General features: G+C 40.7%; 52 protein-coding genes, 1 pseudogene and 2 riboswitches (2 of these 55 cut by a window edge). Of the genes and pseudogenes, 35 read left to right on the top strand and 18 right to left on the bottom strand.

Features of this window, described 5'->3' with window-relative positions; genetic code table 11:
• Positions 1–225 carry the final stretch of a mannose-1-phosphate guanylyltransferase gene (locus BIZ36_RS08405; protein ID WP_187457445.1) on the top strand. 855 nt of this gene lie to the left of the window's left edge, so 225 of the gene's 1,080 nt are visible here — the last part of the coding sequence; its start codon lies beyond the left edge, outside the window; it ends in the stop codon at positions 223–225.
• A gap of 1 nt (position 226) precedes the next feature.
• Positions 227–1,699: a DUF389 domain-containing protein gene (locus tag BIZ36_RS08410; RefSeq protein WP_187457446.1), complete on the top strand. Its 1,473-nt coding sequence runs from the start codon at positions 227–229 to the stop codon at positions 1,697–1,699.
• 1 nt (position 1,700) lies between these two features.
• On the opposite strand, the gene BIZ36_RS08415 is transcribed toward BIZ36_RS08410, so the two are convergent.
• Together BIZ36_RS08415 and BIZ36_RS08420 are read right to left on the bottom strand one after the other, a co-directional pair.
• Complete coding sequence (locus tag BIZ36_RS08415) at positions 1,701–2,468, bottom strand: ABC transporter ATP-binding protein (RefSeq protein ID WP_187457447.1); 768 nt, start codon at positions 2,466–2,468, stop codon at positions 1,701–1,703.
• The gene (locus tag BIZ36_RS08420; protein ID WP_187457448.1) at positions 2,468–3,205 is read right to left on the bottom strand and encodes an MlaE family ABC transporter permease; all 738 of its coding nucleotides are present in this window, start codon (positions 3,203–3,205) and stop codon (positions 2,468–2,470) included. The genes BIZ36_RS08415 and BIZ36_RS08420 overlap by 1 nt, the downstream gene beginning before the upstream one ends.
• Before the next feature lie 108 nt (positions 3,206–3,313).
• Between BIZ36_RS08420 and pafA the strand changes: the two genes are divergently transcribed.
• Complete coding sequence (pafA, locus tag BIZ36_RS08425) at positions 3,314–4,969, top strand: alkaline phosphatase PafA (RefSeq protein WP_187457449.1); 1,656 nt, start codon at positions 3,314–3,316, stop codon at positions 4,967–4,969.
• Between the two features lie 5 nt (positions 4,970–4,974).
• Positions 4,975–5,763 carry a glutamate racemase gene (murI, locus tag BIZ36_RS08430; RefSeq protein WP_187457450.1) on the top strand — a complete coding sequence of 263 codons (789 nt, stop codon included), beginning with the start codon at positions 4,975–4,977 and terminating at the stop codon, positions 5,761–5,763.
• Here the strand turns inward: murI and BIZ36_RS08435 are convergent.
• Positions 5,760–6,263, bottom strand: a complete 504-nt coding sequence (locus BIZ36_RS08435) for a dihydrofolate reductase (RefSeq protein WP_353616829.1) — start codon at positions 6,261–6,263, stop codon at positions 5,760–5,762. The two genes, murI and BIZ36_RS08435, sit on opposite strands and share 4 nt — an antisense overlap.
• 48 nt (positions 6,264–6,311) lie before the next feature.
• Positions 6,312–6,704, bottom strand: coding sequence for a 2TM domain-containing protein (locus BIZ36_RS08440; protein ID WP_187457451.1), 393 nt, complete (start codon positions 6,702–6,704; stop codon positions 6,312–6,314).
• Between the two features lie 69 nt (positions 6,705–6,773).
• Between BIZ36_RS08440 and BIZ36_RS08445 the strand changes: the two genes are divergently transcribed.
• Both BIZ36_RS08445 and BIZ36_RS08450 read left to right on the top strand, forming a co-directional pair.
• Positions 6,774–7,862 (top strand): aminotransferase class V-fold PLP-dependent enzyme, encoded by a 1,089-nt coding sequence (locus BIZ36_RS08445; RefSeq protein WP_187457452.1) that lies wholly within the window; start codon positions 6,774–6,776, stop codon positions 7,860–7,862.
• 171 nt (positions 7,863–8,033) lie between these two features.
• Positions 8,034–8,333, top strand: a complete 300-nt coding sequence (locus BIZ36_RS08450; RefSeq protein WP_187457453.1) for an isoamylase early set domain-containing protein — start codon at positions 8,034–8,036, stop codon at positions 8,331–8,333.
• A gap of 60 nt (positions 8,334–8,393) precedes the next feature.
• On the opposite strand, the gene BIZ36_RS08455 is transcribed toward BIZ36_RS08450, so the two are convergent.
• From BIZ36_RS08455 to egtB, 3 genes are read right to left on the bottom strand one after another with little or no spacing between them, the layout of a single operon-like run.
• Positions 8,394–8,675: a DUF427 domain-containing protein gene (locus tag BIZ36_RS08455; protein WP_187457454.1), complete on the bottom strand. Its 282-nt coding sequence runs from the start codon at positions 8,673–8,675 to the stop codon at positions 8,394–8,396.
• Between the two features lie 42 nt (positions 8,676–8,717).
• A complete protein-coding gene (egtD, locus tag BIZ36_RS08460) occupies positions 8,718–9,692 on the bottom strand; it encodes an L-histidine N(alpha)-methyltransferase (RefSeq protein ID WP_187457455.1) in 975 nt (324 codons plus the stop codon).
• 22 nt (positions 9,693–9,714) lie between these two features.
• Positions 9,715–10,875 (bottom strand): ergothioneine biosynthesis protein EgtB, encoded by a 1,161-nt coding sequence (egtB, locus tag BIZ36_RS08465; protein ID WP_187457456.1) that lies wholly within the window; start codon positions 10,873–10,875, stop codon positions 9,715–9,717.
• A gap of 153 nt (positions 10,876–11,028) precedes the next feature.
• Between egtB and BIZ36_RS08470 the strand changes: the two genes are divergently transcribed.
• A complete protein-coding gene (locus tag BIZ36_RS08470) occupies positions 11,029–11,628 on the top strand; it encodes a 3-keto-disaccharide hydrolase (protein ID WP_187457457.1) in 600 nt (199 codons plus the stop codon).
• A 36-nt stretch (positions 11,629–11,664) separates the two neighbouring features.
• Complete coding sequence (locus tag BIZ36_RS08475) at positions 11,665–12,756, top strand: DUF6807 domain-containing protein (protein WP_286174667.1); 1,092 nt, start codon at positions 11,665–11,667, stop codon at positions 12,754–12,756.
• 72 nt (positions 12,757–12,828) lie between these two features.
• On the opposite strand, the gene BIZ36_RS08480 is transcribed toward BIZ36_RS08475, so the two are convergent.
• Both BIZ36_RS08480 and BIZ36_RS08485 read right to left on the bottom strand, forming a co-directional pair.
• Positions 12,829–13,653: a thymidylate synthase gene (locus tag BIZ36_RS08480; protein WP_187457458.1), complete on the bottom strand. Its 825-nt coding sequence runs from the start codon at positions 13,651–13,653 to the stop codon at positions 12,829–12,831.
• 140 nt (positions 13,654–13,793) lie between these two features.
• A complete protein-coding gene (locus BIZ36_RS08485; protein ID WP_187457459.1) occupies positions 13,794–14,717 on the bottom strand; it encodes an NAD(P)/FAD-dependent oxidoreductase in 924 nt (307 codons plus the stop codon).
• Positions 14,718–14,908: 191 nt separating this feature from the next.
• Here BIZ36_RS08485 and BIZ36_RS08490 point away from each other — a divergent pair, with 191 nt between their 5' ends.
• On the top strand, positions 14,909–15,574 hold the full coding sequence (locus BIZ36_RS08490; RefSeq protein WP_222937318.1) for a class I SAM-dependent methyltransferase: 666 nt from the start codon (positions 14,909–14,911) through the stop codon (positions 15,572–15,574).
• Here BIZ36_RS08490 and BIZ36_RS08495 read toward each other — a convergent pair whose 3' ends face one another.
• The 5 genes from BIZ36_RS08495 to BIZ36_RS08515 form a co-directional block, all read right to left on the bottom strand.
• The gene (locus BIZ36_RS08495) at positions 15,575–16,012 is read right to left on the bottom strand and encodes a PH domain-containing protein (protein ID WP_187457460.1); all 438 of its coding nucleotides are present in this window, start codon (positions 16,010–16,012) and stop codon (positions 15,575–15,577) included.
• 95 nt (positions 16,013–16,107) lie between these two features.
• Entirely contained in the window at positions 16,108–17,550 is a 1,443-nt protein-coding gene (locus BIZ36_RS08500) for a NupC/NupG family nucleoside CNT transporter (protein WP_187457461.1), read from the bottom strand.
• 35 nt (positions 17,551–17,585) lie between these two features.
• Positions 17,586–18,215 (bottom strand): bifunctional nuclease family protein, encoded by a 630-nt coding sequence (locus tag BIZ36_RS08505; protein WP_187457462.1) that lies wholly within the window; start codon positions 18,213–18,215, stop codon positions 17,586–17,588.
• An 86-nt stretch (positions 18,216–18,301) separates the two neighbouring features.
• Positions 18,302–19,270 (bottom strand): electron transfer flavoprotein subunit alpha/FixB family protein, encoded by a 969-nt coding sequence (locus BIZ36_RS08510; RefSeq protein ID WP_187457463.1) that lies wholly within the window; start codon positions 19,268–19,270, stop codon positions 18,302–18,304.
• A gap of 39 nt (positions 19,271–19,309) precedes the next feature.
• Positions 19,310–20,050 (bottom strand): electron transfer flavoprotein subunit beta/FixA family protein, encoded by a 741-nt coding sequence (locus BIZ36_RS08515; RefSeq protein ID WP_187457464.1) that lies wholly within the window; start codon positions 20,048–20,050, stop codon positions 19,310–19,312.
• A 174-nt stretch (positions 20,051–20,224) separates the two neighbouring features.
• Between BIZ36_RS08515 and BIZ36_RS08520 the strand changes: the two genes are divergently transcribed.
• The 5 genes from BIZ36_RS08520 to BIZ36_RS08540 all read left to right on the top strand — a co-directional run bounded on the left by BIZ36_RS08520 (position 20,225) and on the right by BIZ36_RS08540 (position 28,386).
• The gene (locus BIZ36_RS08520; protein ID WP_187457465.1) at positions 20,225–21,202 is read left to right on the top strand and encodes a pyruvate dehydrogenase complex E1 component subunit beta; all 978 of its coding nucleotides are present in this window, start codon (positions 20,225–20,227) and stop codon (positions 21,200–21,202) included.
• A 102-nt stretch (positions 21,203–21,304) separates the two neighbouring features.
• Positions 21,305–23,806 carry a DUF5686 family protein gene (locus tag BIZ36_RS08525; protein ID WP_187457466.1) on the top strand — a complete coding sequence of 834 codons (2,502 nt, stop codon included), beginning with the start codon at positions 21,305–21,307 and terminating at the stop codon, positions 23,804–23,806.
• Positions 23,807–24,001: 195 nt separating this feature from the next.
• Complete coding sequence (locus BIZ36_RS08530) at positions 24,002–24,529, top strand: inorganic diphosphatase (RefSeq protein WP_187457467.1); 528 nt, start codon at positions 24,002–24,004, stop codon at positions 24,527–24,529.
• A gap of 108 nt (positions 24,530–24,637) precedes the next feature.
• Positions 24,638–27,025 carry a sodium-translocating pyrophosphatase gene (locus tag BIZ36_RS08535; protein ID WP_187457468.1) on the top strand — a complete coding sequence of 796 codons (2,388 nt, stop codon included), beginning with the start codon at positions 24,638–24,640 and terminating at the stop codon, positions 27,023–27,025.
• Between the two features lie 257 nt (positions 27,026–27,282).
• Positions 27,283–28,386, top strand: coding sequence for a glycoside hydrolase family protein (locus tag BIZ36_RS08540; protein ID WP_187457469.1), 1,104 nt, complete (start codon positions 27,283–27,285; stop codon positions 28,384–28,386).
• Positions 28,387–28,445: 59 nt separating this feature from the next.
• Here BIZ36_RS08540 and BIZ36_RS08545 read toward each other — a convergent pair whose 3' ends face one another.
• Positions 28,446–29,387: an alpha/beta fold hydrolase gene (locus tag BIZ36_RS08545; RefSeq protein ID WP_187457470.1), complete on the bottom strand. Its 942-nt coding sequence runs from the start codon at positions 29,385–29,387 to the stop codon at positions 28,446–28,448.
• A gap of 200 nt (positions 29,388–29,587) precedes the next feature.
• Entirely contained in the window at positions 29,588–30,292 is a 705-nt protein-coding gene (locus BIZ36_RS08550) for an energy transducer TonB (protein ID WP_187457471.1), read from the bottom strand.
• A gap of 190 nt (positions 30,293–30,482) precedes the next feature.
• Here BIZ36_RS08550 and BIZ36_RS08555 point away from each other — a divergent pair, with 190 nt between their 5' ends.
• On the top strand, positions 30,483–31,487 hold the full coding sequence (locus tag BIZ36_RS08555) for an App1 family protein phosphatidate phosphatase (RefSeq protein WP_187457472.1): 1,005 nt from the start codon (positions 30,483–30,485) through the stop codon (positions 31,485–31,487).
• 3 nt (positions 31,488–31,490) lie between these two features.
• Here BIZ36_RS08555 and BIZ36_RS08560 read toward each other — a convergent pair whose 3' ends face one another.
• The gene (locus BIZ36_RS08560) at positions 31,491–32,105 is read right to left on the bottom strand and encodes a deoxynucleoside kinase (protein ID WP_187457473.1); all 615 of its coding nucleotides are present in this window, start codon (positions 32,103–32,105) and stop codon (positions 31,491–31,493) included.
• 321 nt (positions 32,106–32,426) lie between these two features.
• Between BIZ36_RS08560 and metK the strand changes: the two genes are divergently transcribed.
• The 4 genes from metK (at position 32,427) to BIZ36_RS08580 (ending at position 40,135) form a co-directional block, all read left to right on the top strand.
• On the top strand, positions 32,427–33,683 hold the full coding sequence (metK, locus tag BIZ36_RS08565) for a methionine adenosyltransferase (protein ID WP_187457474.1): 1,257 nt from the start codon (positions 32,427–32,429) through the stop codon (positions 33,681–33,683).
• 74 nt (positions 33,684–33,757) lie between these two features.
• A riboswitch (SAM riboswitch) is annotated at positions 33,758–33,877 on the top strand.
• Positions 33,878–33,996: 119 nt separating this feature from the next.
• On the top strand, positions 33,997–35,271 hold the full coding sequence (locus tag BIZ36_RS08570) for an O-acetylhomoserine aminocarboxypropyltransferase/cysteine synthase family protein (protein ID WP_187457475.1): 1,275 nt from the start codon (positions 33,997–33,999) through the stop codon (positions 35,269–35,271).
• A gap of 80 nt (positions 35,272–35,351) precedes the next feature.
• Positions 35,352–38,738: a bifunctional aspartate kinase/homoserine dehydrogenase I gene (thrA, locus tag BIZ36_RS08575; RefSeq protein WP_187457476.1), complete on the top strand. Its 3,387-nt coding sequence runs from the start codon at positions 35,352–35,354 to the stop codon at positions 38,736–38,738.
• A 227-nt stretch (positions 38,739–38,965) separates the two neighbouring features.
• On the top strand, positions 38,966–40,135 hold the full coding sequence (locus BIZ36_RS08580) for a trans-sulfuration enzyme family protein (protein WP_187457477.1): 1,170 nt from the start codon (positions 38,966–38,968) through the stop codon (positions 40,133–40,135).
• On the opposite strand, the gene BIZ36_RS08585 is transcribed toward BIZ36_RS08580, so the two are convergent.
• Positions 40,132–40,962, bottom strand: a complete 831-nt coding sequence (locus tag BIZ36_RS08585; RefSeq protein WP_187457478.1) for a class I SAM-dependent methyltransferase — start codon at positions 40,960–40,962, stop codon at positions 40,132–40,134. The genes BIZ36_RS08580 and BIZ36_RS08585 overlap by 4 nt on opposite strands.
• A 144-nt stretch (positions 40,963–41,106) precedes the next feature.
• Between BIZ36_RS08585 and BIZ36_RS08590 the strand changes: the two genes are divergently transcribed.
• The 16 genes and pseudogenes from BIZ36_RS08590 to BIZ36_RS08665 all read left to right on the top strand — a co-directional run.
• Complete coding sequence (locus tag BIZ36_RS08590; RefSeq protein WP_187457479.1) at positions 41,107–41,520, top strand: RrF2 family transcriptional regulator; 414 nt, start codon at positions 41,107–41,109, stop codon at positions 41,518–41,520.
• A gap of 172 nt (positions 41,521–41,692) precedes the next feature.
• Entirely contained in the window at positions 41,693–41,956 is a 264-nt protein-coding gene (locus tag BIZ36_RS08595; RefSeq protein WP_187457480.1) for a DUF2061 domain-containing protein, read from the top strand.
• Positions 41,957–41,967: 11 nt separating this feature from the next.
• Positions 41,968–42,591 carry a phosphoadenosine phosphosulfate reductase domain-containing protein gene (locus tag BIZ36_RS08600; protein ID WP_187457481.1) on the top strand — a complete coding sequence of 208 codons (624 nt, stop codon included), beginning with the start codon at positions 41,968–41,970 and terminating at the stop codon, positions 42,589–42,591.
• A 77-nt stretch (positions 42,592–42,668) separates the two neighbouring features.
• Positions 42,669–43,589 (top strand): sulfate adenylyltransferase subunit CysD, encoded by a 921-nt coding sequence (cysD, locus tag BIZ36_RS08605; protein WP_187457569.1) that lies wholly within the window; start codon positions 42,669–42,671, stop codon positions 43,587–43,589.
• Between the two features lie 92 nt (positions 43,590–43,681).
• Complete coding sequence (locus BIZ36_RS08610; protein WP_187457482.1) at positions 43,682–44,929, top strand: sulfate adenylyltransferase subunit 1; 1,248 nt, start codon at positions 43,682–43,684, stop codon at positions 44,927–44,929.
• Between the two features lie 120 nt (positions 44,930–45,049).
• Positions 45,050–47,140 carry a ferredoxin-like domain-containing protein gene (locus tag BIZ36_RS08615; protein ID WP_187457483.1) on the top strand — a complete coding sequence of 697 codons (2,091 nt, stop codon included), beginning with the start codon at positions 45,050–45,052 and terminating at the stop codon, positions 47,138–47,140.
• 3 nt (positions 47,141–47,143) lie between these two features.
• Positions 47,144–47,956, top strand: coding sequence for a uroporphyrinogen-III C-methyltransferase (gene cobA / locus BIZ36_RS08620; RefSeq protein WP_187457484.1), 813 nt, complete (start codon positions 47,144–47,146; stop codon positions 47,954–47,956).
• Positions 47,957–47,961: 5 nt separating this feature from the next.
• On the top strand, positions 47,962–49,026 hold the full coding sequence (locus tag BIZ36_RS08625; protein WP_187457485.1) for an NAD(P)/FAD-dependent oxidoreductase: 1,065 nt from the start codon (positions 47,962–47,964) through the stop codon (positions 49,024–49,026).
• A 225-nt stretch (positions 49,027–49,251) separates the two neighbouring features.
• Positions 49,252–49,353: riboswitch (SAM riboswitch) on the top strand.
• A 121-nt stretch (positions 49,354–49,474) separates the two neighbouring features.
• Positions 49,475–50,455, top strand: a pseudogene (locus tag BIZ36_RS08630) (homocysteine S-methyltransferase family protein); the annotation flags it as partial.
• A gap of 117 nt (positions 50,456–50,572) precedes the next feature.
• Entirely contained in the window at positions 50,573–50,923 is a 351-nt protein-coding gene (locus BIZ36_RS08635) for a four helix bundle protein (RefSeq protein ID WP_187457487.1), read from the top strand.
• On the top strand, positions 50,920–53,631 hold the full coding sequence (gene metH / locus BIZ36_RS08640) for a methionine synthase (protein WP_187457488.1): 2,712 nt from the start codon (positions 50,920–50,922) through the stop codon (positions 53,629–53,631). The genes BIZ36_RS08635 and metH overlap by 4 nt, the downstream gene beginning before the upstream one ends.
• Before the next feature lies 1 nt (position 53,632).
• The gene (locus BIZ36_RS08645; protein ID WP_187457489.1) at positions 53,633–53,875 is read left to right on the top strand and encodes a hypothetical protein; all 243 of its coding nucleotides are present in this window, start codon (positions 53,633–53,635) and stop codon (positions 53,873–53,875) included.
• Between the two features lie 30 nt (positions 53,876–53,905).
• A complete protein-coding gene (gene metF, locus BIZ36_RS08650; RefSeq protein WP_187457490.1) occupies positions 53,906–54,859 on the top strand; it encodes a methylenetetrahydrofolate reductase [NAD(P)H] in 954 nt (317 codons plus the stop codon).
• A gap of 81 nt (positions 54,860–54,940) precedes the next feature.
• Positions 54,941–56,035 (top strand): acyloxyacyl hydrolase, encoded by a 1,095-nt coding sequence (locus tag BIZ36_RS08655; protein ID WP_187457491.1) that lies wholly within the window; start codon positions 54,941–54,943, stop codon positions 56,033–56,035.
• Positions 56,036–56,150: 115 nt separating this feature from the next.
• Complete coding sequence (locus BIZ36_RS08660) at positions 56,151–56,861, top strand: head GIN domain-containing protein (protein ID WP_222937319.1); 711 nt, start codon at positions 56,151–56,153, stop codon at positions 56,859–56,861.
• Between the two features lie 41 nt (positions 56,862–56,902).
• Positions 56,903–57,671, top strand: partial view of a serine hydrolase domain-containing protein gene (locus BIZ36_RS08665; protein WP_187457492.1) — the 5' portion only. Its footprint extends 356 nt past the window's final position; 769 of the gene's 1,125 nt are visible here — the first part of the coding sequence; the start codon lies at positions 56,903–56,905; its stop codon lies beyond the right edge, outside the window.

Genomic DNA, 57,671 nt, shown 5'->3' on the forward strand with positions numbered 1-57,671 from the left:
GATACCTCCAATAATGCGGTGGTAAATAGCCAAGTGTTGGCGCAGGATGCGTCTGGCAATATGATTCGATCTCCCAAGGATAAGGTGGTGGTCGTAGATGGATTAAAGGATTATATTATAGTGGATAAAGAGGAAGTTTTACTAATTTATCCAAAGGAAAAGGAACAGGATATTAAAAAAGTACTGGCCAAGGTGAAGGATACTTTTGGCGATTCTTACGCATAATATGAGCGAAAAATTAAATCAGGATAATATTACCCCTACAGAGGAGCCAAAAGAAAGTGCAGAGGCTATAAAGAAAGACGCCAAGGGTCTTTGGGAGAATTTGCGTAAATTTTTTAGGGAGTTATTGGACATTAGGACCAATACGGACCAAGATGCGACCAAACAGGCGATTATTGCAGATATACCCTTTAAGGGTCATACTTCATGGATTCTTATCTGCTCTATCTTCATTGCATCTATTGGATTAAATGCCAATTCTACTGCAGTGGTTATAGGGGCCATGTTAATTTCTCCTCTTATGGGCCCTATCTTGGGATTGGGAATGTCTTTGGCGATCAATGATATAGATACACTAAGGAGGTCTCTTAAGAATTTTGGGGTAATGGTAGGGTTAAGTGTGCTTACCGCTTATCTGTTCTTTGAGTTTTTTCCGCTACAAGATGAATCTTCTGAGCTTTTAGCGCGTACTGCTCCTGATATTCGGGATGTTCTTATCGCTTTTTTTGGTGGTCTGGCCTTGGTGATTGCACGGGCGAAAAAGGGCACCATTGCCAGTGTTATTTTTGGTGTGGCCATTGCAACGGCGTTGATGCCGCCCCTTTGCACGGTTGGTTTTGGACTGGCTATTGGAAATTTGGGTTATGCGTTTGGTGCTATGTACCTTTTCATAATCAATACCATATTTATTGCTTTAGCAACTTTCTTGACCATTAAGTTGTTGAAATTCCCCATGGTGAGGTACGCCAATTCTGCCAGACGTAGGAGTATAGCTAGAATTGCTTCCGCGGTAGCTGTTTTGGTCATGGTGCCAGCAGGATATACTTTTTACAAGGTATTTCAAGAGTCTATTTTTAAAAAGCAGGCAGCTGAGTTTGTAGATGCCACCATTGCCAAGTACCAATTCACGGGTGGAGGCAGGTTTTTGAACAATTTTACCACTATAGAATACAATGAAGGTGAAAATCCACTTATTGAGGTGGTCTGTATGGGGAATGAAAATATTCCGCCTAACATTATCGCTTCCTGGAATACAATGCTAAAGGAAGATGATGATTTTCCCCGTCTTAGAAATACCGAATTACATGTCATCCAAGGTGGACAAAATGAACAAGTGGACCAGTTGAGATATGTTAATGAACTTTATGAATCCCAAAAAAATCAAATTTCCAATAAGGATGAAAAAATAGCTTTATTGGAGGCTGAAGTGGGGCGTTTGAGAAGAACACAATCCAAGCAAATCCCTTTTATGGATATCACAAAGGAGGCAAAGGCCAATTATGATAACTTGGTTTCACTCCAATATGGGAAAGCCATCAGAAGCGATTTTAAAAAGGTGGATACCCTTTCTATTTTCGAACCTGTTTGGAAAGAAGGTCTGTCGCCGGCAAAAAGAGCTGCCGAGAACAAAAAAATGCTTCAGTGGTTAAAAGTTAGATTAAAGGATACAACGGTACAGGTTCGTAATGCGCAATAAATTAATTGCGTTCTTCCAAATACATTTGTCTTACTTTTTTAAAAAGGTCAGAGGAGTATACAAAATTGGTAACAGCCTCATTATCCGTTCTAAAGATGTCTTTATTGGTGCCTTCCCAAGCTTTTAATCCATCTTTAAGAAAAATAATTTTCTTGCCAATTTCCATTACCGAGTTCATATCGTGCGTGTTGATGACGGTAGTGATTTCATATTCTTCGGTAATTTCCTGAATTAAATTGTCTATGACAATGGCCGTTTTAGGGTCTAGTCCTGAATTTGGTTCATCACAAAAAAGATATTTTGGGTTCATGACTATGGCCCGTGCAATGGCTACCCTTTTTTGCATTCCTCCAGAGATTTCTGAGGGATACTTATGGTGGGCGTCTACCAAGTTGACCCTCTTTAAAACAAAATCGATACGGTCTTGCATTTCGGATTTTGCTTGTTTGGTAAACATTTCAAGGGGAAACCTAACATTTCCTTCAACCGTCATACTATCAAAAAGGGCACTTCCCTGAAATACCATTCCCATTTCCTGTCTAAGGTTTCTTCTTTCGTCTGTGTTTAATTTGCTATAGGCCTTTCCATCATAGCTTATGGTACCCTCCTCAGGGCTATGAAGACCTAACAGGCATTTAAGAAAAACGGTTTTTCCCGATCCACTTTGGCCAATAATGAGATTGGTCTGTCCCTTGTGAAACGTAGTGGAAACTCCCTTTAAAATATGTGCGTCTCCAAAAGATTTGTGAATGTTGTCTACCTCGATCATTAGCCTAACAGGAGTTGGGTTAATATTCCGTTTAAAATGACAATGACAATACTCGTCCAAATAAAAGACGTAGTACTGGCCTTGCCCACATCCAGTGCGCCTCCTTTTAAATAAAACCCGTGAAATGAAGGAATGGTTGCCAAAATAAAAGCAAAGACCAATGTTTTAATGAAGGCATAGGTCACGTGAAATGGAATGAAATCCAAGGTTAGTCCCTCGGTAAAATCGGCACTGGTGCTGTGGCCTCCAAAAGTAGCCGCTACCCAGCCGCCTAAAATACCAACGAACATGGAGACCGCTATGATAAAGGGATACATTAAAAGAGCGACTATTTTAGGAAATACTAGATAGTTAAGTGCATTAACACCCATAACCTCCAGAGCATCTATTTGTTCTGTAACCCTCATAGTTCCTATACTCGAGGTAATGTAGGAACCAACTTTCCCCGCCATGATGATGGAACAAAAAGTTGGGGCAAATTCAAGAATAATAGATTGTCTAGTGGCAAAACCAACAAGATTCTTTGGGATAAGTTCACTGGTTATATTGAGGGCAGTTTGTATGGCAACCACGGCTCCAATAAAGAAGGAAATAAAAATTAAAATACCTAAGGAACCAAAAATAAGCTCGTCTATTTCCTTCAAAATCAACGACTTCATTATACGCCACTTGGTAGGTTTTTTAAAGACCTCTTTTATCATAATGGCGTAGCTGCCAATAGATGCTACGTAGTTCATGCAAAATTTGGTTTCTATTGGTAAAAATAGCAATTAGGAATTGATTTAACTTGCATTTAAACTTTAAAGGGGGAATTTATTTACTTTTGCCACAATTAAATCGAACACATGCCCAAGACATTTTCCATCCTCTTTTTACTCGCTTTTTTTAGCATTTTTACCCTTTCGACCAATGCTCAGAAAAAAGGAAAAGATGAACCTTTAAAGCTTAATGAGAAACCCAAATTGGTAGTAGGGATCATCGTTGATCAAATGAGATATGATTACCTGACCCGTTTTTGGGACCACTATGGAGACGACGGTTTTAAAAGAATGATTGAGGAGGGGTTTAACTGTAAAAACAATCATTACAATTATGCGCCAACAAGTACCGGGCCCGGTCATACCTCCGTTTATACGGGGACAACCCCTGCAACGCACGGTATTATTGGTAACAACTGGTATGATAAGGAAAGCGGCGAATCTGTTTATTGTGCTTCTGATGATACTTATAGTTCTGTTGGGACCACCACGGATGATGGTAAAATGTCTCCGCATAGAATGAATGTGACTACCATTACAGATGAGGTGCGCTTAAGTACGCAAATGCGAGGTAAGACTATTGCCATTGCATTGAAGGATAGGGGAGCCGTACTTCCTGGTGGGCATACCGCCAATGCGGCCTACTGGTTTGCGGACGGTAAATGGATTACCAGTTCCTATTATATGAATACACTTCCTAAGTGGGTTGATGATTTCAATAGCAGTAATTACCTTAATGATTATAAAAAGCCGTGGGAAACCTTAAAGAAAATTTCTAGCTACATAGAAAGCGGTAGTGACAATAATAAGTACGAAGGACTTTTTGATGGAGAGACGGCTCCAGTTTTCCCTCATGATTTGCCAAAGCTTTGGGCTGCCAACGGAGAATACAACCTGTTGAAAGCTACCCCATTTGGAAACAGTGTCACCACAGATTTTGCCTTGCAGGCTTTGGAAGCTGAAAACCTTGGAAAAGATGCCGATACGGATTTCTTGGCCGTAAGCTATTCCAGTACGGATTATGTGGGGCATATGTTTGGTGTAAATTCCAAAGAAATTCAGGATACCTATTTAAGGTTAGATGCGGATTTAGCACGTTTGTTCAAGGCTCTTGATAAAGAAGTGGGTAAAGGAGCGTATACCGTTTTTTTAAGTGCGGATCACGCAGCAATAGAGGTTCCATCATATTTAAAGGACCAAAAGATACCAGCGAATTATATAGAATGGGACAGCTTTAAAGAAAACTTTGAACAGTTTTTGGATTTTACCTTTGGTACCACGGATATCATCAAAAACTTTTCTAACTACCAATATTTTCTGGACCACGATGTAATAAAAAATTTGGATTTAAATGTTAGGGAAGTACAGGAGGTGATAGCCAAAGAATTATTGAACTATGAAGGTGTGGATAGAACTTATACCGCCTACCAAATGTGGCAGAACAATTATACCCACGGAATACCTTATATTATTCAAAACGGCTATAATCAAAAACGTTCTGGTGATGTGTTGGTAGTACTAAAACCCGGGACTATTAGTTACGGAAAAACCGGTTCTACCCACGGGTCTCCCCAAATTTACGATACCCATGTACCCCTACTGTTCTTTGGAAAGGGTGTGAAAAGAGGTAGTACCGTTGAAAGGACTGAAATTGATGATATAGCACCTACCATATCGGCGTTATTGGGCATTGCATTCCCTAATGGAGCAACTGGAAGCCCAGTTCATCAAGCATTGGAATAGGCACGATGAAAAATGGTCCCATAGGCATATTTGATTCAGGGGTAGGGGGAACATCCATTTGGAACGAAATTCAAAAGTTGTTACCCCAAGAGGATACGGTTTATTTGGCCGATAGCAAAAATGCTCCTTACGGCGAAAAATCATCCGAAGAAATACTTCAGCTAAGTATTAAAAACACTAAAGTACTACTTGATAAGGGATCAAAAATAATCGTAGTTGCTTGCAATACGGCCACTACTAACGCCATTGGTTACTTACGGGAAAATTTTGATGTTCCCTTTATTGGTATAGAGCCTGCCATTAAACCTGCAGCCTTGCAATCCAGATCCAAAACCGTTGGGGTTTTGGCAACCAAGGGAACCTTGGCCAGTAGCCTTTTCCATAGTACTTCTGAAAATCATGCGCGTGGAATAACGATATTGGAACGCGAGGGAAAGGGTTTGGTGCCATTGATAGAGCAGGGTAAGGTTAATTCTCATGAAATAAGGGAACTTTTGCGTTCCTATTTAGAACCAATGATCGAAAAGGGAATTGACTATTTGGTATTAGGTTGTACGCATTATCCATATTTAATACCTGTTTTGAAGGAATTGCTTCCGGAGACGGTACAAATTATAGATTCTGGTGAGGCTGTTGCCAGACAGACCAAATCAATTCTTGAAAAGAACCAACTTCTAAAAGATTCCCTTACAAATGGATTTCATCAACTCTACACAAACGGAAACCTTTCGGTTTTAGAAGGTTTCATAAAAGGAGCCTCAGTGAATTATAAAGCTGAAAAGAGTGATTTTTAATTCGGTTTACGTTCATACGTAAGATAGGTGAAAGCATATTTGTGCTTTTCATCTTCTGGGTGAAACTCATCGGCTATCAATCGCCAAGTGTCTTCCTTGATTTCGGGAAAAAAAGTATCGGCGTTGTTAAATGTAGCATGTACCCTAGTAAGCTCAATTTTAGCACTATAGGGTTCAGCTAGTTTATATATTTCGCCACCCCCAATGATAAAAACAAGTTCAGTTTCCTTCTCAAGTTCCAAGGCTTCTTCCAGTGAATGAACCACAACACAGCTGGTATGTTGTATTGAATAATTGGTGTCTCGGGTTATGATAATATGTTTTCTATTGGGAAGGGGTTTTGGAAAGCTCTCAAAAGTCTTTCTGCCCATGATGATAGGATTGCCCGATGTTAACTTTTTAAAGCGCTTGAAATCGTCAGGAAGATGCCAAAGCAAATCATTGTCCTTACCTAGGGAGTTATCTTCGGCCGCTGCCGCTATCATACAAATGGTTCTCACAAAAATGGATTAAATAGTTTAACCGAAAAAAATTTAGATTTAGTAAGTCTAGGGTTCCAAAGGTTTCTTATTGACTTTAGACACTGGAAAGTCGGTTTCAATTTCTTTTTGAAGCTCTGCTATACGCTTCTTTTGTTTAGCTACTAATTTTTCACGTTGCTGCCGTTCCCACTCCTTTCCCATAAATTTTTGGGTCACAAAGACATTAAATACGTGAATGGCGAATAGAAATCCCCAAAAAGTAATGGCCCAAATAAACCAATCATACGTTTCCCAATAGTTCAATATTTTGTTGATAAAAACAAGAAAAACACTTCCAATAAGAAAGATAACAAAGTGAACATAAAGCCGCTTTTTCTGTTTGATTCGGGTCTGCGCATTTTCCAGCAATTCATGCTGTTCCAATTCCACTTCGGTTTTTTTATTGCTTTTTGAAAACATGTATATGGTTATCTTTACAATAGTGCGTATTTCAAATATACGGCAATAAGTTAGTTCCAAAATAGAGAGATGAAACAAGTACGCAAAGATTTTCCGGTTTTACAAAGATTTATATATGCGAATACTGCTTCTGCAGGATTGTTAAGCGAACCCCTAATGACCTGGAGGCAGGAACATGATTTGGATTTTCTCATTGGTGGAAGCAATTTTAAGACGAGGGCAACACAAGAATTATTACCGCAAGTAAAAGAAACCGTTGCTTCTTTCTTTGGTAGTAAATTGGAGAACACGGCCTTGGTTCAAAACTTTTCTTTGGCTCTTAATATTTTATTGGAAGGTCTTGCGAAAAATGAAAAGGTTCTGTTGGTAAAGGATGATTACCCTTCTGTCAACTGGCCTTTTGAAAGTAGGGATTTTAACGTTGATTATGCGCTTTTGGATGTTAATGTAGAAGACCATATTCTAAAGAAACTGAAGTCTGGTAGCTTTAGTGTTTTGGCTTTAAGTTTAGTGCAATGGGCCAGCGGGATAAAGATAGGCCTGCCCTTTCTTAGAGAGGTAAAAATGGCATATCCAAGTTTACTGATAATAGTTGATGGAACACAGTTTTGTGGTACGGCTGATTTTAATTTTCAGGCGTCTCCAATTGACGTATTGGGGGCCAGCGCCTATAAATGGCTTATTTCCGGTTATGGCAATGGGTTTATGTTGTTTAAAGATGGCATAGAGGAAAGATTTCAATTAAAAACTTTGGGTTTTTATGCCTCCAATGCAGATTTGGGAGGAAAAAATAATATTCCATTTTCCAAACACTTTGAACCTGGTCATTTGGACACTCTAAATTTTGGAAGTCTAAAGTTTTCGTTAGAGTACTTGGAAAAAATAGGTATGAAAACTATTGAAAGCCATCTAAACAAATTGTGTTCAAAAACTATAGAAGGATTAAAGGAAATGAACCTGTTATCAGCAGAAATAAAATCTAGAAATGAGCTAAGCACCATTTTTAATATTCCAGGGAATGCGTCCTATTTAAAGAAATTGGAAAGTAAAGATTTAGTTTGTTCCCACCGTGGAAATGGTGTTAGATTAAGTTTTCATTTTTATAATACGGAGGAAGATGTTGAAGAAACGTTAAAAATTTTACAATCAACAAGTTAGTTCTTAAATTATAGGAAAATACTTAGCGTGTTTTTTAAACGTAATAATTAAATGTTATCTAATAATTGCGAAAATGACAAAAATATCTTAAGCCTTGTATGTGAGGATATTAATATGTTAGTTTTGCTCAAACTTAACAGAAGAACAATTAGCAAATAAAAAATTTTTACCATGGCAATTACTAAACAGTATTTAAAGTCTAGACCGGTTTGTAAAGTAACCTTTACAGTACCTGCAGAGGATGCAAAAAAAGTAGCGGTTGTTGGGGATTTCAACAATTGGAAAGCAAGTAAGGACAGTTCGTTAAAAAAGTTGAAGAATGGAAACTTCAAGGGCACTTTGGAATTTCCTAAAGAATCATCTTACGAGTTTAAATATATAATTGATGGAGATTATGTAAACGAAGCGGAAGCTGACGGTTACAAATGGAACGACTATGCCGGTGGGGAAAACGCCGTTCTTGAAGTATAGTTTTTCAAGAAAGAACTAATTAAAAAGCCGGTAACGAAAACTCGTTCCGGCTTTTTATGATTAGGGCTCTATTTTTACACCTTTCCAAAAGGCTATTCTTCCTTTAATATCCCTTGCAAGGTCGCTAACCTCAGGGTAATACCAGGCGGCATCCTCATTGGTCCTGCCATTTACCACTATGGAGTAATAGGACGCTACGCCCTTCCAGGGGCACGTAGTGTGGGTATTACTTTTTTTAAAATATTGGCTCTTTATACTATCCGCAGGGAAATAGTGATTGTTCTCAACCACTTTGGTGTCCTCACTTTCCGCTAATACTACATCGTTCCATATTGCTTTCATAAGATTCAATTTTAATCGGTAGTGGCCTTCAGATTTTAAAACTTACCTAACTGTTTTTAATACATAATTTTTAAAATAGCGTTGTTCATCTGTGAACTCATCACAGATTTCCAAACCGGATTCTTGGGCCAGACGTTTCATGGAAGTGTCATCATATTTCTGCGATATTTCCGTATGAATGGTTTCCCAAGGTTCAAAATTTACGGTTAAGTCCAGCAGGCCTATACGAACTTTTTGAGCTTTTTTAGAAACTAAGTAACTTTTTGCTGTACCGGTTTCAGGATTGTAGACTTCCCAATGTTTAAACTCGTCCAAGTCAAAATCAGCATCCATTTCAGTATTTATTCTTGATAACAAATTTTTGTTGAACGCTTCCGTAATTCCAGAAGCATCATTGTAGGCGTCCAAAATGGTCTGAGGGTTCTTTTTAAGGTCACAGCCTATAAAAAGCAAATCATTCGTATTCATCAACTTTTGAACATCCTTAAGAAAAAGAATGGCCTGATGGTCTAAGAGATTGCCAATATTGCTTCCTAAGAACATAATTATTTTACGCATGCGGTTTTCGTCGCTTAGCTCTTTAAGGGCTTCAAAATAAGTTCCTTGCTTTGGGACCACGTTGACTTGGGGAATTTCTTCCAAAAGTGATTTCTCTAGTCCCTCCAGCACATGGTGGCTAATGTCAATAGGTTGGTATTTGAAAGATAGATTTTGGTGAACAAACTCTTGAAGTAAAACTTTGGTTTTCTTGCCATCACCTGCACCCAGTTCGATCAACTTAAAGGGTTGTCCGCCTACAGCAAACATTTGGGCTATCTCGTATTTTTTCTCCTTGAAAATTTGATACTCACATCCAGTGAGATAGTATTCGGGCATATGCATGATTTGCTGAAAAATAGCATCTCCCTTTTGGTCGTAAAAATATTTGGAAGAAAGGTGTTTGGGAAAATCGGTCAGTCCTTTTCTTACGTCCTTTTCAAATTGGGTCTCTTTTATTTCAAATATGGTTTCTTGCATAATAGGCGATGTTGAAAATATATTATTTTGCTAATCTAAATCCAGTAAACTGCCAACGTAAGGGCGGTTGAAAGAAATTTCTATAGGTAGATCTTGAATGTTTTTTGGGTGTTGCCACGGAAGCTCCCCTCAGCACTTTCTGGTTGACCATAAACTTGCCGTTATACTCACCTAAGGCACCAGGTGCTTTTTGATAATTAGGGTAAGGTAGGTAGGCACTTTCCGTCCACTCCCATCTTTTTCCCCACGAAAAAAAACTTTGTGCTGTTTCCCATTCAAATTCAGTAGGTAGCCTGCATCCTTTCCATTGGGCATAGGCATATGCTTCATAATAGGAAATATGGGTAACAGGGGCCGCCATATCAATTGCAATAAGGCCTTTTAAGGTATAATGATACCAATTTCCATCTACTAAATGCCAGTACAAGGGCGAACTGATGTTATTAGTTTTGATCCAATCGAGACCTTCTGAATGCCAATTTTCAAAATTTTCATAGCCTCCATGGTATATAAATTCTATGAATTCCCCATTGGTCACCAATTTGTTGGAAATTAGATAGGATTGCAAAAATACTTGGTGCCTCCCCAACTCATTATCATAACAAAAGGAGTCCGAAATGTGACCTATAGGATAGATTCCCTCCTCCATAGTTATCCATTCCTGCAAGTGGTTTTCCGGTTCATGTTCCAAAAAATGCTTGGAATATACAGGGAGTAGTGGGTTGTTTCCCAAAATGTATTTGATGTCCGTAACCAATAACTCTTGATGCTGTTTTTCATGGTGGATACCAATTTCCAATAAATCGTTCAAGAATTTTTCCTGAGGTTCTTGGAACATTTCATTGATAGCCCTTGTAACATACGCTCGGTATTCATAGACTTTCTTTACGGAAGGACGGGATAAATTACCCCTATTGGAACGAACTACTCTCTTTCCTACCGATTCGTAATAGCTATTAAATACATAGGCAAAATCCTCATTATATAATTGATATTCCTTGCCATGTGGTTTAAGAATAAACTCTTCAAAAAACCAAGTGGTATGACCCAAATGCCATTTAGGAGGAGATACATCTACAATAGGTTGTACCACGTAATCCTCCGTTTCCAATGGTTTACAAATTGTTTCGGTGTACTGTCGTGTTTCTATAAAAAAGTCAAGTAGAGAATCGGTAAGTATCATCAAAATAGGATTTCAACTAAAGGTACGGATAATGGACTTTTTAAAATTACCCCATAAAAGTTTAAGGTTAGTCCAAATAAACAACATCATAGCATTAAGGAATTGGTAATTATTCCCTATTTTCATGCCTTAATCACAACTAAAACTACTAAAATGTTAAGAAAAGTTTGCTTTGGGATGCTCTTGGTTTTCGGAGTATCTCAATGGGGCATGGCCCAAGATGTAAAGTTAAAGAAGGCCTTTAATGGCAAGAATTTTAAGGGGTGGGTAGAACCTGAAAATAACGTTTGGTGGACCATCAATGACGGTGTTCTAAAGACAAAAAGCGACCCTGAACAAACAGGATCTATTCTTTGGACAGATAAAGACTATAACGATTTCGTGGTGGAAACAGAGTTTTTGTACGGTGAAGGCACCGTAGATACCGGTATATTCTTGCGCGAGGAAGCACAGCAAATTCAGATGGGTATCTCAGGTTCTCTAAAAAGAGATATGACTGGCTCTCCTTATATCGTTGGAAAGGGGTATCCGGTAGAAGCCGAAGGTGTCGCTGAAATTCTAAAGCCCAATGACTGGAACACCATCAAAATAAAGGCAATTGACAATGTGTACACCGTATGGCTTAATGGTAAGGAAGTAGTGACCTATACTTCTGAAAATGTTCCGGAAGAGGGACCGATCGGATTACAGTTGCACCCCGGAAGAGATATGACCGCCAGTTTTAGAAACATAAAAATCGGAGAAATAAAATAATTGATGAAACTTAACTACCAACTTAATTCTTATAAAATGAAATCTAGAATTTTAAATTTTCGCACCATTGTGCAAACGATTACATTTTCTTTGGCCTTAAGCATGATAGCGTGTAAAGGCGAACCTAAAAAAGAAGAAACCACGATGCCGGAAGAAACTAAAAAAAGAATTCAATTAGTGGCAGATGAGGCAGGTAAAAAGGTAGACGTAATGATTGATGGCAACCTGTTTACCTCATATCAATATCCACAAAACATTAAAAAACCGGTACTATATCCCTTGGTTACCCCTAAGGGTACTAAAATTACAAGAAAGTTTCCTTTGGAACCTTCCGAAGGCGAACGCGTTGACCATCCACACCACGTAGGAGTATGGTTCAATTATGGAGATGTAAACGGACTCGATTTTTGGAATAATAGTGACTCTATAGCTGTTGAAAAGCGAGAAGACTATGGTACCATTATACACAAATCTATTGAGGCAACAGAGGATGGGGATGATGAGGCCCAACTTAAAGTTTCCATGGAATGGCAGGCGCCCAATGGCGATATACTTTTAAATGAAAACACCACTTTTGTTTTTAGGGGAAAGGATAATGTGTACACCATTGACCGAATTACCAAGCTAACGGCAAACAAGGAAGACGTTCTCTTTAAGGATAACAAAGAAGGAATGTTGGGAATTAGGGTAACAAGAGCTTTGGAGTTGCCTTCTGATGAGCCTGTAGTCTTTACCGATGCCAGTGGCAATCCAACGCCTGTGGCAGTTCTTAATAATGAGGGTGTGAACGGGAATTATATCAATTCAGATGGTATTGAAGGCTTGGATACTTGGGCCAAACGATCGAAGTGGGTGAATCTGCATTCAACTATCGGCGATGAAAAAATTGCCCTGGTGGTAATGGACCATAAAGACAACGTAGGCTACCCTACTTATTGGCACTCTCGTGGCTATGGACTGTTTGCCGCCAATCCGCTGGGTCAGAATGTCTTTAGCAAGGGCAAAGAGACGCTCAATTTTGAGCTTAAAAAGGGAGAGAGTACCACTTTTAAGCACCGTATTGTAATCGCCAACGGCGATGTTTCTTCCGAAGAAATAAATACCATGCATGATGATTTTGTGAAGTAGAAGAAACTTATTACCATAAAAAATCCGGATGGTGCGAACTATCCGGATTTTTATTTTTCTATACTAGCAAAACTAAACTGCCACTACACCTTTAATGTGTGGGTGCGGGTCGTAATTCAAAAGGGTGAAGTCTTCAAATTTGAAGTTGAAAATGTCTTTTACCTCCGGATTAAGTATCATGGTTGGCAGTTGTCTAGGTTCACGGCTTAACTGCAGCTCTACCTGTTCCATATGGTTATTATAAATATGGGCATCCCCAAAAGTGTGAATGAAATCTCCGGCTTCGTATCCGCAAACCTGCGCCATCATCATGGTGAACAAAGCATAGGAAGCAATATTAAAAGGTACGCCTAAGAAAATATCGGCACTACGTTGGTATAGCTGGCAAGACAGCTTTCCATCGGCTACATAAAACTGAAAAAAGGCGTGGCAAGGCGGCAATGCGGCTTTTCCGTTCGCTACGTTTTCACTAAACGACTTAGAGGTATCCGGAAGCACACTAGGGTTCCAAGCAGATACTAACATTCTTCTGCTGTTGGGGTTATTTTTTAAAGAGGAAATGACTTCCTTGATTTGGTCAATTTCATCATTGTTCCAATTGCGCCATTGATGTCCGTAGACGGGTCCTAAATCTCCATTTTCATCGGCCCATTCGTTCCAGATGCGCACTCCGTTTTCTTGAAGGTAAGCAATATTGGTATCGCCCTTTAAAAACCAGAGTAGCTCATAAATGATGGACTTTAGATGCAATTTTTTGGTGGTTACCATCGGGAAACCCTCGCTGAGGTCGAACCGCATTTGATAGCCAAAAACACTTGTTGTTCCCGTACCGGTACGGTCACCTTTCTGGTTTCCGGTTTCCAATACGTGCTTGAGTAAATCGTGATACTGTTTCATGGTAAGGTCAAAAATATAAGATCAGGCCAGTATTTTTGATATCAACAGGCTGCTAGTTATTCAGCATTTATTAACTATTTATTTTAAGTGAAATTTAATCGTTGGTAAGGTATTAGAAGAAGATGAGGTGAATATCTCGATCATAGGGCAGGTTGTAAAAAGGCTTCATGGGAAAGTTCCATATTGGCGACGGCTCCGGCAATATTTCCGCTACTTACGGCATAGGCAACAGAGCGAAGGCGAACCGTACTGTCGCCACAGGCGAAAATGCCATCTACGTTTGTTTTTTGAAATGGGTCTAGGGAAAGGTGCCCCATATCGGTTAGTTCGCAGCCGAGTTGCTCGGGAATATTACTATGCTGTTCAAAGGGTACGGGAGCGTAAAGAGCGGTCAGTTCAAAATCACTACCATCTTCGAAAACGAGCTTGTTCATGTAACCGTTTTGATGTATGATTTCTTTAACGGGCGCATCTACCACTGAAATATTATTGGCTGCCAGCATTTGAAGTTGTTGTTCGTCAAATTGATATTCCCCATTGGTAAATACGGTTAAGTCGGATGTCAAATTTTTTATTAAAGGGGTCATATGCAAAACCACTTTAAGGCTCGTCATAATTCCCGTTTTTTGTTGGCGGACTTCGTAACCGTGGCAGTAGGGGCAGTGGATCACGGAAATTCCCCAACAATCCGAAAAACCTTTCATATTGGGCATTAGGTCTTTTACACCGGTGGCAAAAATCAGTTTTTTAGCGGTGTACTCCTTTTGTGATTCAGTGCCGATAAGAAATTGGCCGTCTATCTTTTGACCACGAATCGCCTTGTCTTTTATAAACGATACCGTTTTATATTGTAGCACCTGATCTTTGGCAACGGAGGCTATTGCTGCTGGAGGTTGACCATCTTGAGTGATGAAATTGTGGGAATGTGGGGTTTGTCGGTTGCAGGGTTGGCCACTATCAATAATCAATACCTTTCTTAAAGACCTCCCCAAGGCCATAGCCGCTGAAAGTCCGGAATAACTTCCGCCAATTATAATAACATCAAATGCATTTGACTGTTCCATCGTTTTTTGATTTTAGCTAGTTCAAAGCTAGTAAATTATTTATTAACGCGAATGAGTTGCAATAGTAAATTTTATTTAGGATAAGTTAGGGGCTGATTCAAGAAGTTAATATTTTGAGAGGATGGGTTCAAGAAAGCCATTAGACTTAAATATGTACCTTGGGATGTTTAAAACGGAAGCGAATTACAATTTTGAACAATCAAAAAAGAAAACCGAAAACACCTTGGCCCACCAAAGATGCAATGGTCCAGATTTATGAAAACCACCTGTGGGGCGGACCGGAGCATTTATTTTATTCTGGTGATGGATCACATGAGGAGCATTTGGTTGCCCCTTGGTTACAAGTGGTTCAAGATTTTTTAAGCAGTTTTGAAAGGCCTATTTCCATTTGTGATTTGGGCTGCGGCGATTTTAATGTCGGTAAGCAACTTCTACCGTATTGCAGTACTTATACCGCTGTGGATATTGTACCCGATTTGATTGCCCATCACCGGCAAGAATATATCGGGCCGAATTTGCATTTTCAATGTCTTGATATTGCCAAGGATGCACTTCCGGTGGCTGATTGTGCCATTTTACGCCAAGTCTTGCAACATGTGTCCAATGAAGAAATTTCGGCGATTACCCAAAAACTTGTTCAGTACAAGTATGTGGTTATCACCGAACACCTACCGGAAGGTGAATTTGTACCCAATATCGATATCATCTCGGGTCAGGGAATCCGGCTAAAGAAAGGGAGTGGGGTAGATGTTTTACAACCTCCATTTAGTTTGCCCGTGACTTCTGCCAAAAAACTTTTAGAAGTGATTCCAAGAGACGGAAAGGGGAGGATTGTTACTTGGTTGTATGAAATATGATCAAGATTCTGAAAGATAAACCTCGTTCACAATTTTAGGGTTTCTTGTAATTAGTTCCTTAGTAAAGGCAATCTGATTTTCAGGGGATATTATCAGTATCCCGAATTCACCATAGCGCAGTTCTAATCTTTTTAAAGATGGTGCTGGCGAAGACATTAGATTATTACTTTTCCTGATAGACTTAAATTTTTTAATGTCGTAATTTTTATTAAGCAAAAGGCCACATTTGACATTTAAAATATGTTTACTTGTGAATGTATAGGTAGTGGCCAAGTTCAAATAGAGTATGAATAATATAATTAGAAAGTTAATGACGCCAGTAGTTAAAATAGCTTCAATAGGTTCTTCTTGGTGAATCATAAATCCTAGAATTCCTAAAAAAAGAGCGATTACGAACCAAAGCAGTGTATATCCAAATTTGGATTTAAAGGTTTTCATTATGCCAATAAAATTGAAAGGTTTTTATTTTACCATCAACCATCAACCATCAACCATCAACCATCAACCATCAACCATCAACCATCAACCAATAATTATCCTAAAATCATCCCTGCAATGGTAGCGGAAAGAAGGGAGGCGATAGAACCACCTAAAACGGCACGCATACCAAATTCTGAAAGAGTTTTGCGTTGACCGGGAGCTAAAGAGCCGATTCCCCCAATCTGTATACCGATAGAAGCAAAGTTGGCAAAGCCACAAAGCATATACGTGGCCATGATAACCGATTTGTTGTAGGTAAGGTTGGCACCCGTGGTCAAATCTTTAAGTTCCGCCAATTGAATATAGCCTACAAACTCACTTGCGGCAAGTTTAATACCCAAGAGTTGCCCCATAAGCATTACATCTTCATTGTTGACCCCAATCAACCACATCAGGGGCGCGAAAATGGTACCTAAAATGGCTTCCAAAGAAAGTTTGTCATAAGCGGTGTGGTTGGCCACCCATTCGTTTAGGGTGGTCAAATCGCCCGTCCAATCCAGAATGCCATTGATCATCGCAATGAGAGCCACAAATACCAATAGCATGGCCCCCACGTTGACGGCCAATTTGAGGCCTTCGGTAGTACCATTGGCGATGGCGTCGAGCATATTGCTTCCTATTTTCTCGGAAGAAACTTCCACCTCTGTATTCACTTCTTCAGTCTGGGGGTAAAGCATTTTAGAAATTACGATGGCTCCGGGTGCTGCCATTACCGAGGCTGCCAAAAGATGTTTCGCAAATACCAGTTGCAATGCTTCGTCTTCCCCGCCTAAAAAGCCGATATAAGCCGCTAAAACGGCTCCTGCCACAGTGGCCATTCCGCCAATCATCACTAAGAGAATTTCCGAACGATTCATTTTCTCCAAGTAGGCTTTTATCAATAAAGGGGCTTCCGTTTGCCCTAAAAATATGTTTCCTGCAACCGAAAGACTTTCCGGTCCGGAAATACCCAAACTTTTGGAGAGTAGCAAGGCCATGATACGGACTACTTTTTGAATGACTCCCAGGTAAAAAAGGAGGGAAGTAAGCGCAGAAAAGAAAATAATGGTCGGCAATACTTGAAAAGCAAAAATGTAACCGAAAGTATTGGTATCCACTACCAATCCTTCAAACAAAAATTTGCTTCCCGCACGGGTAAACCCTAGAATGCTAATAAATATTTCCCCAATAGCCTCAAAAGCCTTTTGTACCCACGGCACTTTCAATACTCCTACGGCAATGAGCAGTTGCAATCCCAACCCTATACCTACTGTTTTCCAATTAATAGCTTTTCGGTTGGCACTAAAAACAAAGGCGATAACCAATAAAACGACCATCCCCAAAACGCCTCGCCATAGACTATCGATGCCAAAACCTTGATTGGGAACAATTTCGGTAGTGGCCTTAGTAATATCATTGATGGTAGCGGACTCGATTGCGGGAGCTACAGTATCTTGGGCAAAAGTTGGAAAAGAGGCACTTAGGGCAAGCAGAAGTATCCAGAGTTTGGTGTTCATATAGTTGCTTGCGGATTAAGGGTTTGACGTTATGTTTAGTTGCGCTTTGAAATTTCGTCACGCAATTTAGCCGCCTTCTCATAGTCTTCGTTGGCAACGGCCTTATCCAATTCTGTGTTGAGTTCTTCTACGGTGAGTTCAGTAAAGCCATCGGTAGCACCAGAATCGATTTCTACGGTTTCTCCTTCCTGTAGAATTTCGTCTACTACGATGCTGTCGTCGGAATCATCTTTTTCAGATTCTTTGGAAGAAAACTTTAGGTAAATCCCGGCCTTATCCAAAATGGTCTTGTAGGTGAAGATAGGGGCATTAAAACGCAAGGCCAAGGCAATGGCATCGCTGGTGCGGGCATCGATAATTTCTTCGATTTTATCGCGTTCGCAAATAATACTCGAGTAAAAAACGCCGTCTACCAGCTTATGGATGATAACTTGCTTGATAACAATATCAAAGCGGTCGGCAAAATTCTTGAACAGATCATGGGTCAGGGGTCTGGGAGGTTTAATTTCCTTTTCCAAGGCAATGGCAATGGACTGGGCCTCAAAAGCACCAATAACGATAGGCAGCTTTCTGTCACCTTCCACTTCATTCAAAATAAGGGCGTATGCCCCATTTTGGGTTTGACTATAGCTAATACCTTTTATTTTTAACCTGACTAAACTCATAGTATCTTAAAAATACAAAAAGGCTGTTTAAATATGGGCGTAACCTTTATTTAAACAGCCCTTTCCGGGGCGCAAATTAACAAAATTTAAGCGTTTTGAGCTTTAAATTCCTTTAATTTTTCGACGAGTTGCGGTACCACCTCAAAAGCGTCCCCGACAATACCATAGTCGGCAGCCTTAAAGAAAGGAGCCTCGGCATCATTATTGATGACCACTTTGGTCTTACTGGCACTTACTCCTGCCAAATGTTGTATAGCTCCAGAAATACCAATGGCAATGTATAGGTTGGACGCTACCGGTTTCCCGGTTTGCCCAACGTGTTCTCCGTGCGGCCTCCAGCCCATGTCGCTCACCGGTTTGGAACAGGCGGTAGCCGCCCCTAAAACTTCGGCAAGTTCTTCGATCATGCCCCAGTTCTCGGGTCCTTTAAGTCCTCTTCCGCCAGAAACTACGATATCGGCATCGGCAATGGATACCTTTCCGGCTACTTTATCAACCTCCAAGGATTTAACGGCGAAATCCGCATCTTCGATTTGTGCCGAAAATTCCTCAACGGAGGCGGAACCTCCAATTTCATTGATGCCAAACGCATTATTACTTACCCCAATAATCTTCTTATCGGTAGTAATTTCGGTATGGGCAAAACCCTTATTACTAAAAGCTGTTCTTTTTACTGTTAAGGGAGTAGTGCTACTAGGAGCCTCTACTACGTTAGGGGCATAACCTGCTTTTAATTTGGCCGCTAAAAGAGGTGCCAAGTATTTGGCATTGGCGCTTGAACTCACAATGACGGTTGTAGCACCTTCCTTTTCTACAGCTTGGGCTATGGTCTTGGCATAAGCTTCCGCATTAAAGGTATTAAACTGGTCGCCAGAGACGTTCAATACTTTTGAAACACCGTAGTTACCTAGCGATTCGCCTTCCGAGGCGTTAAAGGAAATAGCGGTTGCGGTAGTTCCCATTTGGTCTGCCACCGTTTTGGCATAAGAAGCTACCTCAAAGGCGCTCTTTTTATATTTTCCGTTTTCTGATTCTGTATATACTAGAATGGACATGTTGTAATGTTTTAATTGAAATTGAGTTTGAAAAACGATTTAGATAACCTTGGCCTCATTGTGCAGTAAGGATACGAGTTCATCTACGGAATCCGTTAGTTTAACTGCACCTTTGGGAGCTGGTTTTTCAAATTTACTGTCCACTGTGGCTTTTGTGGCGTCCACAGGTTCCACTACGTTAAGGGCTTTTTTACGGGCCATCATAATTCCTCTCATATTTGGAATTTTAAGGTCGCTTTCTTCTACAAGTCCTTTTTGGCCACCAATTACTGCAGGCAGTGTTGCTTCAACTTTTTCCTTTCCACCATCGATTTCACGGGTGGCAGTAGCCGTGTCGCCATCTACTTCAAGCCCAATACAGGTATTGATAAAGTTGTATCCCAAGAGTGACGCAACTATGCCAGGAACCATACCTCCATTGTAATCGATAGACTCCCTTCCCGCAATAACTAAATCATAGTCACCGTCTTTTATGACATTGGCCAATTGTTCGGCAACAAAAAAACCATCAGTGGGTACCGCATTGATACGAATGCCTTCGTCTGCTCCAATGGCAAGGGCTTTACGCATAGTAGGCTCCACAGAGGCATCACCAACCGTGGCAATGTGCACGGTGGCACCTTGCTTTTCTTTGAACCACATGGCTCTTGTAAGGCCAAACTCGTCATTTGGGTTGATGACAAATTGCACACCGTTGGTGTCGAACTTGGTGTCCCCGTCCGTAAAGTTAATTTTAGACGTTGTATCTGGGACATTACTTATACAAACTAGTATTTTCATCTATATAATTCTTTTGATATGACCTTACGAAGATAGGTATTCTTTCGTAAAAATACTATGCATGCATAGTATTTTTTTGTTTCTTTTTTGCCAAAAAGGGTAAATGAATTGCCATATAATTTCCTATTTTTGCTTGCCGTTTTAGGTGATTAATAAATAGACATAGCATAATATATGAAGACGTTACAATTTAGGGAAGCCATTGCGGAGGCCATGTCCGAAGAAATGAGAAGAGACGAATCCGTTTACCTTATGGGTGAAGAAGTGGCCGAATACAATGGTGCATACAAGGCCTCTAAAGGTATGTTGGACGAGTTTGGTCCGGAGCGTGTATTGGATACGCCCATCGCAGAGCTTGGTTTTGCAGGTATTGGAGTGGGGTCTACCATGACCGGTAACCGCCCTATAATTGAGTTCATGACGTTCAACTTTGCTTTGGTAGGTATTGACCAAATAATCAATAATGCCGCAAAAATTCGTCAAATGTCCGGCGGTCAATTTCCTTGCCCTATCGTTTTTCGTGGCCCTACGGCTTCTGCCGGTCAATTAGCGGCTACGCATTCCCAAGCTTTTGAAAGTTGGTATGCTAACTGTCCTGGTCTTAAGGTGGTGGTGCCTTCCAATCCTAAAGATGCGAAGGGCTTATTAAAATCCGCTATTAGGGATGACGACCCCGTTATTTTTATGGAGTCTGAGCAGATGTACGGAGATAAAGGAGAGGTTCCAGAAGGAGAATACACTATTCCATTAGGAGTGGCAGACCTTCGAAGAGAAGGTACGGATGTGACCGTAGTTTCCTTTGGAAAGATTATCAAGGAGGCCGATAAAGCTGCAGAGCAGTTGGCAGAAGAAGGAATTAGCCTGGAGATAATAGATTTGCGTACGGTGAAGCCTATGGACTATGATGCTATCGTAAATTCGGTTAAGAAAACCAATAGATTGGTCATTTTAGAGGAAGCATGGCCATTCGGAAACGTATCAACAGAAATTACGTTCCATGTTCAAAAGCACGCTTTTGATTATTTGGATGCGCCAATTGAAAGGATAAATACGGCAGATACTCCTGCGCCTTACTCGCCGGTCTTGCTAAAAGAATGGTTGCCAGATGCACAAGATGTAGTAGACGCTGTTAAGAAAGTGTTATATAAATAAGGTATACCAAATTGTAAAGTACTTTTGCTTCGCTGGTCATAGACCGGCGAAGCTTTTTTTATGGTATACTATTTGATTGTACCGCGGTGAGAACCATTTTTAATGAAGAGACTCCTTTTACCCCTTTTATTTTTATTTGCTTTTTTTGCCACTGCACAGAGCAAAGTGGGTGGTATTGTGCTGGATGAGTACGATAATCCAGTAGCATTTGCTAATATCCTTTTTAAAAATTCCTATGAGGGTACCATTACGGATGATAATGGTAATTTTTATATGGAGTCTGATGTTACCCATGACACCTTGGTAATTTCATTTATCGGTTACGAAAATTTGGAAATTCCGCTTACATCCAAGGTAATGTACAATATGAAGGTACAGTTAAAGGAATCTAGCGAAGCCCTAAAGGAGGTGGTGGTCTTTGCGGGAAAACAATCCAAAAAGAACAATCCAGCGGTAGAGATACTCAAGAAGATTTGGGCAAAAAAGAGACAAAATGGCGTACGTCAATTTAAGCAATATGCTTTTGATAAATACGAAAAGGTAGAATTTGACCTCAATACCATTGACAGCGCCCTCATGAAAAGGAAAATTTTCAAGGGGCTCGAATTTGTATTTCAAGATTTGGATACTTCCCGTATTACCGGAAAAACGTACCTGCCCATTTTCCTGAACGAAACCTTTTCAAAGGTATATGGAGATAATATCCTCAATGAGGAAAAGGAAGATGTACTGGGTAATAAGAATTCCGGATTTGATAATAACCAGGCCATCATCGGTTTTATAGCGGATTTGTATCAGGATTATGATATTTATGATAATTACCTGAAATTTTTTGATAAAAGTTTTACCAGCCCTCTTTCCCGTACAGGGGTGGATACCTATAATTATGCCTTGCGGGACAGTGCTTTTGTAGATAATAAATGGTGTTATAATATTGTATACTATCCAAGAAGGAAAAACGAGTTGACATTTAAGGGTGATTTTTGGGTGAATGATACCACCTACGCCATTAAGAATATCAACCTGGAAGTTACCAAAAGCGCTAACATCAATTGGGTAAAGGAAATTTACATTGAGCAGGATTTTGAAGTGGTAAACGATTCTGTTTTCTTACTTAAAAGGGATTATATGATGAGTGATTTTTCCTTTAGTAAAAAGGAGAAATCTAGAGGGGTTTACGGTAAACGAACCACGGTTTATGACCATTATAAATTCAACCAGACAAAACCAAAGGAGTTTTACCGTACGGAGAGCAACCCTTATGACCCTATAGTGCAGACAAGGGATAGCGCTTTCTGGTCTACCAATCGCTTGGAAGATTTAAATAAGGATGAGAAGGGTATCTACCAGTTGTTGGATACGCTTAAAACCGTTCCCAAATTCAAGAGTTATTACAATTTGGTAAGTATTCTGGGCTCCGGCTATGTGGAAATTGATAAATGGAACATGGATATCGGTTCCGTTTATGATGTTTTTGGTTATAACCAGGCCGAAGGTCCTCGCGTACGTTTGGGGGCCAGAACCTATTTTGGGGAGAATGACCTTTGGCGTTTGGAAGGCTACATGGCTTATGGTTTTACAGATCAGAAAGTAAAATATGGAACATCTGGAAAGTTCCTTTTAGACCGAAAAACGAGATTGATCGTATCCGGTGGAAATAGGCGGGATATTGAACAATTAGGTGTTAGCCTAACTGCGACCAATGATGTTTTGGGCCGTAGTATTGCTTCTTCATCGCTAGTGACCGTTGGTGCCAATAATCGATTGACCAACATTAACTTGAGCAAGCTAGGTTTTGAAATGGAACCGGTTACCAATTTGCGAATTGGGGTAGGGGGAACCTTTAGAACCTTAAGTTCTGCCTTGCCACAAGATTTTAGTCTTGATTACATAGATCCTGAAGAACCGGACGGTATAGCCAAGACCATAAGGCAATTTGATTTTAATGCCCTTTTGATTTATACACCTGGTAAAAAAACCATTGGTTATGGGGTAGAACGTCGTACCATAAATGACAATTACAGTACCCTGCTACTAAACTATACCAAAGGAAATAAAGGCCTATTTAGTAGTGATTTTGATTATAGCAAACTTCAGTTTGCTTATAGTCAACCATGGCAAATAGGAGGTTTTGGTAGGTTGTACAGTACCCTGGAAATGGGTAAAACCTTTGGTGAAGTCCCATTAGGGTTATTAAATGTAATACCAGGTAACCAAACCTTTTTTTCCAACTATGGGACCTTTCCTAACTTGGATTTCTATGAATTTGTTACCGATACGTATGTGGCGCTGCATTTGCAACATAATTTTAATGGGCGATTATTTGCGAGAATTCCATTATTGCGAAAACTGAATCTTAGGGAAGTAGTAGGGCTAAGGGGAGTGTGGGGAACGCTGTCCGATGAGAATATTGCATTAAGTGCGCCAGCGGCCGTAAATACACCGCTACAGGCACCTGATGATAAAATTTACTATGAATATTCTTTCGGAATAGGTAATATTTTTAAAATTCTCAGAATAGATTTCAATTTTAGGGGCAATTATTTGGATGCCCCCAATGCGCGACCGTTTAGTGTGACGGGAACCTTTGGTTTTGATTTTTAAAAGTTTGTAAGTCAACTCCTTGAGGCTATGCGTTTTTTTCTATGGAATCCTCACTTTTCTAAGTAATATTCAATGAACATGGCGGTATTTTAAAAGGCTTGGATTTATGAGCCTTTAGGCCTTGTTTTTTTGTGGATTGCGTCCTTCTTGGGGTTCTATTTTCGTACCTTCGCAACTTTAAACAAAACCTCAATAATGGGAAAGAAAACGAATATAACTTTCGATGTTTTAATAGAAATACCAAAAGGAAGTAGAAATAAATACGAATATGATTTTGTGTTGAACAAAATCCGCTTTGACAGGATGCTTTTTTCATCTATGATGTATCCGGGGGACTACGGTTTCATACCTGAAACCTTGGCTTTGGATAAAGACCCTTTGGATGTTTTGGTGATGGGTACGGAGCCTGTTTATCCAATGGTGGTTATGGAGGTAAAGCCTATTGGTGTTTTTCACATGACAGATGAAAAAGGTCCCGATGAAAAAATTATCTGCGTTCCTGTTTCCGATCCCATTTGGAGCAATAATAATGACATTAGTGATTTGAATCCGCATAGATTAAAAGAAATTGAACACTTTTTTCAAGTGTATAAGGATTTGGAGGAAAAGAAAGTTGATACTGGTGGATGGGGAAATGCAGAGGAAGCCGTACAGATCTATCACGAGTGCGTAAAGCGTTACGATGAAAGTGATTTAAAAAAGAAGCGCACTTTTACGATATAATCAAAAATACGTTCAGAATATAGCCTTATTATCGAAATAATAAGGCTTTTTTTATTTATTCTATTTTACTACTTTAGGTGCCATTGTTTATACTAAACCAATATAATAATGGAATCAATCGTAATGTTTTTACCGGTATTCGGTGTTCTGGCGCTGCTGTTCGTGGCCTGGAAAAATGCTTGGGTAGGCAAGCAGGAGGTAGGTGATGAGAAAATGGCGAGAATCGCCAAAAATATCGCCGACGGCGCCATGTCTTTTTTAAAGGCCGAATATAAAATTCTCTCTGTTTTTGTAATTGCCGTTGCCGTCTTGCTCTTTTTTAAAGGTAGTAACGAGGAAGGTTCCAATGGCATGGTGGCCATTTCCTTTATTGTGGGTGCCATTTGTTCCGCACTTGCAGGTTTTATTGGAATGAAAGTGGCTACCAAGGCCAATGTAAGAACCACCAATGCAGCAAGAACTTCCTTAGGTAAAGCCTTGGAAGTAGCTTTTGCGGGAGGTGCCGTTATGGGACTTGGCGTGGTTGGTCTTGGAGTTTTAGGTCTTAGCGGACTTTTCATGATATATAGCGGGCAAGGTTGGAGTATAGGAGAGGTTCTTAATGTGCTTTCAGGCTTTTCACTTGGTGCTTCTTCCATTGCTTTATTTGCTCGCGTAGGTGGAGGTATATATACCAAAGCTGCTGATGTAGGTGCGGATTTGGTAGGCAAAGTAGAGGCTGGAATTCCTGAAGATCACCCTCTAAACCCTGCAACCATTGCAGATAACGTAGGGGATAATGTGGGAGATGTGGCTGGTATGGGTGCCGATTTGTTTGAATCCTATGTAGGATCTATAATTGGAACCATGGTACTGGGTGCCGCTTTTGTTCAGATTGATTTATTTGCGAGTGCTTTTGATGGTCTTGGGGCGGTTTACCTTCCCTTGGTATTAGCGGCAGTGGGTATTATTATGTCAATAATCGGAAGCTTCTTTGTAAAGGTAAAGGAAGGTGGAAACCCTCAAACTGCCCTGAATATTGGGGAATTTGGGTCCGCAGGTCTCATGTTGGTAGCCTCTTATTTTATCATCACCATGATGTTGCCCGAAAGTTGGAGCTTTGGAGGGGAATCCTATACATCAATGGGCGTTTTTTATGCAGTACTTGCCGGATTGGTAGCGGGTCTTGCCGTTGGAAAGGTCACCGAGTACTATACCGGAACGGGTACCAAGCCCGTAAATTCCATTGTAAAACAATCCGAAACCGGATCGGCCACTAATATAATTGCCGGTCTAGGGGTCGGAATGATGTCTACTATGTTCCCAATTCTTATTATAGCTGCGGCTATTATTGTTTCCCATATGTTCGCTGGATTGTATGGTATTGCTATTGCAGCGGTAGGTATGCTTGCCAATACCGGAATTCAGTTGGCGGTTGATGCCTACGGACCTATTTCCGATAATGCGGGAGGTATTGCTGAAATGTCCGAGTTGCCTAGTGAAGTTCGGGAGCGCACCGATAAATTGGATGCAGTAGGGAACACCACAGCGGCTATTGGTAAAGGGTTTGCCATTGCTTCTGCTGCTTTAACAGCTCTTGCCTTGTTCGCGGCCTTTATGCAAACTGCCAATGTAACCGGAATTGATGTTTCCAAGCCAACGGTAATGGCCGGACTTTTAGTTGGGGGAATGTTGCCTTTTGTCTTTTCGGCACTATCTATGAATGCTGTTGGGCGCGCTGCCATGGCCATGATTGAAGAAGTAAGGCGTCAATTTAGGGATATTCCGCAATTGAAGGCAGCTTTGGAAGTGATGCGTCAAGTAGATTCTGATATGTCCAAAGCTACTCCTGAACAAAGAGCTATTTTTGATCAGGCAGATGGGGTTGCCGAGTATGAAAAGTGCGTGGCGATTTCTACTCAAGCATCCATAAGGGAAATGGTATTACCAGGCTTATTGGCCATCGCTGTTCCTGTGGCGGTAGGTTTTCTTGGAGGAGCAGAAATGCTAGGTGGACTATTAGCGGGTGTTACTACTTGCGGGGTGCTCATGGCTATTTTTCAGTCCAATGCTGGAGGCGCTTGGGACAATGCCAAGAAAATGATCGAGGAACAAGGTAGAAAAGGTACGGATGCCCATAAAGCAGCCGTAGTAGGGGATACGGTTGGTGATCCGTTTAAGGATACTTCAGGTCCTTCACTTAATATCCTTTTAAAACTTATGTCCGTAGTGGCATTGGTCATTGCGCCTAGTATTGCCAATAATGTTAGCGGTATGGCCGGAGAAATCGAAGAGAAGGAAATAAAAATTGAAATGAAGTCCGAAGTAAATGGGGAATTGGCCCAAGCTACCATCGCTTATACTGAAGTTATCAATGGAGAGAAAATGAGCCAAGAAAAAACGTTCAGCGGTACTTCAGCGGAGGTAAAAGAACAACTGTTATCGTTTGAAAATAAGGTGAATGCCCAAGAAGGAAATTCAAAAATTGAAATAGAAAGTATTGATATTCGCAAGTGAATATTCTCAACTTGAATTATGATTGAAAAAGCCACCTCAGGGTGGCTTTTTTATTTCAAAATGTAATTTTTGGCTCATTAAACTTTTTTTAAATGCAGGTTTCGTAATAAACACAAAGTATGTTTTGTATTCTGCTTAATTTATCCAAGGTAAGATACGGGCTTCATAATTTTAAATTTTCCGTGGATAATACTCACCAATAGCTCAGTTTAAAAGAGGATGAATCATTAAATTTGGGGGTTTAAACCAAACCACCAATGAAAAAAATAGTATTACCATTAGTTTTGCTTTTTAGCTTTTTCGCTTACTCCCAGACAACCAAAGTGCCTGTTTATGCTTGGGTAGGAGGACCTGGTAAAGCAACCGATCAAGAACTCAAGGAGCAATTTTCAGAATTCAAGGAAAAGGGTATATACGGTCTCATGTACAGTGGCGGCCATGATCCGGAAACGTACGAAAGAGTAGGCAAATTTGTAAAAGAAGCGGGATTGGAATTCCATACTTGGATACCTACCATGATTCAGGGCGACCCAAAAATTAAACCAGAATGGTACGGGGTAAGTGGAAAAGGAGAGTCCACCTACGAAATTCAGCCCTACGCACCGTATTATAAGTTCATGTGCCCAAATAAAAAGGGAGTCCGTAAATATTTGAAAGATTTGTATACGGGCGTAGCCGAAGTTGAACACGTAGACGGGATTCATTTAGATTATATCCGGTATCCCGATGTAATATTGGCTCGCGGACTATGGGAAAAGTATGGACTGATTCAAGACAGGGAATTTCCCGAGTATGATTTTTGCTATTGTGACACTTGTACCAAGGATTTTAAAAAGAAAAGTGGTATTGATATTACCAAAGTGGAAGACCCCACTACTGTTCATGAATGGAAGGAATATAGGTATAATGTAATCACTGGCTTGGTAAAGGAAATCAAAGAGGCCGTTCATGAAAAAGGAAAAAAGGTGAATGCAGCAGTGTTTCCCGGTCCAACCATTTCCAAGAAATTGGTACGCCAAGAGTGGAACAATTGGGGGTTGGACGCCTATTTCCCGATGAATTACAACGACTTTTATATGGCAAATACGCTTTGGATCGGGAGCCAGGTCAAAGAGGAAGTACAAGCAGCAGGCGAAACACCGGTTTATAGTGGATTGTTTATCTGTCCTCGACCATGGAACAAGGCCAATGAAGAAGACCCGGAAGGTCATGGCCTACTACCGGAAGAATTGGGAGACGCCATTAAAGAATCTATGGAGAACGGTGCGGCCGGAATTTGCTTGTTTACCCCCGGCAGAATGACTGATGCGCATTGGGCTGCTTTTAAAGAGGCAATTTACAAGGAGTATACCGTAGAATAGCGAGTCATATCTTGTTAGTACTAAAAGAAAGCACCTCATGCGAGGTGCTTTTTTTGTTTTTACTTGTCCAAAAACTCCAACATTCTTTTGTTGACCTCTTCCGCTTGGTCCATAGATAAAAAGTGTCCGGCATTGTTGATAATTTCGCCTTTACCCTTGGGAAGCGTATTGGCAATTTTTACGGTCTTTGATTCATTGATTATATCATCATCGCCAATTAAGACCAAAACCGGCATTTGTAGTGTTTGTAATTTGTTTGTAGAAAAGGGACGCATGCTTAAAATAAATTCGTTTTCAGAATCGGTTTCCAACCCTAGCTTATATTGTTGAATGTAAGAGTTTTCAATATGCGTCACGTCTGTTGACATGCTTTCCAAAGTTTGTTCTATTCGCTTTTCTTTGGATGAAAACAATTTGACAATGTTTTTAAACAAATCTTTGCTAGGTCTGATCCAAGTAAAGGTCTGGGCCGGACTCAATAAAATCATGCTTTTGATTCTTTTCTGGTTGCTAAATGCCAAGTTTACAGCCATCCAACCCCCTCGTGAGGCTCCAACTAGGTGAAAATTATCCAGTTCTAGGACAAAGAGCACCTCTTCATACCAATCTATTGCTTTTTCTACATTTTCTACTTCATCATACACTTTCGATTTTCCGGGCTCCAGAAGAAAATCAATGGCAAATACCCGATAATTTTCGCTCAACGCTTGAATATTTGGATACCACATGGTAGAACTTGCATTCATTCCATGTAGCAATACCACAGGTTCCCTGTTCTTAGGACCACTCACCAATACATGGGCAATTCCATCGGTGGTGGGAATGTATAGTTCTTCATAGTCCACGTTCCATAAATTCATGGTTTGGTCATAGGCCTCATAGTATAGGGAGTCTATGGAAGAAGCTTTGGTAATGTAATCCGGTACTTTTCTATAGGCCGAAAACTTGTCAGTACAGCTATTAATAACGAGACAGGCCGAAATTAAAATTATTAATCTCATCTGGGGGAATTTCAACTAATCTGTAAAGATGGTGAGTTGACGTAAAAAAACAAAAAAATTAGAGCAAAGCCCGCCGGTCTCGCTAACAGGTTTAAAATGATTTCTAATTTTAGAAGTATTAAAGAGCTTGATAATGATATGTTTGGCTATTTGGGTTGTTGAACTATCAAAGTAATAAAAGCCACCTAGGTGGCTTTAAATTATTCTAGTCTAAAGTTGATGGGAATGCTGAAAGGAACTCGTACGGCTCGGTCCCGTTGTTTTCCCGGTGTCATTTTAGGGAGTTTTCCAATGATTCGCTTTGCTTCTTCCTCGAGTAATTTGTCCGGCCCCCGCATTTTTATTTGACCGATGTTACCATCTTTTTCAATGACAAACATGGTACTTACCCGTCCTTCTATTCCCATCTCTTGTGCTATTTCAGGATATTTGAAATTCTTTTTAATGTGCTTCATCATCATTTCTTGAAAACAGGCCCTTTTGTCCTTGGCATTTTCACATCCCGGAAAAACTGGCACTTCTTCAATAGTGATAAAAGGGATAAACTCAGGCTCATCAGTTTCCATAACTTCTACATCGGTTACTTCTATAACTTCTTCGTTTAGGTCCGTTTCGGTAGAAGCCATTTCGGTTTCAATGAGCTCTTCATCGTCTTCAATTATTTCAATGATTGGAGGTGCTACTACGGGTGCTGGGGGCGGAGGTGTTTTTATGTGTTGCGTAAAAGGTACTTCTTCGATAAGTTCATCTTCTACATTCAAACTTGCCACATGGCCATAGTTCTTGTTATAAGTTTTCCATTCCAAGGCGAGCAGGGTTAAAAGAAGGACGAATAGGAGGGCAAATAAATAATACATGCCTCTGTCTCGGTTAATATCCACTTTGGGATTTTTCTTTAATTCCATAATTCAAAAGTTTTTAAAATTTCTTGTGATGAAGCTATATCTCTTTTGATAGAATTAAAACCAGCAATGAGTAACACCCCTAGTTGGGTGAGGGAACTTTTGATTATAAATTGAAAGGTTGAGGTCTTTTACGATATTTGTTCTGGGTTTTGTGTTATGTGGGCAGTTAACTTTCGTCTAAATTTGTACTATGGGTTTGTTTGGAAAAAGGGATAAACTACAAATCATTACTTTTCAAGGTTATGGTACCAATACGGATTTCTATGCGCGTGGCCGAGCATTGGAAGATGAAGAAATAGACTTGTCCCAAAAGGGAGTTTTTAATTTAATTTGGAATACCTACAAACGTTTTGAGACAGATGAGGTTAAAAATACCCAAGTGACCATTACACTTCCTGATGGTCAAAAAATTGAGGGTAAAACGGATGGGGCCGGCTACTATAAAATAAAATGTAATCTGCAGGATTTAAGAACCTTGACCAATAGTGAAGGTTGGCTGGCCTTTGAAATTTCCTTTAATGACCCAACGCTGAAAAGGGAAATTTTACACCAGAATAGATTTCCCGGAGAAATGCTCATACCGTCTTCCAAAGCCCGCTTTGGGGTTATTAGTGATATTGACGATACCATATTGCATACAGGCGTGGTCTCTTCCTTAAAATGGAAGGTTATTTTTAACACTGTGTTTAAAACGGCGGAGAGAAGAAAACCTTTGGCCGGTGCTGCTGAATTTTATCAATTGCTGCATCAAGGTAAAAATGGAGATGAAGCAAATCCTATTTTTTACGTAAGTCACAGTCCTTGGAATATGTACCGCTATCTAGAACTGTTCCTCCAACAGAACGTTTTTCCCAAGGGGCCAATTCTTTTACGAAGCTTTCCCATTTTTGGGCGGAAAAAGCCCAACGAAAAACCTCAAAAGCAAAAAGAAATCTTGAACATTTTAAAAACCTATCCCAATCTTAAAATCATTTTGATAGGGGACAGTGGGGAATATGATGCGGATATTTATATGGAGATTACCGAGCTATATCCAAAGCAAATAATTGCTATCTATTTGCGAAGCGTTGCCCATAAAAAAAGAATGCAGCGTGTTAAGGGGCTTTTTGATAACTACACAACCGTCCCCGTACTTTTGGTAGAAAGCAGTGAACAGGCTATTGCGCATGCCAAGCAACAAGGTTTTATAAAATAGTGCTTAGAACAATCCGTTAATTTGGGCATCTATTCGGTTGATAATTGATCCTAAATCTTCCGGATTACTTACAAAGTCAAGGTCATCCACATCAATTATCAAAAGATTGCCATTTTCGTAACCATGGATCCAAGCTTCATATCTTTCGTTCAATCGGCTTAAATAATCAATGGAAATACTGTTTTCATATTCGCGGCCACGTTTATGAATCTGTTTTACCAAGTTTGGGATGGAGCTACGCAAATATATCAATAGGTCCGGAGGTTGAATTAGGCTTTCCATAAGTTCAAAAAGACTTTGGTAGTTATTAAAGTCCCTATTGGTCATAAGCCCCATTGCATGTAGGTTGGGAGCAAAAATGTAGGCGTCTTCGTAAATGGTTCGATCCTGTATGGTGGTCTTGCCACTTTGTCTTATATCCAAGACTTGCCTGTACCTATGGTTCAAAAAGTAAATCTGCAGATTAAAGCTCCAACGCTCCATTTGGGTATAGAAATCATCGAGATACGGGTTGTCTACTACATCTTCAAAATTGGCTTCCCATTTAAAGTGTTTGGCCAATAACCCTGTAAGCGTGGTTTTTCCGGCACCAATGTTACCGGCTACTGCAATGTGCATAAAGCGTGATGGTTTTTAAATATTGATATTTCTACGACCTAGATACGATGGTACAAGATACAAAGGATCATCATTTGAGGGAAAAATTTAATGGGTAAAATCCTTAGGAAAATTTTAATACGGTCTTTTGGTATAAAATTTTTATTTCCGGTCTAAAGCTGTAATTTTGCCCTGATTTTAAAAGAGGAAGGATTTGACTGATTGCAACCTCTTGTGCCCATTTAGGCCAAAACAAATGCTAAAGCAGTTGATAGGATTCTCCTTCCTATCAGACTTCTTTAGGCTATCATAAGATCCTTCAACAAAAAACTAAAGAAGTATATGTCATATCTTTTTACATCAGAATCTGTTAGTGAGGGACATCCGGATAAAGTTGCGGATCAAATCAGTGATGCCTTATTGGACCATTTTTTGGCTTTTGACCCTGAAAGCAAAGTGGCTTGTGAAACCTTGGTGACCACCGGTCAAGTTGTTTTGGCGGGCGAAGTAAAGAGCGATACCTATTTAGATGTTCAGAACATTGCAAGGGATGTCATCAACCAAATAGGGTACACCAAGGGTGAATACCAGTTTAGTGGCGATTCTTGTGGTGTTATTTCATTGATTCACGAACAATCGAAAGATATTAGCCAAGGGGTTGATCGTGGCGATAAAGAGCAACAAGGTGCCGGTGACCAAGGAATGATGTTTGGGTATGCTACCAATGAAACGGACAATTACATGCCTTTGGCCTTGGATATTTCGCACCGTATTTTATACACTTTGGCAGAACTTCGCAAAGAGGGTAAGGAAATCTCGTATTTAAGACCCGATGCCAAAGCTCAGGTAACCATTGAATATTCCGATGATAATGTTCCTGTGAGGATCGATACCATCGTGGTTTCTACCCAACACGATGCTTTTGATGCCGATGACGAGAAAATGTTGGCCCAAATAAAAAAGGATATTATTGAGGTTCTTATTCCAAAAGTAAAAGCGCAATTGCCCGAAAGTATTCAGGCTTTGTTTGATGATGCTATCAAATATCATATCAACCCCACCGGTAAATTTGTCATTGGAGGCCCTCATGGCGATACCGGATTGACAGGAAGAAAGATTATTGTAGATACCTATGGAGGAAAAGGAGCCCACGGTGGCGGAGCTTTTAGTGGAAAGGACCCGAGTAAGGTAGACCGAAGCGCTGCTTATGCCTCTAGACATATCGCCAAGAACTTGGTGGCTGCCGGGGTGGCAGATGAGGTTTTGGTGCAGGTGAGTTACGCCATTGGAGTGGTAGAGCCAACGTCCATTTTTATTGATACCTATGGTACCTCAAAAATCGATGCTACCGATGGTGAAATCGCTAAAAAAGTAGCAGAATTATTTGATATGAGACCTTTTGCCATTGAGGATAGGTTGAAACTCAGAAACCCAATTTATTTGGAATCTGCAGCTTATGGTCATATGGGTAAAACTCCTAGAACCGTAACCAAGGTGTTTGAGTCACCTTACAATGGTAGGGTAGAAAAAGAGGTGGAATTGTTCACTTGGGAGAAGTTGGATAGGGTGGAAGAAGTGAAAAAAGCCTTTCAACTGTAAATTTTTTAAAAAATAAGGGGAATTTAAAATTCCGGTATATATATTTGTTTTCTTAAAGTTCAAACACGTATTGACAGTTATCAAGAAAGGCGGAGGGACTAGACCCTGTGAAGCCTTAGCAACCCTTTGTTCAAATTTATTTGGATAGAGAAGGTGCTACGTTCTATCCCAATAATTGTTGGGGCAGATAACAACTAAAGTTACTTCCGTAATTTTTTCCGCTTTCTTATAACTATTTAATTGAAACTAGGCTTAGTGATAACTGTCTAGGTTTGTTCGTATATTGATTTGTACAACTTAAATACTATATAAAATGAGCGATTACAATTTTTCAACCAACGCACTTCATGCTGGGCATGACACAAAAGAAACTGGCGGAACGAGAGCAGTACCTATTTATCAGACTTCTTCCTACGTTTTTAATGATACGGACCATGCAGCCAATCTTTTTTCTTTGGCCGAGCTAGGTTTTATCTATACCCGTTTGAACAACCCTACCAATGAAATACTTCAAAAGCGTTTGGCCGCATTGGAAGGCGGTATTGGTGCCGTGGTTTTTTCTTCGGGTGCGGCAGCCATCTCTACAGGATTAATGACATTATTGAAAGCCGGCGATCACATTGTTGCTTCCAGTAGTTTGTACGGGGGTACTTTTAATTTGTTAAATGTAACCTTACCTAGATTGGGAATCACCACCACTTTTGTTGATGCTTCGGATGCTACAAACTTTAAAAATGCCGTTCAAGATAATACAAGGGCCTTTTTTGTAGAATCCCTTGGGAATCCAAAATTGGATGTGTTGGATTTACAAGCTATTTCAGAAGAGGCAAAAGCAGCTCAAGTACCTTTTATCGTTGATAATACAGTAGCCACACCTGCTTTATTAAATCCTATTGAGCACGGGGCTAATATCGTTATTCACTCCATGACCAAATATATTGGCGGACAGGGTACTTCTTTGGGAGGTGTCATCGTAGATGCCGGTACTTTTGATTGGGCCAATGGTAAATTCCCGGAGTTTACAGAACCTTCTGCTGGTTACCACGGTTTGGTGTATCATGAAGCCTTGGGTGCAGCGTCCTATACCTTCAAATTGATTTTAGAGGGGCTGCGTGATTTTGGAGGGGCTTTGAGTCCGTTCAACGCCTTCCAGATTATTCAAGGTTTGGAGACTTTGAACGTTCGTATCAAGCAGCATAGTGAAAACGCTCTGGAATTGGCAAAATGGTTGGAAGGTCGCGATGAGGTCGCTTGGGTCAACTACCCTGGATTGGAAAGTAGCAAATACAATGAGCTGGCTAAAAAATACCTTCGCAAAGGCCAAAGTGGTTTGGTTACATTCGGTGTTAAAGGAGGTTTTGAGGCAGCCAAGAAATTGACCGATGCCACTAAAATATTCTCTTTGTTGGCAAATATTGGGGATACCAAATCCTTGATTATCCATCCGGCCAGTACTACCCACCAGCAGTTGAACGAAGAGCAACAGGCGGGTGCCGGAGTAAGCCAAGATTTGATCCGTCTTTCAGTTGGCTTGGAAGACGTAGCAGATTTAAAAGCTGATCTGGAACAAGCTTTTAGTCAAATATGATAAATAAGTAATGGCGGTTTGTTGAGGGTATGAGGTGTCCCTTTTCCTTCAACAAATTGCTGTTAGCACAATAAAAATTTATGCTCCATCATCTTCAAATAAAGAATTATCAAACCCTGGGTCAAAAGACGCAGGATATTGAGCTTTCATACCAGCTATTCGGTCAAGAGCTGCGCAGCGCCCCTATCGTATTGGTCAACCATGCCCTTACCGGAAACTCGAATGTTACCGGAAACGATGGCTGGTGGTCTGCCCTAATTGGAGAAGGAAAGTGTATCGATACCAATAAATACACTATCCTTTCCTTTAATATTCCCGGTAACGGACATGACAAATTCGTCATTGAAAACTACAAGGATTTTGTGGCAGGGGATATGGCCCGTATATTTCTTCAAGGGCTTGAAATGCTTGAAATCAAAAAGCTTTATGCGATCATTGGTGGGTCATTGGGAGGGGGCATTGCTTGGGAGATGGCGGCCCTCAATCCTAAAATAACAGAACATTTGATTCCGGTGGCTTCTGATTGGAAGTCTACCGATTGGTTGATTGCCAACTGCCAAATACAAGAACAGTTTTTGGTCAACTCCAAGCAGCCTGTACATGATGCCCGTATGCACGCGATGTTGACTTATCGAACTCCGGAATCCTTTAAAGAACGCTTTAAAAGAAGTACCAATGAAGAATTACAGGTTTTCAATGTAGAAAGTTGGTTGATGCACCACGGTGAGAAACTACAAGGAAGGTTTCAGCTTTCAGCCTATAAATTGATGAACCAATTGTTGAAGACCATCGATATCATGAGGGATGGTGACTGTAATTTTATAGAACTTCAAAACAGCGATATGAATATCCATATTGTTGGAGTAGATTCGGATTTGTTCTTTACAGCGAAGGAAAATAAGGAAACGTACAAGCAGTTGGCCCAAGCGAATAGTAATGTTACCTATGGTGAAGTACACTCACTTCATGGACATGACGCCTTTTTGATCGAGTTTGACCAAATGGAACAGCTACTGCGACCTATTTTCAGTAGAAATGGAAAAAGTCAAGGACTGAAAGTACTCAAGTTTGGGGGTAAATCGCTTTCCAATGGTGAAGGCTTGGAAAGGGTTTTGAACATCATTACCAAGAAAGTAAGTGAAGGCGAGAATATAGCGGTCATTCTTTCCGCTCGAGGAAAGGCAACGGATCAGCTTGAAAACCTATTGGAAAGGGCAGCTTCCGGTCATAATTACCATAAGGACTTTGAGGCCTTTGAAAAATACCAACAGCACAGTTTTAAAAATATAAAACTGGGAGATGAATTTAAGGAGCTGGCAAAAATTTTGGAAGGTGTTTCCCTTTTAGGTGATTATAGTCAGAAGGTTAAAGACCAGGTGTTGGCTTTTGGGGAATTGATTTCCATTAAACTGGTAAGTAAGTTATTGGTAGGACGGGGAATTTCGGCACAAGCCTTGGATTCTCGGTTATTGTTGAAAACCGATTCCAATTTTGGTGATGCCGCTGTAGATGAGGTTAAGTCAAAGGAGAATGTAATTAGGCATTTCGCAAATTTGGAGACGCAAACTGTACCGGTCATTTCTGGGTTTATTGCTTCCGACGAAAATGGGGATACCACCACTTTAGGAAGAAATGGCAGTAACTATTCCGCTGCGCTATTTGCCAATTTTTTGAATGCAGAAGAACTCCAGAATTACACCCACGTAGACGGAATTTTTACGGCCAATCCGGATTTGGTACCTGATGCCAGGCGAATTGACAATCTTAGTTATAGTGAAGCCAATGAGCTAGCTAATTTTGGAGCCACCATCTTGCATGCAAAAACAATTATACCCTTAATTGAAAAAAATATTCCCTTGAGAATATTGAATACCTTCAATGATGACAATGAAGGAACCTTGATCAGTGCCAAGTCAAAAAAAGGGGGTATCCGTTCGCTTTCGGTCATTGAAAATGTAGCGCTGATTAATTTAGAGGGTAGGGGACTGCTCGGAAAAGTTGGGGTTGATGCCCGTATTTTCAGGGCCTTGGGCCAAAACAATATTAGTGTAAGTATTGTTTCACAAGGATCCTCGGAACGTGGTATTGGTCTTGTGGTGGATGCCGATAAGGCGCAAAGAGCAAAAAAGGCCTTGGATGCTGAATTTGCAGGAGATTATGAGACCAAGGATATCAATATGATAACTGTTCAAGATCAAGTGTCTGTAATATCTGTGGTAGGTCAAGATTTAAGTACTTTTCATAGGCCCTTTAACGCTTTGATCAAGAATCAGGTAGTGCCGTTATTGTTCAATAATACGGTTTCCGGAAAGAATGTGAGTTTGGTGGTCAAAAAAACCGATTTGCACAAGGCCATCAATGTAATGCACGGTCAGATTTTCGGAATCAGCAAAAAAGTGAACTTGGCCATTTTCGGTCATGGAAATGTGGGCGGTACTTTGATCGAACAGATTTTAAAGTCCAAAAAGGCCATTGAAGAGCGTAAGGGAATCGACTTAAATGTGTTTGCGGTAGCCAACTCACGTAAAGTTCTTTTGGAGAAAAAGGGAGTTCCCAAATCATGGAAAAAAGCCATTGAGGAAAGGGGAGTGTCCTACACGTTTTCCGATGTGATGGAGTTCGCCAAAAAGAACCATTTGGAAAACTTGATTGCTGTTGATAATACGGCCAATGAAGATTTTGTAGCCCACTATTTCGATTTTGTAGAAAATGGTTTTGATTTGGTTTCCTCCAATAAAATAGCTAATACCCTTGGTTTTGATTTTTATCAATTATTACGGGAAGAGCTGGGGAAGAACCAAAAACAATACTTATATGAAACCAATGTGGGAGCAGGGCTACCATTGATCGATACCATTAAATTATTGCATTTAAGCGGTGAGAACATTACCCAGATTAAAGGGGTTTTCTCTGGTTCTTTAAGCTATATCTTCAATACGTTTTCGGAGTCCGATAAGCCATTCTCGGCCATTTTGTTGGATGCCATGAAAAAAGGATTTACCGAGCCAGATGCACGTGAGGACCTTTCCGGTAATGACGTGGGTAGAAAATTATTGATTCTAGCGAGGGAGTTGGATTTAAGCAATGAGTTTTCTGATATCAGTATCAATAATCTAATTCCGGAAGAATTACGAGATGGTTCAGTAGATGATTTCTTAAAGAAATTGGACGTGTTGGATGCCAAGTTCAGTGAAATAAAGAAAAACCAGAAACCAGGCCATGTCTTACGCTATGTAGGTGATTTGCACGGAGATTTACAGAAGGAAAAGGGTATTCTGGAAGTAAAATTGGTTTCCGTGCCTAAAGAAAGTGCCTTGGGACAGGTGAAAGGTTCCGATTCCATTATTGAAATATATACGGAGTCTTATGGCAAAAACCCGTTGGTGATTCAAGGTGCAGGTGCAGGGGCGGCAGTAACCGCCAGAGGAGTGTTTGGGGATATTTTAAGGATTGCCGAAAAGGGATAGATTTTAGGAGTTAGGAGTTAGGAGTTAGGAGTTAGGAGTTAGAAGTTAGGAGTTAGGAGTTAGGAGTTAGGGGTTAGGAGTTAGGGGTTAGGAGTACCTATAATTAGTTAAAAGTTTATAGTTATAAGTTAAAGAATTATAGCTAAAAGAAGTAGTAGATTTTTTTAGCTTCTGGCGGTAAACTACTATCCATTAGGAACAAAAAAGAAAAAGAAAAAAAGGAAGAAATGAGTACAAATAAATTTGAGACGAATGCGATTCGCACGCAGTTGAAACGGTCAGAAAATCTTGAGCACTCGGTGCCCATGTACGTGACCTCTAGTTTTGTGTTTGAAGATGCCGAGGATATGCGCGCGTCTTTTGCGGAGGAGAAGGAGCGAAATATTTATTCCCGCTACTCAAATCCGAACTCTTCCGAGTTTATTGAAAAAGTGTGCCAAATGGAAGGTGCCGAAGATGGATTTGCGTTTGCTTCAGGTATGGCAGCGGTTTTCTCCACCTTAGCGGCCTTGTTGGATACCGGGGATCATGTAATTTCTTCTCGAAGTATTTTTGGCTCTACCCACTCTCTTTTCAATAATTTTTTCCCGAAATGGAATATCAGCCATTCCTATTTTAAATGTGATGAGGTAGAAAAGATAGAATCGCTGATTACGCCCAAAACCAAAATTCTATATGCGGAAACTCCCACGAATCCCGGAGTTGATGTGTTGGATTTAGAATATTTGGGGGCAATTGCCAAAAAGCATAATTTGATTTTAGTCATTGATAATTGCTTTGCTTCACCATATTTACAGCAGCCCATAAAATTTGGCGCCGATTTGGTTATACATTCCGGAACTAAATTAATGGATGGGCAAGGTCGTGTTTTGGCGGGCATCACTGTAGGAAAAAGGGAATTGGTAGATAAGGTGTACCGTTTTTCCCGAATTACGGGTCCCGCACTTTCGCCTTTTAATGCTTGGGTGCTTTCCAAAAGCTTGGAGACCTTGGCGGTACGGGTGGATAGGCACTGTGATAACGCCCTGAAATTGGCCGCGTTTCTAGAAGGTCATGAAAAAGTGAATTGGGTACGTTACCCCTTCTTAAAATCACACCCTAAATACGAGGTGGCCAAAAAGCAAATGAAGGCCGGTGGCTGTGTAGTTGCTTTTGAGGTGAAAGGAGGATTGGAAGCTGGACAAAAGTTCTTCAATTCTATAAAACTATTGTCCTTATCCGCCAATCTGGGTGATTCAAGAAGTATTGTGACACATCCGGCATCAACCACCCACAGTAAGTTGTCAGTAGAAGAGCGTGCAGAAACCGGTATTACCGATGGTACCGTGAGGGTTTCCGTAGGATTGGAACATGTAGATGATATTATTGCCGATATCAAACAAGCGTTGGAAGCTTAATTAGGCTTTTTTGAAGCAATCATCATGTGTGGGCTAAAAGCGAGCAGGTTTTCGTCATTTTCCGTGATGGAAAGTAATTCGCTCAAAGTCTTTTTGTTCTTAGGATGCAGCATGCTAGAAAAGTAATCTTTGTCTAGCCAAGTCATTCCTTCAACAGCCGTAAGCAGATTATGGGTGAACCCCGCTTGTTGAAATTCCCTTTTTAGTTCTTCAGGGCGGTGGTAGTATGCTTCTCCCATGAGACCCGGAAACTGCTTGGGAGGAAAGTGATTACTAGAGGTGAGTTCTTCCTTGCACATGTTGAAAAAGTTCTTGTCATGAATATACCCATGAAGGAGCCCCACCAAGGTGGAGGCCGTATAATTGATAGCAAAACCAAGTACCGTTCCCCCGGATTTTAAAACCCGCATTGATTCTGAAATAGTTTGGGCTCTATCTTTAGGGTTCTGCAGATGGTATAAGGGTCCGTGAAGAAGGATGATGTCGGCAAATTTATTGGGGTAATCCAATTGCTGGGAAGCCCCGACTTTTACCGAAAAGCCATTTTTAGATTTTTTGGCCCGCTTTTGAGCGAGTTTGATGTGCTTCATCACCGGTTCTACAAGATATACCTTATGACCTAAGTCTGAGAGCCATTCGGAGTATTTTCCGGTACCTCCGCCAACATCTAAAATAACCATGTTGGGTTTGTGAAGGTGTTTTTTGATAAGTTCTTTCACTCGTTCAAACTCAAAGATTCCCATGCCGTTTTCTAGCCGGGTTTCCTCAGAAGCCTGATTATAAAAGTCTTCTACGTTTTTGCTGATGAGTTTCTTGTGGTTGGTCATTTGACGGGTAGTTAATACAACTTGTAGCCCTCAAAGCTAAGAATATTGATGGTTTGTATAGGTTGATTCGCGCTTCGTTTTCGGGGTTAATTCCAATTAAGGATACGAGCCATTAAAAATTTTAATTTTCTGTATCTTCGCCTTATGCTCTCTAAAAAGACCAAATATGGCCTCAAGGCCCTTGCTTATTTAGCTTCCCAAAAGGAAAAAGCGCCTGTGCAGATTTCTGAAATTGCAAAGTGCGAAAATATTTCCCAAAAGTTTCTGGAGAGTATTTTATTGTCCCTTCGAAAAAGTGGTTTTTTAGGTTCTAAAAAAGGAAAGGGCGGAGGGTACTACCTCATAAAGGAGCCCAATGAAATTCTGATGACCGATGTCATGCGGGTGTTGGAAGGGCCAATATCTATGGTGCCCTGTGTAAGCCTCAATTTCTACGAAAAATGTGCAGATTGCCGTGACGAAGCCACTTGTTCGGTAAATAAGCTCATGCTTATGGTCAGGGATGCCAACCTTGAGGTTTACCGAAATAACACTTTAGCTGACCTCATAATTTCTTAATCATTGATTTTGAGTATTTCATCGGTTGAAAATATCTTAGAAAAAAATACGTTTTGTTAATAATCTACTAAATCCATAGGGTAATTGTAAATTCTTTTGGTTTGGTGCTACTCAGTTCAAAAAATAATTCTATTTTTGCTTACTCTATTAAATTAATAGGATAATAAAGGTTATGATAGTAGATCAACTTACAGTGGATTCTAAAAACCAGAAAACGACTTTTCAGAAAGACAAAACTTCTGAAAGCCCAAAAAGAAGTATCGTTAAGTCTATTAGTTGGAGAATCGTGGGAACCATAGATACCATCATTATTTCGTGGATCGTTACCGGTACCTTAACCTTGGCTTTCTCCATAGGTTTGATAGAATTGGTAACCAAAATGGTTCTGTACTTTTTTCATGAGCGAATCTGGAACAAAATATCTTGGGGTAAATAATATATAGACAAATGAGTTTTTCAGAAGAATTAATTCAAGAGCAGAATAAAAAATTTGAAGGCGCAAATCCTCAAGAAATCATTGCATGGGCCATTGGGAATGCTAAAAATCCAGTAGTGACTACCAATTTTAGGCCTTATGAAGTAAATATTCTTCATGCCATTACTCAGGTAAAATCTGATATTCCCGTGGTTTGGTGCGATACGGGTTATAATACGCCCAACACCTACCGCCATGCCGAAGAACTGATCGAGCGTCTAGGTCTTCAAATAGACTTATATGTTCCAAAGCAGACCACTGCGCATAGAGATGTGGTAATGGGTATTCCGCAGATTGAAGACCCAAGACATGCCGTTTTTACCGAGCAGGTGAAATTAGAACCTTTTAGAAGGGCCATGGAAGCGCATCAACCAGATGTTTGGTTCACTAATCTTAGAAAAGGGCAAACTGCTTTGCGTGATTCTTTAGATGTATTGAGTTTAAGTAAAGATGGTGTTCTAAAAGTAAGCCCTTTCTATCACTATAGCGATGCGGAATTGGATGCCTATTTAGCGGAATTCGATTTGCCCAACGAGCATAAATATTTTGATCCCACAAAGGTTCTGGAGAACCGTGAATGTGGATTGCATACCTAAATAATTGACTATTATAAACTTCCGCTTCGGCAGGATAAAAGCATAAAAACTTGGAAACAGTTACAAAAGAACAAGAATTGGATACAGCACTTTTAGGAGCTACCGGCGATGTTGCCAACGCTTTGGAGAACGAGGCTATCTACATTATCAGGGAAGTAGCGGCGCAATTTGAAAGACCGGTACTGTTGTTTTCCGGAGGAAAGGATTCCATTACCTTGGTGAGATTGGCACAAAAAGCCTTCTGGCCGGCAAAAATCCCTTTTCCTTTAATGCACATAGATACCGGACATAACTTTCCTGAAACCATTGAGTTTAGGGATCGCTTGGTAGAGGAATTGGGTCTGGAATTGATTGTTCGCAATGTTCAAGATTCCATCGACCAAGGAAAGGTAAAGGAAGAAACTGGTAAATATGCCAGTAGAAACATGTTGCAGACCACCACTTTGTTGGATGCTATTGAGGAATTCAAGTTTGATGCCTGTATTGGTGGTGCCCGTAGGGACGAGGAGAAAGCGCGTGCCAAGGAAAGAATCTTTTCCGTGCGGGATGATTTTGGTCAATGGGACGAGAAAAACCAACGCCCAGAGTTGTTTGATATGTTGAACGGACAAATAGAATTGGGTCAGAATGTTCGTGTGTTCCCGATCAGTAACTGGACGGAGTTGGATGTGTGGAGCTACATCGAAGCTGAAAATATCGAAATTCCTTCTATATATTTTGCCCATAAGCGTAAGACTTTCTTGAGGGACGGACTTATCTGGTCTGCCGAGGACGATGTGGTTTTTAGGGCCGAGGATGAATTGGTAGAAGAACGTATCGTACGTTTTAGAACGGTAGGGGATATGTCATGTACCGCTGCGGTGGAATCCGAAGCCAATACCATTGCTAAAGTGGTTTCGGAAATTAGGGATTCTTCCATCTCGGAAAGAGGTGCACGTATAGACGATAAGCGTTCCGAAGCGGCCATGGAGAAGCGTAAGCAACAAGGGTATTTCTAAGATAGTTAAGAGTTAAGATTTAAAAGTTATGAGTTATGGGTTTTAGTGAGGTATCCTCACAGAAAAAACTAGTAACCAACAACCATATAAAGATGAAAGTATTAAAATTAGCAACAGCAGGTAGTGTAGATGACGGTAAAAGTACCTTGATCGGGCGTTTATTGTATGATACAAAATCGCTAACTACAGATAAATTAGAAGCTATTGAAAAAACCAGTAAGCAACGTGGTTACGATTACTTGGATTTTTCTTTGGCAACAGATGGTTTAGTGGCGGAAAGAGAGCAGGGAATCACTATTGACGTGGCCCATATTTATTTTTCTACCGCAACTAAAAGTTACATCATTGCCGATACTCCCGGACATGTGGAGTACACTCGTAACATGGTTACCGGAGCTTCTACCTCGCAAGCGGCCATTATCTTGATCGATGCCAGAAAAGGGGTAATCGAACAAACCTACAGACACTTTTTCATCAATAATATGCTTCGAGTAAAAGATGTTATTGTTGCTATCAATAAGATGGATTTGGTGGATTATGCGGAGGAAACCTTCAATAGCATCAAAGCTGACTTTGAAGAGTTGATGAGGAAAAGAGATTACCAAGAGCAGAAAATCACCTTTATACCGGTGAGTGCCCTAAAAGGCGACAACGTGGTAAACAAATCCGATGCCATGCCCTGGTACGAAGGTCAGACGTTGTTACAACACTTGGAAGAGCTGGATTTAAAGGATATTTACAATACCGGTACACCAAGATTTCCGGTGCAGTATGTAATTCGCCCAAAGACGGATGATTTCCATGATTTTAGAGGTTTTGCGGGAAAAGTTTATGGAGGTGAATTGAGTGTGGGAGATGAAGTAGTGGCGCTTCCATCGCAAACCCGTTCCCGTATTAAGGAAATCCATTTCCACGATAAAAAGTTTCAAACGGCTTCCCGAAGGTCTTCCGTAACCATTACTTTGGAAGATGAAATTAACGTAAGCCGTGGAGATATGCTGGTGAAAGTAGGTGATTTGCCTACCATTGACAAGCAGTTTACCGCTACCGTTTCTTGGATGGATTCAGATCAACTGGTACCGGGTAAAAAATATGTGGTTCAGCACGGTGTCAATAAAGTGTTGGCCAAAGTAGATAGAATACACCATAAAATCAGTCCTGATTATTCTGGTATCGATACCGATGTAAGTGGATTGGGCATGAATGATATCGCACAGGTATCCTTTAAATTGAACAAGCCTATTTTCTACGATAAATTTAAAGACCACCGTACCAACGGTTCCTTTATTTTGATCGATTCTCAAAGTAACAGTACCGTAGGGGCAGGCTTTATTAGCTAGTAAGGATGAGTGGAGCGGCGTTTTTGATAAAACGCTGCGCATTATTATCTATTAAACCGATAGGAAAAATATAAATAAAATCTGGGTCACCATACTCAGAAAAAGAAACAAAACAACAGCATGCAGAGTTTTAGAACCGAAATAGAAAACCCAGTTGTAGAGAAAGATATTCTCGAATTGGAAAGAAAAATCAAGCTCTTTCATGACGGAAAGGTAGATGAGGAGAAATTCCGAAGCCTTCGTTTAGCAAGGGGTGTATACGGTCAGCGTCAACCGGGCGTGCAAATGATTCGTATAAAATTGCCTTATGGTAAGGTAACTTCTAAACAATTAAAGCGTATCTGTGATGTTTCCGATGAGTATTCAACTGGTAGGTTGCACATCACCACCCGCCAAGATATTCAGATTCACTATGTAGACTTGAACAGAACCCCAGAGCTTTGGGCAGAGTTGGAGAAAGATGATGTTACGCTACGTGAAGCTTGTGGTAACACGGTAAGAAACGTGACCGCTAGTGAAACTGCCGGTATTGATGTGGATGAGCCGTTTGATGTTTCACCTTACGCTCATGCTTTGTTTCAATATTTCTTGCGTAACCCCATCAGTCAAGAAATGGGACGTAAGTTTAAGGTGTCTTTTTCTGCGAGTGATGCAGATACTGGTCTTTCCTACATGCACGATTTGGGCTTTATTGCCAAAATTAAAGATGGTGTTAGAGGTTTTAAAGTGATGCTAGGAGGTGGACTTGGTTCTCAGCCACGTCATGCAGATGTTCTTTTTGAATTTTTGGAAAGTGATAAAATCATTCCTTTGATGGATGGTGTGGTTCGTGTGTTCGATAGATATGGCGAGCGTAAGAGTAGGGCCAAGGCACGGATGAAATTCTTGATCAAGGATGTCGGTTTGGATGGTTTCAAGGAATTGTTGGAGGCAGAGCAAAAAGCGGTACCACACCAATCATATCCAATAGATGCCGATGCATATCCAAAAGCAAAAATTGCGGATGCTCAGCCTAAGGAAGTGGAAATTGAAGATCAGGCTGCTTTTGAAGCTTGGAAATCAACCAATGTTATTCCTCAAAAACAAGAGGGGTTTGTGGCGATCGGAATCAAAGTACTTTTAGGTGATTGGTATACTGATAAGGCAAGACTTTTGGCCGATTTGGTAAGCGAATATGCCGCGGGCGAAATTCGTTTGAGCTTACGTCAAAATATATTGATTCCTTATGTAAAGGAAGAGTTGGTACCATTTTTCTACAAAGCACTATCTAAATTAGGCTTTGCGGAAGCAGGTTACAACAAGGCATTGGATATTACAGCTTGCCCAGGTACAGATACCTGTAATTTGGGTATTGCTAGTAGTACTGGTATTGCCGAAGAATTGGAACGAGTAATAAAAGCGGATTACCCGCAATATATTTCCAATCCGGATGTGGTAATAAAAATTAGTGGATGTATGAACGCCTGTGGGCAGCACAACATGGCCCATATCGGATTTCAGGGAATGAGCGTGCGTACCAAGGATAAATTGGTGGCTCCCGCACTTCAAGTATTATTAGGAGGTAGCAACGATGGTAATGGAAATGGACGTTTTGCCGATAAGGTGGTGAAAATTCCTAGTAAACGTGGTCCTGAAGCCTTGCGTTTGATTTTGGATGATTACGATGCCAACGGAAACGGACAATCGTATGCCGATTATTATCAGGAAAAAGGACAAATGTATTTCTATGATTTCTTAACGCCATTGTCCGATGTAACCAATTTAACTGCTGAAGATTTTATCGATTGGGGTAATACCGAGCGATATGAAAAAGCGATCGGGGTGGGTGAATGTGCCGGTGTTGTCATTGATTTGGTAGCCACCTTGTTATTTGAAAGTGAGGAGAAAATCCAGAATGCAGTAGAAGCCCTGAACCAAGAAAAGTGGGCGGCCAGTATTTATTACTCCTATACTTCCATGGTAAACTCGGCAAAAGCTATTTTAACATCGGAAAAAACCAAAGTGAACACCCATGCGGGAATCATAAAGGATTTTGATGAAAAATTAGTGGCCAGCGGGAAAGTGGAATTAGGTAGAAGTTTTGAGGAATTGGCCTTACAATTGAACAAAAATGAGCCTACCGAAGCATTTGCAAAAAGCTATTTAGAGGATGCGCAGCAGTTTTTGAAAACTGTTGAAGCTTACAGACAACAAGAATTGGCAGAAGCCTAGTACATGAGTGAACAAGAAACTACATATAACAAATTCAGTTGGGGAAATGAGCCCAATGCATCTACCGGAAAGTTGACCGTTGTCGGTGCCGGTCCGGGAGATGTAGAGCTCATCACCTTAAAAGCGATAAAGGCTTTAAAGGCTGCGGATGTAGTTTTGTACGATGCTTTGGTAGCAACCGAATTATTGGAGTATGCACATACCGCAGAACAGATTTTTGTTGGAAAAAGAAAGGGATGCTACGCCTATCAACAGGAACAGATCAATGATCTGATTGTGGATAGGGCTTCTCAAGGGCATCACGTAGTTCGCTTAAAAGGAGGGGATCCCTTTGTCTTTGGACGTGGAGCCGAGGAAATGGAATTTGCCGCTTCCCGTGGGATAGCGGTGGACATGGTTCCCGGAATATCCTCTTGTTTGTCCGTCCCTGCCTCGCAGAATATTCCGGTAACAAAGAGAGGTGCATCCGAGAGTTTTTGGGTCATCACAGGTACTACAAAAGAGCATAAATTATCTGCTGATGTGGCCTTGGCCGCAAAAAGCAGTGCTACGGTGGTCATTTTAATGGGAATGTCCAAACTCGGGCAAATTGTAGAGCTGTTCAAAGGAGATGGCAAAGCGGAAACTCCCATAGCCATTATTCAAAATGGCACGCGACCCGATGAAAAGGTTGCGGTAGCGACCATACAGACTATTGAAGAAGAAGTAAGAAATAAAAAATTGGCAAATCCGGCCATCATTATCATTGGTGATGTGGTTCGCCATAGGGCCCGTATTTTGGAAATTGCCAACCATCACAAATTAGAGTTAAGTTAGAAGTTATGATAAAAACGGATGTAATTATTGTTGGAGCCGGACCTACCGGACTTTTCACGGTATTTGAAGCGGGATTGTTAAAGTTGAAATGCCACTTGATCGATGCATTGCCACAACCAGGAGGTCAGTGTTCGGAGATATATCCTAAGAAACCTATTTATGATATACCTGCCTTCCCAGAAATTCTGGCCGGTAAATTGGTCGATAACCTCATGGAACAAATCAAGCCTTTCGAGCCTGGTTTTACTTTGGGAGAGCGCGCCGAAACCTTGGATAAGCAAGAAGATGGTTCCTTTATAGTAACGACTAACAAAGGAACTCAGCACCATGCGCCTGTGGTAGTTATCGCTGGCGGACTCGGTTCTTTTGAGCCCAGAAAACCCCCTATTTCAAACATTGGCGACTTTGAGGATAATGGCGTGGCTTATATGGTAAAAGACCCTGAAGTATACCGCGATAAAAAAGTAGTGATTGCCGGTGGTGGTGATTCTGCTTTGGACTGGGCTATTTTCTTGGCCGATGTGGCTTCGGAAGTTTCTTTGGTACACCGTAGAAATGAATTTAGAGGTGCATTGGATTCTGTGGAAAAAGCCTCGGAGTTGGCCAAGTTGGGTAAAATTAAATTGTTTACCAAGGCTGAGGTTAAGAAACTTTATGGTGATGACAAACTGGAGGCCGTTGTTATCAAACACAACGATGCTGAAAAAGGAGAAACCTATTTGGAGGTAGACAACTTTATTCCATTGTTCGGTCTTTCTCCAAAATTAGGGCCCATTGGTGATTGGGGACTCGAAATTGAGCGTAACGCTATTAAAGTGAACAACGCAAAAGATTACCAAACGAATATTCCAGGTGTATTTGCCATCGGAGATGTCAACACATATGAAGGTAAATTAAAACTTATTTTGTCCGGTTTCCACGAAGCAGCTGTTATGTGTCAGTATGCTTACCAAATCATCAATCCAGGTAAAAGGTTTGTAATGAAATACACTACCGTTGGTGGGGTGACTGGTTTTGATGGTTCTAAAAAAGAGGCCAAAAAAGAAGTGGTTCAAAGTATATCAAATTAGTGCTTGCAAATAATTGTTTATAGTTAAAAAACCTCTCAAAATCATTTTCGAGAGGTTTTTTTATCAATAACGGCTGTTTCAAAATTTATACTATGTAATTATCATTGAATCTAGGTCGCTTTTAGGGTGTTATAAATATGCCCTAAGGACTAAAAAACTTTGCCATAATTTGGTTTTGGTAAAGGCAAGACGTTACTTTGCATCCGTTCATAGAAACACTGAAAAAAGTTATCAAGAAAGGTGGAGGGAATAGACCCTTTGAAGCCTTGGCAACCCTTTCCTCAAAAAGAAGGTGCTACATTCTATCCCAAATGGGGCAGATAACAAAAGGCGTTCAGAGCCCTTTAGATTACCTAACTTGATATTGAATTAGTATGCTTATTAAACAGGCTTTTTGTAAATGCCAATTGTTTGATAGGTGGTAGAAAAGTTTATGCCAAAAGGTAAAATGAAAGACATTAGGGAAATTTTAAAGGAGCGAGTTTTAATATTGGATGGTGCAATGGGTACCATGCTTCAGCGCTACAAATTCACAGAGGAGGATTTTAGGGGCGAACGATTCAAAGATTGGGAGCATCCATTACAGGGTAACAATGATTTACTTTCCTTGACCCAACCGGAGGCAATTGCCGAGGTGCACAAAAAATACTTGGAGGCCGGCGCAGATATTTTGGAAACCAATACGTTTTCAGGTACAACCATCGCCATGGCGGATTATCATATGGAAGATTTGGTCTATGAACTTAATTACGAGTCGGCCAGAATTGCAAAAATGGTAGCCGAAGAGTTCACTGAAAAAGACCCTAATAAACCTCGTTTTGTGGCCGGAAGTATTGGCCCAACCAACAAAACGGCCAGTATGAGTCCTGATGTGAACGACCCGGGTTTTAGGGCGGTTTCCTTTGATGAACTACGAATAGCGTACAAACAACAAGTCGAAGCTTTGTTGGATGGAGGTGCAGATTTACTGCTGGTGGAAACGATATTTGATACGTTGAATGCAAAGGCTGCCTTGTTTGCGATTGAAGAAGTAAAGGAAGAGCGTAATATTGATCCTCCCATTATGGTAAGCGGAACTATTACCGATGCTTCCGGAAGAACGCTTTCGGGGCAAACAGCGGAGGCATTTTTAATTTCCATTTCCCACATTCCCATTTTATCGGTAGGATTCAATTGTGCCTTGGGAGCCAATCAATTGGTACCCCATTTAGAGGTATTGTCGTCCAAAACGGATTATGCCGTTTCTGCACACCCAAATGCGGGTTTGCCCAATGCCTTCGGTGAATATGACGAAACCCCGGAGCAGATGGCGGCACAAATCAAGGAATATCTAGATAAAGGCCTAGTGAATATTGTAGGTGGCTGTTGTGGAACCGTTCCCGAGCATATAAAAGCCATAGCGGATTTAGCAAAAAATTACACCCCAAGGGGTATTTTGGTGGGGTAGTGTTTGGTTATTTGTTGTTGGTTGTTTGTGGCTTGTTGTTCGTTTCACGTTCAGCGTTGTGCGTTTTTATGTACAAGCAACGATTAGTTGAAATTAAAAATGGATTATAAAGAATTAGATGTTTGGTTGCAGACAAGGGAATTGGTCAAGAAAATTTACATTTTGACTACATCTTTTCCGAATGAAGAGCAATATGGGCTTACTTCTCAGATAAGAAGGTCAGCTATTGCAATATCGTCCAATATAGCAGAAGGATGTGGAAGACAAACGGCAAAGGAAACTATTTATTTTTTGCATATAGCAAGAGGGTCGCTTTTTGAATTGGAAACACAGGTCATTTTGGCTGATGATGTAGGATATATAAAAGTGGACGCCGTGGAAACTTTAAAAGAAATTGAAAGAGTAAAAATGTTGCTAAATGGCTTCATTAACTACCATAAAAAACTATGAGCAGCGAAGAACGACCAACGAGTAACGAAAAGCGATTATTGCGTTTGAGTGGATTGGAACCCCTTGTCGTTACCTCTGATACAAATTTCATCAATGTAGGGGAGCGTACCAATGTGGCAGGTTCTAGAAAGTTTTTGCGACTGATAAAGGAGGGAAAATTTGATGAAGCCTTGGATGTAGCCCGTGAGCAGGTAGAAGGAGGTGCACAGATTATTGATATCAATATGGACGATGGTCTTATTGATGGAAAGGAAGCCATGGTCAAGTTTTTGAATTTGGTCATTTCTGAACCCGATATTGCCCGCGTGCCCATTATGATTGATAGCTCTAAATGGGATATTATTGAGGCTGGTCTGCAGGTAGTTCAAGGGAAGTCCGTAGTGAATTCCATTAGCTTGAAAGAAGGCAAGGAAGAATTTGTTCGTCATGCCAAACTTATCAAAAGGTATGGAGCTGCAGTAATTGTTATGGCCTTTGACGAGGTTGGGCAGGCAGATACCTATGATCGTCGAATAGAAATTGCTAAGCGTTCGTATGATATTTTGGTGAACGAAGTAAACTTTGCCCCGGAGGATATCATTTTCGACTTGAATATTTTTCCCGTGGCAACGGGAATGGATGAGCATAAGCTTAATGCTATAGATTTTATTGAGGCCACGCGTTGGGTGCGACAAAACCTGCCTTACGCGAGTGTTAGTGGTGGGGTGAGTAATGTGTCTTTTTCCTTCCGTGGTAATAATCCCGTGAGGGAGGCCATGCATTCCGTGTTTTTGTACCATGCTATTGAAGCAGGTATGAACATGGGTATTGTTAACCCCAGCATGTTGGAGGTCTATGATGATATTCCCAAGGATTTACTGGAAAAGGTGGAGGATGTAATCCTTAACCGAAGAGATGATGCTACCGAGCGTCTTTTGGAATTTGCGGAGACTGTAGTAGGTAAGGCCAAGGAAAGCAAAGTAGACCTTTCATGGAGAGAAGAACCCTTGCAAGACCGTATCACGAGGGCTTTGGTTAAGGGAATTGACCAATTTATCCACGAAGATGTAGAAGAGGCACGTTTGGCGTCAAAGCGGCCCATTGAGGTGATTGAAGGTCATTTAATGACCGGAATGAACGTGGTGGGAGACCTTTTCGGCAGCGGAAAGATGTTCTTGCCACAAGTGGTAAAATCCGCCAGGGTCATGAAAAAAGCGGTGGCATATCTGTTGCCTTTTATTGAAGAGGAAAAACTTGAAAATCCGGATGGTGCAGAAGATAAAGGCAACGGCAAAATTCTACTGGCAACGGTAAAAGGAGATGTGCACGATATCGGTAAAAATATCGTGAGCGTAGTATTGGCATGTAACAATTATGAGATAGTGGATTTAGGAGTGATGGTGCCCCCGGAAAAAATTCTGGAGACAGCCATTGCTGAAAAGGTGGATATTATCGGTCTCAGTGGTTTGATTACCCCTTCTTTGGATGAGATGGTGCATTTGGCCAAGGAAATGCAGCGCAAAAATTTTACGGTGCCTTTATTGATCGGTGGGGCCACGACCAGTAAGGCGCACACGGCAGTAAAAATTGATACCGAATACCAGCATTCCGTAGTGCATGTAAACGACGCTTCACGGGCGGTAACGGTTGTGGGTGATTTACTTCAGGATGAAACCTCTCAAAATTATAAAGACGGCATTAAAAAGGACTACGATGAGTTTCGGGTAAAGTTCTTGAGCCGAACGAAGAAAAAGGAGTATAAAACCTTGGAAAAGGCGAGGGAAAACAAATTCCGAATTGATTGGAAGACCAGCGAAATTATACGACCTAAAAAATTAGGTGTTGAAGTAATCGAGGAGGTCAACTTGGAGGAATTGGTGCCCTATATCGATTGGACCCCATTTTTTAGAAGCTGGGAGTTGCATGGACGATATCCCGATATTTTGACGGACAAAGTGGTGGGGACCCAAGCAACAGACCTTTTTGCTGATGCCCAAAAGATGCTGAAAGAGGTATTGGCTGCCAAAAAACTGAAAGGGAAAGGTATTTATGGATTGTTTCCGGCGAACACCCTAGCCAACACAGACGATATTTTAGTAGATGTGGAGGGCAAGGATTTTGTTTTCAGGACGCTAAGACAGCAGTTACAGCGTAGGGAAGGAGTGCCTGATTATGCCTTGGCGGATTTTATTGCACCTGCATCATCGGGAAGGCAGGATTATATTGGCTGTTTTTGTGTGACCACCGGCTTTGGCACGGAAGAACTGTCCCAACAATATCTGAAGGATTTGGATGATTATAATTCCATTATGATCAAAGCTATTTCGGATCGTTTGGCGGAAGCCTTTGCCGAATACTTACATAAGAAAGTGAGAAAGGAATATTGGGGTTATGCTGTTGATGAACGTTTGGACAATGATGCCTTGATCGATGAAAAATATAAAGGAATACGCCCTGCTCCGGGTTACCCTGCTTGTCCTGATCATTTGGAAAAGCTGACCATTTGGGAAGCTTTAAAAGTTGAAGAGCGCATTGGGGTAAAGTTGACCGAAAGTTTGGCCATGTGGCCTGCTGCATCGGTAAGTGGCTATTACTTTGCCAATTCTGAAGCCAGATATTTTGGCCTGGGAAAAATTAAGGAAGATCAAGTAAAGGATTTTGCGGAGCGCAAAAACATACCTTACGAGGAAGCTGCCAAATGGCTGGCTCCCAATATAGCGGATGATTAAAATGAAAAAGTTTGTAGAATTGCATTTAGGAAGTCACATTATCAGTCATGGGTATGACGATAGTAATACAGAAATTGAAGAATCTGTAACAGTAGAAGGGTTTTCTAAAAAGTTAGTATCCGTAGATAGGATAAAATCTTTGAGTGAAAAATTTATTCTGACCGATTATTTAGATGGCCGTTGGATTTATTGGGAATACCAAGAAAACTACGATGAGGTAAAGGCCTTATTACTCAATTTATAAAACTCAACCAGTGCAAGTTAATACTGAAGAATGAAAATTACCGACCATATTAAAAATGCCAATGGGGAAACCTTGTTTTCCTTTGAAATTGTACCGCCGGTAAAGGGCAAAAATATTCAGCACCTATATGATAACATAGACCCGTTGATGGAGTTTAAACCGCCTTTTATAGATGTGACCACCTCTCGCGAAGAGTTTGTTTATCGTGAAAAGGATGGACTTCTTGAGAAACAGGTTACCCGTATGAGGCCCGGTACGGTGGGTATTTGTGCCTCTCTACAGCATAAGTATGGTGTAGATACGGTACCGCACGTACTTTGTGGCGGTTTCACCAAGGAGGAAACAGAGTACCTTTTGGTAGATTGTCAATATTTAGGAATCGAGAACTTGATGGCCCTGCGTGGTGATGCTAGAAAGGATCAGCAGTATTTTGAAGCGACCAAGGGAGGTCACTCCTATGCTACAGGCTTGGTAAAGCAAATTAAGGATTTGAATTCCGGTAAGTATCTCCATGACGATTGCGAAATGGATCATTTGCCCGACTTTTGTATTGGTGTGGCCGGCTATCCTGAAAAACATTTGGAAGCCCCTTCCTTAAAATCCGACTTAAAAAGATTAAAGGAAAAAGTGGATGCCGGAGCGGACTATGTGGTCACCCAAATGTTTTTTGACAACCAGAAATACTTTGAATTTGTAGAGGCGGCCAAGAATATAGGAATCCATATTCCTATTATTCCCGGAATTAAACCAATTGCCGTAAAACGTCATTTGCAGGTATTACCACAGGTTTTTAGAATAGACCTTCCGCAAGATTTGATAGATGCGGTAGATGGTTGTAACACCAATAAAGATGTAAGACAAGTAGGCATTGAATGGGCCATTCAGCAGTCTAAAGAACTCAAGGAGGCCGGTGTGCCGGTGCTTCATTATTACTCCATGGGCAAATCGGATAATATTAAGGCCATTGCCAAAGAACTGTTCTAAAGATAGGCGACCCGGTAGGGTCGCTTTCTTTTTTAACGTATCCGCTTTGTAAATCGTTTGAGCTGTTTACCTTTGCCTGCCATGAACCTGAGGGTATTTTTTTGTCTATTTTTTGCAGTGGTTTTTGCTCGTTCACAAGAAGAAAATCGTGAGCATAGCTATACGTTGGATGCCAATGCTTTTTATGGTTCAATCATGTTGCACAATGCGGATATTTCGCATTTGATCCGCAATCATCCATCGGGAGTTATCTTGGGTTATAACCGGAAGACTTTTGGTCTCGAAGAGTGGCAGCAGTATTATAACTATCCGGATTTGGGAGCTTCTTTTATTTATCAAGATTCCCATAACGAAACCTTGGGAGATGCTTACGGATTCTATGCGCACTTCAATTTTTATTTTTTTAAGCGGAATTTGCAATTCAGAATAGGTCAAGGCCTGGCGTATGCGACCAATCCTTACGACCGGGAAACCAATTTTAGGAACAACGCTTACGGTTCCAGATTTTTGAGCTCTACGTTTATGATGTTCAATTATCATAAGGAGCATTTGTATAAAAACCTAGGTTTGAAAGTGGGTCTTTCGGTTATTCATTATTCCAATGCCAATGTAAAGGCGCCCAACACTTCTACCAATACCATTGCTTTTAATGCGGGTTTGGTCTACAGTCTTGATGGAGAGGAAATGGAATACATTAGCCGGGAAAAGGAAAAGATTACCGAACCGGTGCGATATAATCTGGTGCTTAGAGGAGGGGTGAACGAGAGTGATAATATAGGGCATGGGCAATACGGGTTCTTTATTTTTTCGGGCTATGCCGATAAGCGCTTGGGGCGTAGAAGTGCCATACAATTGGGAACGGATGTTTTCTTCAGTAATTTTTTAAAGGAGTTGATTGAATTTCAGTCCGTATCATTTCCCGAAAATAATATTGAGGCCGATACCGATTACAAACGGGTAGGCGTCTTTTTAGGCCATGAACTGTTTATCAATAAATTATCAATTGGTACGCAATTGGGGTATTACGTTTACTATCCTTTTGATTTTGAAGGAAAGGTCTATAATCGCTTGAGTCTCAAAAGATATTTTGGTGATAAATTTTTTGGGGTGGTAAGTTTAAAATCACATGGGGCGGCCGCTGAAGCCGTGGAATTTGGTATTGGTGTACGTTTGTAATACATAGAATTTGAAGAGCAAGTCAACATATAAATTAACAATTATAGGTCTGGATAGAAGGCAAGTTTCTTCTTGTGTTTCCGGGTTAGTGCTACTGTTTTTTATGTTAATGAATATGGCCTGCAATAGTGAATCCGCTCCAGATTGTCTCCAGGGTTCTGGGGAAGTGGTAATCACGGAAGTATCGCTTTCGGAATTCGATAGAATAACGGTTTTTGAGAACGTTACCTTGATTCTCAAACAGGGCGATACCCAAAAAGTGGAAATTGAGACGGGAGAGCATTTGTTGGAAGAAGTTTCGGCAACGGTAGAAGAAGGTAGATTACTGCTTAGGGATACGAACGATTGTAATTATTTTAGGGATTACGGACTCACCAAAATTTATGTGACTTCGCCCAATATCACCGAGATTAGAAGTAGCACGGGCTGGCCCATTTTAAGCGATGGAGTTTTGGGCTACCCTAGCCTGTCATTGATCAGTGAAAGTTTTATCAATCCGGAATCTGAAACTACGGATGGCGAATTTGATTTGGAGGTTGCTTCCAATAATTTGAGTGTGGTTGTGAACGGTATTGCCTACTTTAAACTTTCTGGGTCGGTTGAGAATTTAAGTTTGAACATTGCTGCTGGAGATTCCAGAATTGAAGCTGAAAATTTAGTGGCAGCCAATATTAGCCTCAATCACCGTGGTTCCAATGATATGTTGGTAAATCCGCAAGAAAGTATAAGAGGTACGATTAGGAGTGTGGGTAATGTCATCAGCTTCAACAGACCTGCAGTAATTGCCGTTCAGGAAGATTATAAAGGAGAATTGATATTCCGTTGATTCCCTTATCTTAGGTCGAAAGAACTTGAATTCGTCAGCAGATGAATCCCATTAAAAAAATCATTGATAGTTTCTTCTCTCATAAAAGGGTATTTGGTCAAGACATCAAATTGACTGGATTGGCGAAGGCAGATGCTTTGTTGACCGAATTGGTAAATGAAGAAAATGTACCCGGATTGGCCATTTCGGTGTTGAAAGATGGGGAGCCTTTTTTTCAAAAAGGATACGGGTTTGCAGATTTGGAAAGCAAAAAGCGAATTGACCCAGAACATTCGGTTTTTAGAATAGCCAGCGTTTCCAAACCAATAGCTGCTACAGCATTGGCTTACATGGTTGCTGAAGGCTTAATAGCTTTGGATGATTCCCTTTATGATTATGTACCCTACTTCCCAAAAAAGAAATGGGATTTTACCATTCGCCAATTGGCGGGACATACGGCGGGAATTAGAGGTTATCAAGGCATCGAATACGGTTTGAATCAGCCGTATAGTATAAAACAGGGAATCGATATTTTTAAGGATGATGACCTGCTTTTTGAGCCAGGTACGGGTTACCATTATAATAGTTTTGGTTGGGTGTTGCTATCCTTGGCAATGCAGGAAGCTAGTGGTATTCCGTTTGAATCCTACGTCTATTCAAAAGTGCTTAAGCCCTTGAGGTTGAACTCTACTTTTGCTCCTGCAGTTCGGCAATCTATATCACAAGAATTTCAAATGGCCATGGAGAAAAATTCACGTTTGCATTCCACTACTTGTTATTCCAAAGGACGAAACGGTTTCCGGTTGGCAAAGGAGGTGAATAACTATTATA

This window comes from Cytophaga sp. FL35 (genome assembly GCF_014349235.1).
In the GTDB taxonomy this organism is placed as follows: Bacteria; Bacteroidota; Bacteroidia; order Flavobacteriales; family Flavobacteriaceae; genus Euzebyella.

Excerpts from the sequence above, each read along its gene's own strand:
- BIZ36_RS08410 (WP_187457446.1), top strand. The coding sequence starts at position 227 with ATGAGCGAAAAATTAAATCAGGATAATATTACCCCTACAGAGGAGCCA.
- BIZ36_RS08415 (WP_187457447.1), bottom strand. The coding sequence starts at position 2,468 with ATGATCGAGGTAGACAACATTCACAAATCTTTTGGAGACGCACATATT.
- BIZ36_RS08420 (WP_187457448.1), bottom strand. The coding sequence starts at position 3,205 with ATGAACTACGTAGCATCTATTGGCAGCTACGCCATTATGATAAAAGAG.
- pafA (WP_187457449.1), top strand. The coding sequence starts at position 3,314 with ATGCCCAAGACATTTTCCATCCTCTTTTTACTCGCTTTTTTTAGCATT.
- murI (WP_187457450.1), top strand. The coding sequence starts at position 4,975 with ATGAAAAATGGTCCCATAGGCATATTTGATTCAGGGGTAGGGGGAACA.
- BIZ36_RS08440 (WP_187457451.1), bottom strand. The coding sequence starts at position 6,704 with ATGTTTTCAAAAAGCAATAAAAAAACCGAAGTGGAATTGGAACAGCAT.
- BIZ36_RS08445 (WP_187457452.1), top strand. The coding sequence starts at position 6,774 with ATGAAACAAGTACGCAAAGATTTTCCGGTTTTACAAAGATTTATATAT.
- BIZ36_RS08450 (WP_187457453.1), top strand. The coding sequence starts at position 8,034 with ATGGCAATTACTAAACAGTATTTAAAGTCTAGACCGGTTTGTAAAGTA.
- BIZ36_RS08455 (WP_187457454.1), bottom strand. The coding sequence starts at position 8,675 with ATGAAAGCAATATGGAACGATGTAGTATTAGCGGAAAGTGAGGACACC.
- egtD (WP_187457455.1), bottom strand. The coding sequence starts at position 9,692 with ATGCAAGAAACCATATTTGAAATAAAAGAGACCCAATTTGAAAAGGAC.
- egtB (WP_187457456.1), bottom strand. The coding sequence starts at position 10,875 with ATGATACTTACCGATTCTCTACTTGACTTTTTTATAGAAACACGACAG.
- BIZ36_RS08470 (WP_187457457.1), top strand. The coding sequence starts at position 11,029 with ATGTTAAGAAAAGTTTGCTTTGGGATGCTCTTGGTTTTCGGAGTATCT.
- BIZ36_RS08475 (WP_286174667.1), top strand. The coding sequence starts at position 11,665 with ATGAAATCTAGAATTTTAAATTTTCGCACCATTGTGCAAACGATTACA.
- BIZ36_RS08480 (WP_187457458.1), bottom strand. The coding sequence starts at position 13,653 with ATGAAACAGTATCACGATTTACTCAAGCACGTATTGGAAACCGGAAAC.
- BIZ36_RS08485 (WP_187457459.1), bottom strand. The coding sequence starts at position 14,717 with ATGGAACAGTCAAATGCATTTGATGTTATTATAATTGGCGGAAGTTAT.
- BIZ36_RS08495 (WP_187457460.1), bottom strand. The coding sequence starts at position 16,012 with ATGAAAACCTTTAAATCCAAATTTGGATATACACTGCTTTGGTTCGTA.
- BIZ36_RS08500 (WP_187457461.1), bottom strand. The coding sequence starts at position 17,550 with ATGAACACCAAACTCTGGATACTTCTGCTTGCCCTAAGTGCCTCTTTT.
- BIZ36_RS08505 (WP_187457462.1), bottom strand. The coding sequence starts at position 18,215 with ATGAGTTTAGTCAGGTTAAAAATAAAAGGTATTAGCTATAGTCAAACC.
- BIZ36_RS08510 (WP_187457463.1), bottom strand. The coding sequence starts at position 19,270 with ATGTCCATTCTAGTATATACAGAATCAGAAAACGGAAAATATAAAAAG.
- BIZ36_RS08515 (WP_187457464.1), bottom strand. The coding sequence starts at position 20,050 with ATGAAAATACTAGTTTGTATAAGTAATGTCCCAGATACAACGTCTAAA.
- BIZ36_RS08520 (WP_187457465.1), top strand. The coding sequence starts at position 20,225 with ATGAAGACGTTACAATTTAGGGAAGCCATTGCGGAGGCCATGTCCGAA.
- BIZ36_RS08525 (WP_187457466.1), top strand. The coding sequence starts at position 21,305 with ATGAAGAGACTCCTTTTACCCCTTTTATTTTTATTTGCTTTTTTTGCC.
- BIZ36_RS08530 (WP_187457467.1), top strand. The coding sequence starts at position 24,002 with ATGGGAAAGAAAACGAATATAACTTTCGATGTTTTAATAGAAATACCA.
- BIZ36_RS08535 (WP_187457468.1), top strand. The coding sequence starts at position 24,638 with ATGGAATCAATCGTAATGTTTTTACCGGTATTCGGTGTTCTGGCGCTG.
- BIZ36_RS08540 (WP_187457469.1), top strand. The coding sequence starts at position 27,283 with ATGAAAAAAATAGTATTACCATTAGTTTTGCTTTTTAGCTTTTTCGCT.
- BIZ36_RS08545 (WP_187457470.1), bottom strand. The coding sequence starts at position 29,387 with ATGAGATTAATAATTTTAATTTCGGCCTGTCTCGTTATTAATAGCTGT.
- BIZ36_RS08550 (WP_187457471.1), bottom strand. The coding sequence starts at position 30,292 with ATGGAATTAAAGAAAAATCCCAAAGTGGATATTAACCGAGACAGAGGC.
- BIZ36_RS08555 (WP_187457472.1), top strand. The coding sequence starts at position 30,483 with ATGGGTTTGTTTGGAAAAAGGGATAAACTACAAATCATTACTTTTCAA.
- BIZ36_RS08560 (WP_187457473.1), bottom strand. The coding sequence starts at position 32,105 with ATGCACATTGCAGTAGCCGGTAACATTGGTGCCGGAAAAACCACGCTT.
- metK (WP_187457474.1), top strand. The coding sequence starts at position 32,427 with ATGTCATATCTTTTTACATCAGAATCTGTTAGTGAGGGACATCCGGAT.
- BIZ36_RS08570 (WP_187457475.1), top strand. The coding sequence starts at position 33,997 with ATGAGCGATTACAATTTTTCAACCAACGCACTTCATGCTGGGCATGAC.
- thrA (WP_187457476.1), top strand. The coding sequence starts at position 35,352 with ATGCTCCATCATCTTCAAATAAAGAATTATCAAACCCTGGGTCAAAAG.
- BIZ36_RS08580 (WP_187457477.1), top strand. The coding sequence starts at position 38,966 with ATGAGTACAAATAAATTTGAGACGAATGCGATTCGCACGCAGTTGAAA.
- BIZ36_RS08585 (WP_187457478.1), bottom strand. The coding sequence starts at position 40,962 with ATGACCAACCACAAGAAACTCATCAGCAAAAACGTAGAAGACTTTTAT.
- BIZ36_RS08590 (WP_187457479.1), top strand. The coding sequence starts at position 41,107 with ATGCTCTCTAAAAAGACCAAATATGGCCTCAAGGCCCTTGCTTATTTA.
- BIZ36_RS08595 (WP_187457480.1), top strand. The coding sequence starts at position 41,693 with ATGATAGTAGATCAACTTACAGTGGATTCTAAAAACCAGAAAACGACT.
- BIZ36_RS08600 (WP_187457481.1), top strand. The coding sequence starts at position 41,968 with ATGAGTTTTTCAGAAGAATTAATTCAAGAGCAGAATAAAAAATTTGAA.
- BIZ36_RS08610 (WP_187457482.1), top strand. The coding sequence starts at position 43,682 with ATGAAAGTATTAAAATTAGCAACAGCAGGTAGTGTAGATGACGGTAAA.
- BIZ36_RS08615 (WP_187457483.1), top strand. The coding sequence starts at position 45,050 with ATGCAGAGTTTTAGAACCGAAATAGAAAACCCAGTTGTAGAGAAAGAT.
- cobA (WP_187457484.1), top strand. The coding sequence starts at position 47,144 with ATGAGTGAACAAGAAACTACATATAACAAATTCAGTTGGGGAAATGAG.
- BIZ36_RS08625 (WP_187457485.1), top strand. The coding sequence starts at position 47,962 with ATGATAAAAACGGATGTAATTATTGTTGGAGCCGGACCTACCGGACTT.
- BIZ36_RS08635 (WP_187457487.1), top strand. The coding sequence starts at position 50,573 with ATGGATTATAAAGAATTAGATGTTTGGTTGCAGACAAGGGAATTGGTC.
- metH (WP_187457488.1), top strand. The coding sequence starts at position 50,920 with ATGAGCAGCGAAGAACGACCAACGAGTAACGAAAAGCGATTATTGCGT.
- BIZ36_RS08645 (WP_187457489.1), top strand. The coding sequence starts at position 53,633 with ATGAAAAAGTTTGTAGAATTGCATTTAGGAAGTCACATTATCAGTCAT.
- metF (WP_187457490.1), top strand. The coding sequence starts at position 53,906 with ATGAAAATTACCGACCATATTAAAAATGCCAATGGGGAAACCTTGTTT.
- BIZ36_RS08655 (WP_187457491.1), top strand. The coding sequence starts at position 54,941 with ATGAACCTGAGGGTATTTTTTTGTCTATTTTTTGCAGTGGTTTTTGCT.
- BIZ36_RS08660 (WP_222937319.1), top strand. The coding sequence starts at position 56,151 with ATGGCCTGCAATAGTGAATCCGCTCCAGATTGTCTCCAGGGTTCTGGG.